The sequence below is a fragment of the Tropicibacter alexandrii genome (assembly GCF_003667315.2).
Classification (GTDB): domain Bacteria; phylum Pseudomonadota; class Alphaproteobacteria; order Rhodobacterales; family Rhodobacteraceae; genus Tropicibacter; species Tropicibacter alexandrii.
In genome coordinates, this window is sequence record NZ_RCTZ02000003.1 from 326,284 (window position 1) to 372,563 (window position 46,280).

Below are 46,280 nucleotides of genomic sequence, written 5' to 3' on the forward strand. Positions count from 1 at the left end.
TGTCACCACCGACCAGATCAGCCGGGCCTTTCTGGCGCTGGCCGGGGCTGTCGATGACCTGACACCGCTGATGCAGGATGTGGGCGAATACCTGCTGACCAGCACCAAGGACAATTTCGCAAGCGGGACCGCGCCGGATGGCACAGTCTGGGCCCCGCGCAGCCAGACCACGCTCGATGCTTACGCCGCGCGTGGTGATAGACCAAAGGGCGGGCCGCTGGTGGGCGTGACCCGGGCGCTTTCCACCACCATCGCCTATGAAGCGAGCCGTGATCACGTCGACTGGGGCTCGAACATGATCTACGCTGCTGTCATGCAGTTCGGCGCCGCCAAGGGCGCATTCGGCACTGCGGCAAACGGATCCTCGATCCCATGGGGCCCGATCCCGGCGCGCCCCTTCCTCGGCATCGGGCCAGAGGATGAGATGAACATCCTCGACATCATCGCCGAGTATCTCGAAGGGGCAATGCGGCTCTGATCGGCAAAGCAACGTTCCCAACGTAACGGGGGTGTTGAACGGGGCATGAATGCCCCATGAGCACCCCGTTCCAAACCGCGCCCATCGAGGCAATCGAGCTTACCAGTGCCGCTTCGGGTGCGCCCGAATGGCTGCACCTGTTGCCGCCTCCCGGCAAGCCGTTCCGGGCTATCGATGGCCGGGGGCCATGGCAGTATGATGACGCTCAAGCGTTGATCGATGCCAGTCTCGCCGCACCTGGTCCGAAGCTGTTCATCGACATCAACCATGCCACCACAAAGCTCGGACCTCAGGGCGGTGAAGCCCCTGCATATGGCCACATTTCCGAGCTGCAGGCGCGTCCGGATGGAATTTGGGCGCGTGTCGAATGGAATGCCAAAGGGGCCGAGATCATGAGCGGGCGTGCCTATACTGGCGTGTCGCCCGTCATGATGACTGCAAAGGGCACAGGGCGCGTTCTGCGCATCTGGCATGCCTCCCTGACCAATACCCCCGCACTGGGCGGGGCGATCACCACCCTTTCACAGGAGGACCCGGACATGAACCTGTCCGCGATTGCCAAGGCCCTTGGTCTTGGCGAAGGCGCGAGCGAGGAGGATATCCTCGCCGCGATCTCGAAGATGAAGGAGGGCGCCAAGGCTGACAAAGCTGTCGACCTGTCAGCCCTGGCAGCGGCTCTCGGTGCCGAAGACGGTGCCGAAGTTGCCGAATTGACCGTTCTGGCGCGGGGCTTCGTCAAGAAAGCCGAAGAGGCGTCTGACGTCCAGGCGCTGACCGAGCAGATTTCCGAAATGAAGTTCGAGACCTTCATCAAGGAGCAGATCGCGGCTGGCGTCGGCATCGCCGACCAGGATCGTGAAGATCTGTCGGTCATTTATCGCGATGACCCGGATCGCGCGGCCCGCATGTGCAAGCGTCTGCCCAATCTGGGCCGCGCGCGGATCCCTTCGAGCCCGCCGTCGCGCGAAGAGATCACCGAACTGACTTCCGCGCAGCGCGAAGCTGCCGACCTGATCGGGGTCTCGCATGACGACATGCTTGCCCAGTTGCAGGCTGAGCAGAAGGAGGCCGTCTGATGGCTGCTTTGACCGCAGGGCGCATGACGCCGCGCCGCGAGGGTGACTTCGTCGCCGGCGGTGTCGCCGCCGCAACCACGATCTTCACCGGGGCCATGGTGATGCGCAACGCCGCCGGGCACCTGATCGAGGGCCAGACCGCCACCGGCCTGGTCGGCGTTGGGGTGGCCTACGCGACCTACGACAACGCCGCCGGATCGGCGGGCGATGTCACCGCCGAGGCGCGCCCGGGCGTATTCCTCATGGCGAACTCGGCCAGCGCCGACGCCATCACCATCGCCGAGATCGGTGCCGTGTGCTTCGCCGTCGATGACCAGACCGTCGCGAAGACCGATGGCAGCTCGGCGCGCTCACCCGCCGGTATCGTCGCGGATGTGGACACTGCCGGTGTCTGGGTCCGCTTCGACGAGGCGCTGACCGCCGCCGCGGCAGCCTGACAGGAGACCTGAACCATGATCGTCAATGCCGCAAACCTCCAGGCGCTTCGCGTCGGCTTCAACACCACCTTCCGCAACGCGATGGGGCAGGCCCCCACCATGCGCGACCGCGTGGCCTCGACCATCCGCTCCTCGACCGCCTCGAACAGCTACGGCTGGCTCAAGCAGATGTCGGGTATGCGCGAGTGGATCGGCCCCCGTCAGCTCGATGGCATCGCAGAAGCGTCCTACACCGTCGTCAACCGCCACTTCGAGAAGACCGTCGAAGTCAACCGCAACGACATCGAGGACGACAATCTCGGCCAGTATTCGATGATGTTCTCGGCTATGGGCGATGCCGCCGCATCCCAACCGGAACTGATGGTCTGGGACCAACTCAAGGCGGGTTTCGATACCGAGTGCTGGGATGGCCAGAACTTCTTCGATACAGATCACCCGATCACCGACAAGGATGGCAACGAGACCGTGTTCTCGAACACCGGTGGCGGCTCGGGCACGCCCTGGTTCCTGCTTTGCACCAACAAGGCGGTCAAGCCAATCCTGCTGCAGGAGCGCAAGCCGGTCACCTTCACCTACAAGGACCGCCCCGAAGACGACAACGTCTTCAACAACAACACCTTCATCTACGGCGCGGAATGGCGGGGCAATGTCGGCTTTGGCATCCCGCAGATGGCCTATGGCTCCAAGCAGACGCTGGACGCCACCAGCTACGCTGCCGCGCGTGCTGCCATCCAGGGGATGACCGGCGATGGCGGGCGTCCGCTGGGCCTGATGCCCAACCTGCTGGTGGTGCCGCCGTCGCTGGAAAGCGCCGGGCGCAAGCTGCTCAATTCCGAATACGGCTCGGGCGGTGAGACCAACCAGTGGAAGGGCACCGCCGAGCTGCTGGTCGTGCCGTGGCTGGCCTGATGGCTGGCGCGGCTGACCGAGCGGCGCTGGAGGCGCGCGCCACCGAGCTTGGCATCTCGTTCCGTTCCAACTGGAAGGACGAGACGCTGGCCGAAAAGATCGCCGAGGCCGAAGCGGACCACCAGACCAGGTCCGCTCCCATTCCTGACACGGATGGTGAGCCTCAGGGTGCGGAGGACGCGCAAACTGCCGCCTCCGCACCCGCCGCAGGATCCGGGGACGTGGCATCAGTCCCGGATACCGGGGGGACGGGTGGGGGCGACACAGCCCCCGCCCAACCCGATCCCGGTGCCGAAGGCGCGATCATCGTGACCGGCCCAAAGAAGGGCCGCTGGCGCGCCGGCCGCCGCTTCACGCCCGAGCCGCGGATCATCCTCGTCTCAGACCTCGACCCGGGCCAGCGCGAGATGATCGAAGCCGACCCCAAGCTGACGGTCGAGTTCGTCCCGCCCGAAGACTGATCACCGACAGCCGCGCTTCTGCTCTTGTCGCGGCGGTCGACCTCCCCCGGCGGCTGTCCTCACTGCCGCCGGGGCCTTTGAACCCCGGAGCCACCCATGCCCGCCTACACCACGCAGTCTGACCTCGAAGAGCGCTACGGAACCCAGTTCCTGATCCAGCTCACCGACCGTGCGGACACGCCGACCCGCGCGATCGACGCCGACGTGGTGACACGGGCGATCTCGGAGACAGAAGGGCTGATCAACGGCTACCTCGCCGGGCGCTATGCCCTGCCGCTGACCGCCGTGCCTGATCCGATCCCGGCGATCGCCGCGCAGATCGCGATCTACGTCCTGCATGTCTACGAGCCCAACCCCAAGATCACCCGCGACTACGAGATGGCGATCAAGGACCTCGAACGCATCTCCAAAGGCACCATCCAACTCGCCGCTGAAGGTGTGGCAGCCGAGACCACCGGCGGCGGCGGTGCCCAGCTGACCGACCGCGAACGCCCCTTCACCGAGACCACGATGAAGGGCTTCATCTGATGCTCAACTCCGTCGAAACACGCCTTGAAGCCCGCGTCACGGACCTTGCTGGGCGGGTTCGCCCCGCGGCGGATTTCGCGCGGCTGATGGCCAGCGGCGCGCAGCCCTCGGGCGGGGTCAACGCCTACGTCCTGCCAAGCTCGATGCGTGGCGGGCGCGCCAGCGCGATGACCGGCACGTTTTCTCAAGAGGTGACCAAGGGCGTCAGCGTCGTGCTGTTCCTCGCCTCGGTCGACGGGCAGGGTGCCGCTGCGCTGGCCCGCATCGACAGCCTGCTGACCGAGATCATCGACGCGCTGTGTGGCTGGGCCCCTGCCGACGAGGTGGGCGTCTTCATGCTCGGCCAGTCCCGCTTTGCCCCCAGCAGCTCGGGCCTGATGAGCTGGGTGATCGAGTTCCAAATCATGGACCATCTGAGGATCGACACATGACCGACCTACCGCAATCGGGTGGCAGCTACACCCGCGACCCCAAAGGCAAGCTGAAGCAGACCGAGGCGCCCGCGCAGGAGCGCGCGCTCGCCAAACCTGCCCCGAAACCCGCACCGAAGAAGGAGGGCTGATCCATGCCCGTGATGAAGTGGCGCAAGACGGCCATGCTCTTCAAGCTGGAGAGCACCTACGGCACCGATCCGACGCCCTCGGGCGCGGCCAATGCGGTCAAGGTCCAGAACGCGACCTACAGCCCGATGGAGGGGCAGGACCTGCAGATGGACTATCTGCTGCCCTACATCAGCGCGGATCCGAGCAAGCCCGCAGACCTGCACTCGACGCTCCAGTTCGAAGTCGCGCTGGTCGGCTCCGGCACCGCCGGCACGGCGCCCGCCTTTGGTCCGATCCTGCGGGCTCTGGGGATGGCCGAGACCATCGTCGCCAGCACCTCGGTCACCTACAATCCGGTCAGCGACAACCACGACAGCGCCACCGTCTACTTCAACAAGGACGGCATTCGCTACAAGGGCGTGGGTGGGCGCGGCACCGGTACGCTGACGCTGAACGCGTCCGGCCTGCCGATCCTTCAGGTCAACATGACCTTCCTCTACGTCCAACCCGCCGACGCGACGTTGCCGACACCGGACTATTCGGCATGGAACGAGCCGGTGGTGGTCAGTGATGCCAATAGCGCCTTCACGATCGACGGCGATGCGGCTGTGATGCGGTCCTTCACTTTCAACCTGGGCAATACGGTCGAGCCGATCTTCGAGGTCGGTGATGAGCAGATCGCCATCGTCGATCGGGCAGAGACCTTCGACCTGCAGATCCGTGCTGGCGCGCTGTCGGACTTCAACCCCTACGCCCTGGCCGAGGCCGGGACGACCGTGCCGATGGTGTTCACCCACGAAAAGGCCACGGCGGGCCGGATCATCACCCTGACCCAGCCGCGCGTCCAGCTCATGCGCCCCGGCGCACCGACCGAGGCACAGGGGCTTGTCGAGTGGCCGCTGACCGCCAAGCCGCTGCCCGGCTCCGGCAACGACCAGTTCACGCTGGCCTTCACCTGATCCCCCCGAAAGGACAAGAGCATGACCTTCTGTATCGCAAAGCCCCGCACCTTCAGCCGAAAGATCACGCTGGCCACCGGTGAGGACTTCACCGCCACCTTCGAGGTTATTTCGGACGAGGAGTTCGAGCAGCTGGGCGGCGAGGGCCGCGACGGCGAGATCGCCTTGCTGTCCAAGCTGGTGACCCACCTCGACGGCATCGAGGGCGAGGGCGGCGACCCGATCCGGTTTTCTGAGGACCTCAAGAGCCAGATGCTGGGCTTTGCCGACATCCGTATTGGCCTGCTGCGCGGCTATCTCGAAGGCCGTCGCGAGATCCGCACGGGAAACTGAGATGGGCCGGGCGGGCCAGCGTGACCGGCGCGCTCTGGTCCGCTTCGGCCCGCGATCCGGAATTCGAGGCCGACTGCGCAGTGCTTGGCATTCCGGTCGATGCCCTGACCGCCGAGGCTGATCACCACGAGGGCGTGTGGCCCGAGCATGTCGAGGCGGTCGCGGCGTTTCTGGTGGTGCGCGAGCAGTGGCGGGTGATCCCGCGCTGGGGCGCGCCGCCGATCTACCAGGCGCTGGACTACAGCGCCTGCGAGGCAACCTGGCGGATGGCCGGGATCGAGATGACGCCGGAGCTGTTCGCGGATCTCCGGCTGGTCGAGGCAGGCGCCCGCGGCGCGCTGAACGAGGGATGACATGTCGCTGGACTTCCACGCCAGACTGACCGCAGACGGCAAGCAGGCCGCTGTCGAAATCCGGGGCACTGCCGCCGAACTCGACAAGCTGCGGGCCGAGCTGCTGGGCGTAACAAAAGGCGGCAGCACCGCGACCAAGTCGCTGACCTCGCTCGAACAACAGTCGGGCAGCGCCGCCCAGATGCTGCGCAACGCCAATACGCAGGCCCGCGACGTGGCGCAGACCCACACGCTGGCGGCGGGCAGTGTTGGCAACTTGACCGCCCAGTTCAACGATATCGGCGTGATGCTGATGGCTGGCCAGAACCCGCTGCAGCTTGCTGTGCAACAGGGTACGCAGATCACCCAGGTGATCGGCCCGATGGGGGCGGCGGGTGCAGCCAAGGCGCTAGGCTCGGCCTTCGTTTCGATGATCAGCCCGATCAACCTGATCACCATTGGCACCATCGCGGCGGGCGCCGCGCTGACGAACTGGCTGACATCAGGCTCTCGTGAAGCCCAGACGTTGGCCGATGATCTCGATGATCTCCGTGCTGCGGTCGAGGCTTACACGGATGCGTCTGAACTGGCCTCCGCCTCGACGGATGAGCTGCGCGACCGCTTCGGCAAGGCTGCGGGTCAGGTGCGCAGCACCCTGTTGCTGCTAGAGGAAATTGCCCGCTCTGACGCTCAGCGGGCAATCGATGGCGTCAACCAATCCTTGGCCGATCTGTTCGGCATCGCAGGGGACGGCGACCGCAGGAGCGGGATCGCCGACTTCTTCGATGTCAACATCGGGTTGGCCTTTACGGATGCGCAGCGTGAGGCGCGTGCCGAAGCGCGCGCGATGACCGCAGAGTTCGTGCGCCAGCAAGATGCGCTGGCGGCCGCCAAAGGCGATCTGGAGGCGCAGATCGTGGCTATGCAGGGCCTGCTCGATGTCACCCGCCAATTGGCGGCAGCGGACGGGGAGATCACTGCCGAGGAAGACGAGCAGATCCGCCTGATGGCAGAAGCCCTGCTGGCCATGCAGGAGCAATCCGGCGAGGCCGGGCGTTTGGCGACCTCTCTTGATGGTGCGCGTGCCATTGCCGAAAGGCTGGTCGGCTCCATAGACAGCATCGATTTTTCGTCAGGTATAGGCGGCGCGAATGTGCTGGTCGCGCGGCTTGAGCGCGGCTGGCAACTGGCTGTGGGCATCGCGCAAGAGATGTCGAAGAAGGAGAAGGCGCTCGCCTCTTTGGAATATGCCGATCTGGCTGCCGGAGCCGCGGCCTATGGCGGTGCGCAAACCTCGATGCGCAACCAGACCAGCCTGCAGACCTATGCTCCCGATGGCCGGCTGCCCTCGCTGCCGAAAGCGGCAGAGGGCCGAGCGAGTGGTCGCAAGGCGGCAGCGGCAGCGGCGCGGGAAGAAGCAGATGCGGTCGCCGATCTCATCGCACAGCTTCAACTCGACCTTGACCTCGCGCGCGAACACGACCCTGCCCAGAAGGAGATGATCCGCAATCGCGAGGTGCTGGCCAGCGCGACAGCCGCCGAGCGGGCCGAGATCGAGCAGCTCATCACCTTGCGCGAAGAAGAGGCTGCAGCACAGCAGCGGCTCGAAGAGACCCGTGACATGACTGGCGACACCGTCCGCGACTTCTTTGACGCCTGGCGCGAGGGCGGGGATGCCGGGGTCGCGGCGCTTCAGCGTCTGGAGGACAAGCTCTGGGATGTCGCCATGCAGGCGTTGATCTTTGGCGAGGGACCGCTCGGCATGCTGTTCGGCGGCGGGCTGATGGGTCTGTTCGGGTTCAAGGGCGGCGGCGAGATCCCGGGCTATGACAGTGGAGGCATGATTTACGGCCACGGTGGCCCGAAGGATGACCGCATCCTGATGATGACCAGCAAAGGCCCGATCAAGGGCAGCGCGGGCGAGTTCATGGTCAATGCCGAGGCCACCGCCAAATACCGCCCGCTGCTGGAGGCGATCAACTCCGGAGCACCGCTGCCCGGCTTTGCCCAGGGCGGTGCCATATCCAGTGGCGGCGGTTGGTCCATGGCCGCGCCGGTCTTCCAGTTCATCGACCAATCCAAAGGTGTCCAGATCGAGACCCGCGAAGAACGCACGCCCGAAGGCGGACGCCTGTTCAAGTTCGTCATCGCTGATCAGGTGGCCGATGCCATGACGCGCCCGGGCAGTTCGGCAAACCGAGCACTCCGACAGCGTGGGGTGCGCCCCCCGATGGTGCTGCGATGACGGTCGCAGTCTGGCCCTCCGATCTGCCGCGCCCGTTGCGCTCCGGCTGGCAGCGGCAGGCTATGGACCCGCGCCGCGCGCGGATCAACGAGACGGGGCCTGTCAGCCTGTCGCGCCGCTACAGCTCGGTCTCGGAGCTGGTCACCCTGACGATGCGGCTGGACAGGATCCAGCGCGACATCTTTGACCGGTTCGTGGCGCTGACACTGGCCCATGGCTCGTTGCCGTTCTGGATGCCGGATCCGTCCACTGACGGCTGGCCTTTGTTGACACCGGACGGCGTGCCTCTGCTGACACCGGAAGGTGTTCCGCTGCTGGCGACACGCCAATGGCTGTGCCAGATGGGCGACGAAATGCCTGTTGAAGGCCCTGTTCAAGGCGTGCATTTCAACGTCGCCTTTGCCGTGCGGGTGCTGCCATGAATTGGGTCAGCCTGAATGCCCGGCAGGCCAATGACGCGGCTCAGAGCGACGAGGTCGCACTGGTGCTCGTGCAGATCGAGCATCCGTCGCTGGTCGCGCCGATCCGCCTGTCCAGCGACAACACCGAGCGCCTCTCGGTCGAGCCGATCACCTACGGCACACGCTCTGCCTGGAACGGCGCAAATCCTCTGACCGAACCCTATCTCTTCGTGGGGATGGAGATCGAGCTGCCCGGCGACGCCGAGGATGCCCCGCCGGCGGCGCGGATGCGCTTTGCCAATATCGATCCGGGATTGGTCCCGATGATCCGGTCCGTCAATCTGCAGGCATCGGTACATATCGCCGTCATGTTGGCGTCGGACCCCGATACGCCCGATGGGGTCGAGTATCGCGACTTGCGCCTGATCGACGCGTCCTACGACGCGGCCGCGATCGAGATCGTCATGACACGTCGCCCGATCGAGGACGGCATGTTCCCATTTGCGCGCATGACCAAGCAGCGATTTCCGGGGCTGTTCGCATGAGCTGGGCGGTCAACTATCTGGGTATTCCCCACGCGCCGCTGGGCCGGGTCGGGAACCTGCTGGATTGCTGGGGGCTGCTGGCGCGAGTATACCGCGACGAGCTCGGCATCGCGCTGCCGCCGTATCATGGCGTGCATCCTTGCCAGACCGAGCGGGCCGAGGTCGCGGCGCTGCTTCAGGCGGGCGCGACGCATGCGCCTTGGCGCGCTGTCGACGAAATCCGGGCCTTCGATGCGCTGCTGTTTCGCCAAGGGCGACATGCGACCCATGTGGCCGTGGCCTTGGATGCCCGGCGCATGCTGCACAGCGCAGCGGGCGGGGCCGTGATCGTGGACCGCTGCGCCGCGCCCTGGGGGCCGCGTTTTGTGGGCGCCTATCGGCACGAGGCCGTCGCATGACCGTGCCTGTCACCTACATCCCGCATCTGCGGCCCGAGCACTGCACGCGGAGCTTCGAGCTGGCACCGACCATGTCGATCGAGGAGATCGTCGCCCAGGTCCTGCCCGGTCTGCCGCGGGCCGACCGCGCTCGCGTCCGCGTGCTGCTTTGCTACCGCGACCAGGTCTCTGCAATACCGCCGCACATGTGGTCGCGGGTTTGGCCGCATCCGGGGGTTCACGTGCTGATCCGGGTGGTGCCGGGTGACCCTGTCAGCACGATTTTTCAGCTCGCGCTCGCTGTCACGAATTCGATCGGTTGGGCGATTGCTGGTCCGGGTGGCCTGTCGTCGTTTTGGACGACGGCGGTCTTTGCTGGCTCTGTCGCTGCCATTGGCGGGATCGGCATGGCGGCTCTGTCCGCCTTGACGCCGTCCTTCGATCTGCCGGGAGCGGGCAAGAAGCGGAAGGAACAGCACGAGATCAGCGGTTGGCGCAATGAGATGCGCCCCGACGAGGTCATCCCGGATTTGCGTGGCTCGATCCGCTATGCCCCGATCTTCGCGGCGCGGCCCTATGCCGAGGTGCAAGCGGGCGATCAATATGTGCGCGCGTTGTTCACGGCAGGCTACGGCCCGGTCAAGTTTGAGGACATCCGGATCGGCGACACGCCGATCGAGGAATTCGAAGACGTCGAGATCGAGATCCGCGAAGGACGCGACACGGACGCAGACATCACCCTCTACCCCTATCAGGTCTACGAGGAGGCCATCGGTGCAGAGCTGACACGCCCGTATCCCGTCGATGCGGCGGGTGACAGGATCAAAGGCGAGCCTTCGATCGAGACACCGGTCATCAAGCGCAGCGCCAAAAATGCCGATGCGCTGGCGATCATCCTGTCGTTCCCGGAAGGCTTGGCGCAGGTCAACGATGACGGCGACGTGATCCGCCTGAAGCTGGACCTGCGGCTGCGGGCGCGGCCAGCGGGCAGCAGCGATCCGTGGACCGACATCACCGAGTTCAACTTCAACCAGAAGCTCGATCCGGGATCGCTGTTCCAGTTTCGCTGGACGCCGGCGGCTGCCGGGCAATGGGACATCGAACTGACCCGTCTGAGCAATGAGCACCTGAAAGATGACCAGCGGTCGAAATGCGTTCTGGCCGCGCTGCAAACCTTCCGGTACCGAAAGCCCCTGAATTTCGACCAGCCGCTGTCTCTCATTGCTGTCCGGATGCGGGCGAGCAAGCAGCTCGCGGGCACGCTCGACAGCCTGAACGCTCAGATCACCCGCTACGCGCCCGACTGGGACGGCGCGACATGGGCCGAGGACCTGCCGGACAACCCTGCCTCACATTTCGTGGGTGTGCTGCAGGCGGCGGGAAATGCTTGGCCGGTTGGCGCGGGGGGCATCGATTGGGACGCGGTGCAGGATTGGCATGCCTACTGCGTCACCAACGGCCTGACCTACAACCGCATCCACGAGCAGGGCGATAGCCTGGGCGAGGTGCTGGCCGCGATCTGTGCCGCCGGTCGCGCCAGCCCGCGCATGAACGGGGCGCTTTGGTCTGTGGTGATCGACCGCGCACAAGACCCCGTGGCGCATATCGGCCCGCGAAACAGCCGCGCCTTCCAAGGTGCGCGCAGCTATATCGAGCCCCCCGATGCCATCCGGGTGCGGTTTTCGGATGCGACCAACGACTACCAGCAGGGCGAAATGCTCGTGCCGTGGATCGACCTGCCGGATGGTGCGCCGATCGACCTGACCGAAGAGCGCAGTCTGCCCGGCAAGACCGACCCGGCAGAGATCGAACTCGAGATCATCCGGATGATGCACGAGGCCAACCTGCGCCGGGATCGCTGGACCGTCATTCAGGACGGGCTTCTGCGCACCGTCACGCGTGGCGACACGGTTCTTCTGTCCCACTTCGTTCTCGATGAGCGGCAGATTGCTGCGCGGGTCAGCAGGGTCGACGGGGATCTGATCGTGTTGGACGAGCAGGTTACGATCGAGGGCAGCAGCCGCTACGGCCTCAGCTTCCAACTCGACACCGAGGACACGACCGAGGCCGTGGTGGTCGAGGTTACCGGACAGACCGGCGACACCCGGCTGCTGCGCGTCATCGTCGGCCAGGACCGCCCGGAGCCGGGCCAGTTGGTCTGGTTCGGCGGGCTGGGCGAGGAGACCGAGCGCGCCCGCGTGGTCCAGATCGATCCCGCCGAGGACATGGCTTTCCAGATCACGCTGGTCAACGACGCGCCCGAACTCGACGCGCTGGCCGCAGCGCATGCCGTCACCGACTGGTCGCCTGCCATCGGTGTGCCTTCTGCCTCGATCTCGCTGCCAGGCGTGCCGGAGTTTGCCGGGATCGGGATATCCGAGCAGTTCGATCTGCTCGTCTCGGCGCGGGTCACGGGCAGCGCCGCCGCCTATGTCGGTGAGATCATCGTCGAACATCGCCAGTCCGGTGCTTCGACGTGGGAGGAAGCGGCAATTCCCGGGGCCGAGGGCACTGTCGCGCTGGCCTATGATGATGGGGACGTGATCGAGCTGCGCCTGACCGCGTACAACCTCGACGGCCTGCCGGGCGCCACCAGTGCCGCGCTGGAATATACCGTCGATTATGCAGCACCCGTGGCACCGGCTGCGCTGGACGAGGCGTCGATCTCGGTCATCGGAGGCTTGGGGCACACGGCCATCACCCTGACCGCGACCGATGTGAACACCACGCATGTCACGATCTGCCGGGTGCCGGATGGCGAGACCTTCGACGCCACGACCCATGCGATCGCCACCATCGCCGTCACACCCGGCATCGCAGTCAGCCTCGCTGATGGTGATCCGACGCGGGTCAACCTGCTCGGCGACCCGGGCTTCGATACCGGCGCCGGATGGACGGCAGGCGGTGGCTGGGCGATCACCGGCGGGCAGGCCATCCACACGATCGGCAGCTCCAGCGATCTGACGCAGGCCGTCAGCCTCATCGAGGGCGACGACTATCGCATCTTCGCCGAACTCGGCAGCGCCACGGCGGGCACCGTGACGCCAAGCCTGACCGGCGGCACGCCCGTCACAGGCACAGCCATCTCTGCCAACGGCACGACCTCGGTCGAGGTCACCGCAGCCACCGGAAACGACACGCTCGTTCTGACCGCATCGTCGGATTTCGACGGGGCGCTGGACGCTGTGGGGGCCTTCCTCCTGACCGCCGCCTGCGCGCCGGCCGGGGCTTTCGACTACCATTTCATTCCCCTCAATGGCGCGACGGTCGGACCGTCTTCAAGCGCCTTTGCAACGACCATAAAATGAGGTTGAAACCATGAGCGGACAACGCACCGATCTACTGCAGAGCACCACGTTGGCCGACGGCTATCTCGTTCAGCGGGACGGCAGTCTGCTGTTTCAGACGGCTTACCACGCCGCACTTCAGGTGGCCGCGTCCGAGGCGCTGAGCGGGCTGTTTGCGGGTCTCAGCTACCAGGGCACATGGGACCCGGGCAGCGGAGCCTTTCCGACCTCGACCACGGCGGGCGAGTTCTGGGAGGCCAGCGGCCCGGGTACGATCGACGGCGTGACCTTTGCCGCGCGCGACCAGATCGTCGCCATGGTCGACGGGGCCAGCACCACGACCTATGCGGGCAACTGGGTGTATCGTCAGGCCACGGCAACACTGGCCGAGGTTGCCGTCGCCCAGACGGCGGCAGAGGCCGCACAGGCCGCAGCCGAGACCGCACAGGGCATGTCTGAGGACGCGCGGGATGCGGCGGCAGGATCGGCCACGGCGGCTTCCGAGGACGCGGATGAGGCCAGTGCGGCGGCGCTCTCCGCGTCATCCAGCGCCACGTCCGCCGCGTCGAGCGCCTCGTCTGCTGCAACGAATGCAGCTACCACCGCAGCAGACCGAAGCGCCGTGGAAACGCTCGCCGCTGGCGCAAATGCTGACTACGTCGTCGCCTCCTACGCGGCGCTTCCCGGGTCACCTGCCGCTGGCGAGGTTGCGCTGATCATCCGCGACGAGACCGCCGGAGATGTGCCGACATTCCGGGTCTACAACGGGTCAGCCTGGGGCGCTGCCGTGAAGCTGACGCGCAGCTACGCCAGTGTGACCGCCATGGCGGCGACAGCTGGCCAGTCCGGCGAGGTTCGCGTGGTGACGGACGCGCTCAAAGGCGGGCATTTCGAATGGCTCGCGGGCAATCAGTCGAGCAAAGTCGCCGCTGATCCGCAGGGCGGCGTCAGGATCCCGCCCGCCAGCGATCTGACAGGTGCGAGCGGCTGTTGGGAGCGGATCCACTTCGGGGTCATTCACGCCGAGTGGTTCGGGGCGACAGCGGGCGCCGACGACACGACGGCGTGTCAGGCGTGCTGGGAATACCTCGTGTCTCAACAGGACGCCTGGGCATGGGAACTGCGCGGCTGGTACAAGACGCGCGGGTTCGGCGACAAGAACTACAAGGAGACCTACGCAACCAAGGCCGATGCGGATGCCGGGCTGGCCGTGCTGTCGGACTATGACGTGATCCGGGTTGCGGCGGATGAGACGCAACTGGACAACGAAGGCGACCCGACGGTCGGCACACTCTATCGCGTGATCGCAGGGGCCTATGTCAGCATCAGCAAGAACGGTTTGAACGGCAAGGCGATCCACGGCCTACGCGGCGCGAGCAAAAAGCATACCGGCTTCCAGCTGCTGGGCGGGATGCCGAGCTGGATGCACTTGATCGCGGCCAGCACCAGCCAGGGCGGCGTTGTCGGAGTCTATTTCGACGGCAACAACCCGTCGACCCAATGGGGCGGGGCGCAGAACAACCCGCTGACGGCTACGCTCGTCTATTTCGAGGGGTACGGTCTGACTTGGGGTGACAACACGGTCCGTTTCTCCGGCGGCGACGGTGCGAACTTCAAGGGCATCGTCGGCAATTTCGAGATCAGCGGCGGTGACTGCTGCTTCAACTATAATGTCGGACGGGGCCTGACGGTCGGGCGGATGTCGGGGCTGAACACGACGCGGCTTTGGGTCGAGGGCAATGACGGTGGCGACATCCTGTTGTCGGCGCCGATCCTTTCGACCGACGCTGACCTGACCACCAGCCAGAGTTATCAGAACAACTCCTGCGTGGTCATCGAGAACATCTATTCCGAGAACAACCTCGACGTGCCGCTGCTCGAAGTGCAGGGCGGGCATTTTGCCCCGCGCATCGGCCACATCGCACAGTGGGGCTCCGGACCAGGTGTGGGGCGCACGACCGTCTATCTCAAGAACAACAGCGCGACGGCTGACAGTGTCTACCAAGGCTGCATGGGTGGGGTGTTCGATCTCGGCGGTGTGGATGGTGCCAAGATCATCTGCGAGAGCGAGAGCCGGAACAACACCTTCATCCGGTCCTCCCAGAAGTGGGCTCAGAATGACGTGAGCCCATGGTCCTTCCGCGACAGCGGGCGCGACAACCAGGTGCGCTGGCGCACGCTGGACGCCGCCGCCTTCACGCCCGGGAAAGTCGTCGGTGAAAACGCCTCTATCATCGGCAAATCGACCAATTTCGTGGACGAGAGAGCCGGAGCGACTGGCACCGCAACAAACATGGTCGGGGGGATATTCCATCCGGTGCTCGACTATCATCCGGACTTCACGACGGGTCCGGGCTTTGTGCGCCTGTCGAACTTCGACACGTCGGATGGCGGGACCGAGGCGCGGATTTACTGCCGCCTGGATGCCGCGCTGGGGGCCTCGGCCGAGACCTTCTGGCTTTGGCTCGCGATCCGTGCAGAAGCACATCAATTCGTCCGTCTCACCCTGTGGGACACGATCAACAACGAGTATTACAACTGGGACAGCGAGACCTGGACGGCCTTGGGCTCGGTGGACGATTGGGGCCGGTTCCGGCTGATCACGGCGGATCCGCGCAGCCTCTATTATCAGTTCAAGGTCGTGCAAGATGGCAGCGTCGCGCGAAACCTGCGCGCTCAGCTCTGGCTGGACGGCGCCGGTACCTGCGACCCGTTCCATGCCGGCATCAGCACCACGAAGGACAGCGCGGTGTTCGCCGTTGTGAACGGTGCGTTCAAGGGCACGCCGGACGCTCCGAAATCCACCGTTGCCAATCTGCCGCCCGCCGCGGCCATGCCCGCTGACACCTCGTGCCTCGTGACCGATGCAACCAGCCCTGCGCTGGGGGCCGCGCCCACTGGTGGGGGATCGACCAAGGTGCGCGTCGTTGCCGACGGGGCCGCAGCCTGGACCATTGGATAAGGAGACGGACATGTCACAGACCCTTACGGACCTGATTGCACAGATGGAAGCGGCCATCGCGCAGGATGACACGCTGCCACATGTAGGCGCGCTGATCGACGCCATTGCGGCGCAGCCTCAGACCGCTCACATGCATCGCGCTTTGAAGTCGCTGACTGAGCTTCAGCGGATCGTGGCACGGCGCAAGGAGATGGTCGAGGCAGGCGATGGCCCGCCGCCAAACCGTCACGGTGTCCCGCTTCCTGAGTGGATCGTGGATCAGGCCGTCGAGACGGCGCTGGAGTACGTGCGCCTCGAAGCCGCCACCTGATCCCGGCACGTTCTAGAGTGAAAGCTCGTCCCCACCCGCTGCGTCAGCCTCTTGGCTGACGCGGATCGCCTCAAGCTCCCGCGCGGAGAGGGCATCCTTCGGCCACAAGATGCGGACGGGCCGGCCAAAGACCGGGACCGTCAGGGTGACCAACTCATCGGGTTTGTAAAAACGAACTGCCATGAGAACGACAGTAGAACGAACTGTTAAAGAAAGCTTGAACGAGAGTTCCTAAGGCCGATCTACTGTTCGGGCCACGCGTCAGGTCCGATCTGCAGATAGATCGGGGCATCGTCGGAAACGCCAACGGCTCGCTTAAAATCAGCCAGACCGATCGACTTCCCATCCTCACTGGCATCGCTGCTGATCCGGATGTCGATGCCAGCGTCTTGGACCGCCCCGGTTACGGCGCTCACCTTGGCGTCGAGCTGTGCCAGCGTGGCGGACTGCACCTCGCTCCTGCGCAGCAGTTCTTGCATCTGGTCCGACAGTGACCGCGTGGCTGCAGCGTTTTCGAGGATGGTCTCGTTGAGGAGCTGTAGGCTGGCATTGAGAGTGTCGAAGGTCCGGTTGGTGCTGGCGGTGTTGGCCCCAACCACATAGTCTGCGACAAGGAATGCTATGCCGCCTGCTGTGGCGGTCGATATAGCCCAACGGATGGCCCAGACGCCCCACGGCGCAGCTTCGACGAGCTTCGACAATTGATCTTTCTCCGCCATGGAGGGCACCTCTCTTCCAACGCGTACCATCAAATCCCTACTTGGACCTTACCGACGCCGGTCGAGCCTGTAACGAGGATTTAACGGTTCCAGCGGCCATGAGCCCTTCAAGGACCGTTTAACGCTGTCGGCAGGGTGCCCGGTTTGAACGGTTTCGGCCCCCACAAGCCGCCCCCACGGAAAACTGCGTTGCTGTAAAAGACTGTGTAAATCACTGCAAAGAAACGCGTCACGCTACATACAGCGGAGCTGATCGCCTTGGACAGGTCCTTTGTGGGATAGCGTGGGACGCGCCATGGGACGGCATGGGACCGGACGTGGTTTTTCATGGTCCGAAGTGGCGATTTTCGGCCAACACGAATCAAAAACCACGATTCGGGGGTGAATCCCTGTGGATAACTACCTATTTTAGGCTGGTATCACGGGCATCCTCGCGCGTGTGCCGTGGGTGGTGCGAAAAAACTGGGAAATTGTGGGAAAAAAGTTCTGGTCTCGCTTTGGTCCATATCTAGTGGCCCTGTCTTGATGAAGCACCGTATTTGCCGGATTTCCGCCTCAATTCGACCCCATATCTTGTTTGGCGAGACACTCTGAAACAAGATGCAGCACTGTGGTCCCACAGAAAACAGTTGCGTCCCATGATTTCCCATGGCATCCATAGTTCACACGATGGAGAGCGGAACACGGGGCACCAAACGACCCCACAGCGAACTCCCAAAATAACAAAAGAGCAGGTTCATACAGGCACCGCTTTCATCGTGAACAAGAGGATCCGGCGCGCGGGCGAGCAGACATCCCCCCAGGTGGCGCGCGCAGTCGGAGACACCCGCACAGCGGGTCAGGCGGCGGGTTGATCAGTGGCAGCAGATCAACCCGCCGTATTTCGTTTCAACCGGGGGAATGAGGGGCCAGGCAGTGGGCCGCAGGCTGAGGTTCAGAGGCGAGTTCACCAACAAGGTGGACGGTAAGGGGCGGGTCAGCATTCCGGCCCCGTTTCGCCGTGTCCTCGAAGCGGGCGACCCGGACTGGACCGATGGCCTCAACCCCAACTTCGTGATCGTCTATGGCGACCACCGCCGCAAGTACCTCGAATGCTACACCATTCAGGAAATGGAAGACGTCGAGGACCGCATCAGCCGGATGAAGCGGGGCAGCCAGAAACGGCGCGTGCTGGAACGGCTGTTCTCGACCCAATCCGTGACCACTTCCGTTGACGAGACGGGCCGCATCGTCCTGCCCGCCAAGCTGCGCGAGAAGATCGGCATTTCGTCCGAGGCGCAGTTCGCGTCCAACGTCGACACCTTCCAGATCTGGGATCCGGCAACCTACGAAGAAGAACTGGCCGCGACCGAGGAATTCCTCGACGAGCAGGCCGAGGATTTCGATCCGCTCATGCTGCTGGATGACGATGATGAAGACGAGGGCCTGTGATGGCCTCTGATGCGCCTCACGTCCCCGTTCTCTTGCGACCGCTGCTGGAGGCGGTGGCGCCGGTCAGTGGCACTTGGATCGACGGGACCTTCGGGGCAGGGGGCTATGCACGTGGTCTGGTCGAAGCGGGTGCCGCGCGCGTCATCGGCATCGATCAGGACCCGCAGGCGCATGAGATGGCCGAGGCTTGGGTCAAGGATTGGCCGATCACCCTTGTGCGGGAAAATTTCTCGAATATGGACAAGGTGGCCGAGGCCGTGGATGGCGTCGTGCTGGACCTTGGGGTGTCGTCGATGCAGCTGGATCAGGCGGGGCGGGGCTTTTCCTTCATGAAGGACGGGCCGTTGGACATGCGGATGTCGCAGACAGGCCGGTCCGCCGCAGATATCGTCAACGAGGCCGAGGAAGCCGAGATCGCCGATATCCTCTACCTGTACGGCGAGGAACGGCAAAGCCGCCGCATCGCCCGTCGCATCGTCGAGGCGCGCAAGGTCGAGCCCTTCACCACGACGCTGCAACTGGCCGAGTTGATCGAGCGCAGCATTGGCCGCACGAAGCCGGGGCAGGCGCATGCGGCGACGCGGTCGTTCCAAGGGCTGCGCATCGCGGTGAATGACGAATACGGCGCGCTGTGGCGTGGGCTGATGGCGGCGGAACGCGTGCTGAAACCCGGCGGTCTGCTGGCGGTCGTCACCTTCCATTCCATCGAGGACCGGATGGTCAAACGCTTTTTCCAGGCCCATGGCGACCGCAAGACCCACAAGAACCGCTACGCCCGCGAAGAAGAGGCCACCCCCGAGACGCCCTTTGAAATCCTGACACGCAAGGCCGTTGGGCCCGACGCGCAGGAGCTGAAGGACAACCCGCGCTCGCGCTCGGCCAAGCTGCGGGTGGCCCGCCGCACGACGATGCTCGCGCAGGACATCGCGGCGGCAGAGCTTTCCATGCCCGATATGACAGGAGGACAGTGACATGCGCAGCCTTCTCTTCATGCTTGCCGCCTTGGCGGTGATCGCCTCGGGGTACTGGGCCTATCACGAAAACTACGCCACGCAGGCCGAGTTGGACCGGGTCGATGACCTGCGCCGCGAAATCGGCGATGCGCGCGAACGGCTGGCGATCCTGAACGCCGAATGGGCCTATCTGAACCGCCCCGACCGGCTCAAGGACCTTGCCGACCTGAACTTTGACAAGCTGGGCCTGTTGCCGCTGCGCCCCGACCAGTTCGGGCGCATCGATCAGGTCGCCTATCCGCAGCCCGAGACCCAGATCGACATCAGCGAACCCATCGACATCATCAGCACGGGGGCCAGCGAATGATCCGCACACCGCTGCGCCCGCTGGCGCGTATTCTCGACGCCCGCCAAAAGGGCGAGAACCCCGACGCGATCGAGCGTGAAAACCTGCGCATCCGCCACGAACAGATGCGCGACAAGGCCCGGATGCGGGCCGAGGGCCGCCTGCTGGTCATGGCGGTCATGTTCTTTGGCGCGTTCTGCGTCGTGGGCGCGCGCATGGGCATGCTGGCCGCGTCGGAACCGGCAGAGCCGCGCGCCGTCCATACCGGCGCATCGATCATTGCCAGCCGCGCCGACATCACCGACCGGCACGGCCGCATCCTTGCCACCAACATGTCGATCCATTCGCTTTACGCGCATCCGCAGCAGATGATCGACCCGGACCGCGCGGCGACCGAACTGGCGGCGATCTTTCCCGATCTCGACGCCGCAAAGCTGGCCGCCCGGTTCAACGACCCGAAACGCAAGTTCCTGTGGGTCAAAAAGAAAATCAGCCCCGAGCAGATGCAGGCCGTGCATGATATCGGCGAGCCGGGCCTGCTGTTCGGCCCGCGCGAGATGCGGCTTTACCCCAATGGCGCGCTGGCGGCGCATGTGCTGGGCGGGTCCTCCTTCGGCAAGGAGGGCGTGCATTCCGCCGAGGTCATCGGCACCGCCGGGGTCGAGCGCTATTTCGAGGATCTGCTGCGCGATCCGGCCCGCGAAGGCGCGCCCTTGCAGCTGTCCTTGGACCTGACCGTGCAGGCCGCCGCCGAAGAGGTGCTGGATGCGGGGATGAAGCTGCTCAACGCCAAGGCCGCCGCCAGCGTGCTGATGGACGTCAAGACCGGCGAAGTCATTAGCCTCGTCTCGCTGCCCGATTTCGACCCGAACGACCGCCCGCGTCCCCTGACCGAAGGCGAGGCCGCCGACAGCCCGCTGTTCAACCACGCGCTTCAGGGGCTGTACGAGCTTGGCTCGACCTTCAAGATCTTCACCGCCGCGCAGGCGATGGAACTGGGGCTGGTCAATGCGGACACGATCATCGACACCTCCGGCACGTTCAGGGTCGGCGGCGAAATCATCGGCGAGTTCGAAAACCACAATTACGGCAAGATCTCGGTCGAGCAGGTGATCGTCAAATCCTCGAACCGGGGCACCGGGCGGTTGGCGCTGGCCATCGGCTCGACCCGGCAGCAGGAATTCCTGAAATCGCTGGGCTTTTTCGACCCCGTCCCGCTGGAGATGATCGAGGCCAAGGGCGGGCAGCCGCTGCTTCCCAAGCGCTGGACGGACCTGTCGACCGCGACCGTGTCCTTTGGCCACGGTCTGTCGTCCTCGCCGCTGCATCTGGCCGCCGCCTATGCGACGCTGGCCAATGACGGGCGTCGCGTCGTGCCGACCCTGCTGAAGCAGACCAGCCCGCAGGACGGACCGCAGGTCGTGTCCAAATCGGTGGCCGAGGCCGCACAGGTGATGTTGCGTAAGGTCGTGACCGAGGGCACCGCCAGCTTTGGCGAGGTGCCGGGTTATTATGTCGGCGGCAAGACCGGGACCTCGGAAAAGCTGAAACCCCGTGGCGGCTATTATAAAGACAAGAACATCAACACCTTCGCGTCGATCTTCCCGGCCCATGACCCGAAATACGTGCTGATCGTGACGCTGGACGAGGCCGCCGACATGACCGGCGACCGGCCGCGCCGCACCGCAGGCTGGACGGCTGTGCCCGTCGCCGCCGAGATGATCGGCAGGATTGCGCCGCTGCTGGGCTTGCGCCCGGACTACCAGTTGGGGCAATTGGAGGGCGTCGTGAAGGTGTCCCGCTGAGGCGTCTTGCGACCAGCAAAATGTGGCTTGGGAGCGAAACATGGGGCAAGGCGACAAGAGCCTGACAGACCTGGGACTGACGGCACGGGGCGGGCGCGAGGCGCGCGTCACCGGTCTGGCGGTGGACAGCCGCGAGGTCCGCAAGGGCTTTTTGTTCGCGGCGCTGCCGGGCACCAAGGTGCATGGCGCCGACTTCATCCCGATGGCGCTTGAAAACGGCGCGGTGGCGATCCTGACCGATGCCGAGGGCGCGCGGCTGGCCGCTGAGGCGATTGCCGACTACGACCCGGCCCTGATCATCGCCGAAGACCCCCGTCAGGCGCTGGCCTATACCGCTGCCCTGTGGTTCGGCCAGCAGCCCGAGGTCATGGTCGCCGTCACCGGCACCAATGGCAAGACATCCGTGGCCACCTTCACCCGGCAGATCTGGCAGGAGATGGGCATTCGCGCGGTCAATATCGGCACCACCGGGGTCGAGGGCGACTGGCAGGCGGCGTCGCGCCACACCACGCCCGAGCCGATCACCCTGCACCGAATGCTGGCCGAGGCCGCCGAGAACGGCGTCGAATGCGCCGCGATGGAGGCGTCGTCGCATGGCCTCGCGCAGCGTCGGCTGGACGGGGTCACGCTGAGTGCGGCGGCGTTCACGAATTTCACGCAGGATCATCTGGATTACCACGCCAGCTTCGAGGATTACTTCGACGCCAAGGCCGGGCTCTTCGCCCGTGTCCTGCCCGAGGATGGCGTCGCGGTGATCAATCTCGACGATGCGCGTGGTGTCGACATGCTGGCCATTGCCAAGGCACGCGGGCAGGAGGTGCTGACCGTTGGCCGCGACGCCGCCGATCTGTGCCTGATGGCGCAGCGTTTCGATGCGACAGGGCAGGAAATCCGCATCAGTTTCGAAGGGATGGTCCGGCAGGAGCGCCTCCAGCTGATCGGCGGCTTTCAGGCGGAAAACGTGCTGCTCGCGGCGGGGCTGGTCATTGCCGTCGGGGGCGAGCCGGAGGATGTCTTTGACATGCTGCCGCTGCTGGGCACCGTGCGCGGGCGCATGCAACTGGCCGCAACGCGCGACAACGGCGCGACGATCTTTGTCGATTACGCGCATACGCCGGATGCCGTCGCGACGGCCATTCAAGCCCTGCGCCCGCATGTGATGGGCCGCCTGATCGCGGTGATCGGCGCGGGCGGCGACCGCGACCGGGGCAAGCGCCCGCTGATGGGCATGGCCGCCGGGAAACACGCCGACATCGTGATCGTCACCGATGACAATCCGCGCTCCGAGGACCCGGCCGACATCCGCCGCGCGGTGCTGGCGGGCGTGGCCGAAACCGCTGGCGACAAACATGTGATCGAGGTCGGCGACCGCGCCGAGGCGATCCTGCGTGGGGCTGACCTGCTGGCACCGGGCGATGCGCTGTTGATCTGTGGCAAGGGCCACGAGACCGGGCAGATCGTGGGCGACACGGTCTATCCCTTTGACGACGTTGAACAAGCCAGCGTGGCCGTGGCCGCGCTGGACGGGAAAGGCCTGTGATGCTCTGGACATCGGACGAGGCGGTTGAAGCCACCGGGGGCCGCGCGCTGGCCCCTTTCGCGGTCTCCGGCGTGTCGATCGACACCCGCACCATCGAAAAGGGCGATTTGTTCGTGGCCCTGAAAGCTGCGCGCGACGGGCATGACTTCGTCGCGCAGGCGTTGAAGGCCGGGGCGGGCGCGGCGCTGGTCAGCCGCATCCCCGAGGGCGTGCCAGACGACGCCCCCTTGCTGCTGGTCGACGATGTCTTGCAGGGGCTGGAGGCCTTGGGCCGCGCCGCTCGCGCCCGGACGCGGGCCAAGGTGGTCGCGGTGACCGGTTCGGTCGGCAAAACGTCGACCAAGGAGATGCTGCGCACCGTTCTGGGCGGGCAGGGCACGGTCCATGCCGCCGAGAAGAGCTACAACAACCATTGGGGCGTGCCGTTGACGCTGGCCCGGATGCCGCGTGACGTGGATTTCGCCGTGATCGAGATCGGCATGAACCATCCGGGCGAGATATCGCCGCTGGCGCGGATGGCGCGCCCGCATGTGGCCATGGTGACCATCGTCGCCCCGGCGCACCTTGCGGCCTTCGACAGCATCGAAGGCATCGCGCGCGAGAAGGCCGCGATCTTCGACGGGTTGGAGCCGGGCGGCGTCGCCGTCTACAATGGCGACCTCGCGGTCAGCCCGATCCTTGCCGCTGCGGCCGAGGCGAAAGCGTCGCAGGCCATCTCGTTCGGCGAGAGCGTAGGCACGCATCACCGCGTCACCGAGGTGACGATCCACGACACCTGCACCGTTGCGCAAGGCCGGGCCTGGCGGTCGCCGATCCTGTACAAGGTCATGGTGCCGGGCCGTCACTTTGCCGTGAACGCCATGGGCGTTCTGGCGGTCGTGCATGCGCTGGGACGGGACCGGGCGCTGGCGATCACGTCGCTGGCGCAATGGAATGCCGGGGCGGGGCGCGGCCTGCGGGAACGGATTCAGCTGGACACCGTCGACACGCGCCAGACGGTCGAATTGATCGACGACGCCTATAATGCCAACCCGGCCAGCGTCGCGGCCGCGCTCGAGGTGCTGGCGGCGGCGATGCCGACGGATGGCGTGGGACGTATCTCCAAGGGGCGACGGATCGCTTATCTCGGTGACATGAAGGAATTGGGCGCCGCCGAGCAGCAATTACACCGCGACATCGCTGCCCTGCCTGCGGTCGAGCAGATCGACGTGGTGCATTGCATCGGCCCGCTGATGCGCGAGATGTGGCTGGCCTTGCCAGAGCACAAGCGCGGTCACTGGACCGAGACATCCGAGAAGATGGCAGGGCGGGTCGTGCATGATCTCGATTCCGGCGATGTTGTGCTGGCCAAGGGCTCGCTCAGCATGGGGGTGGGGCGCGTGGTTGACGCGATCCGCAAAATGCGCCAAGCCCCCGCGGATGTGGACGGGTAGGAGCGGACCATGCTTTTCTGGTTGACCGAACTGAGCGACGGTGGCGATTTTTTCAACCTTTTCAGGTATATCACCTTTCGCGCTGGCGGGGCTTTCCTGACCGCGCTGGTGTTTGGTTTCCTGTTCGGGGTGCCGCTGATCAATGTCTTGCGGCGCACGCAGGGCAAGGGGCAGCCGATCCGCACCGATGGGCCCGAGGGGCATTTCGTCAAGGCGGGCACGCCCACCATGGGCGGGCTACTCATCATCGGGGCGCTTGTGACCTCGACCCTGCTTTGGGCGCGGCTGGACAACCCGTTTGTCTGGATGGTGCTGTTCGTGACCATCGCCTATGCGCTGATCGGCTTTGCCGATGACTATGCCAAGGTGTCCAAGCAGAACACCGATGGTGTCTCGGGCAAGGTGCGGCTGTTGCTGGGGTTCATCATCGCCGGGGTCGCGGGGTTCTGGGCGGCGCATTATCACCCGGCGGAGCTGAGCTATAACCTCGCGCTGCCGATCTTCAAGGACACGCTGATCTACATGTCGTGGCTGTTCATCCCGTTTGCGATGATCGTGATCGTGGGCTCGGCCAATGCGGTGAACCTGACGGATGGCCTCGACGGGCTGGCGATCATGCCGGTGATGATCGCGACCTCGACGCTGGGGATCATCGCCTATGCGGTGGGCCGCGTGGACTTTACCGAATATCTCGACGTGCATTACGTGCCGGGGACGGGGGAAATCCTTGTCTTCGCGGCGGGCGTGGTCGGCGGCGGTTTGGGATTCCTATGGTACAACGCGCCGCCGGCGGCCGTGTTCATGGGCGATACCGGGTCGCTGGCTTTGGGCGGCGCCTTGGGGGCGATTGCCGTGGCGACCAAGCACGAATTGGTGCTGGGCATCGTCGGCGGGCTCTTCGTGGTCGAGGCGCTGTCGGTGATCATTCAGGTGCTGTATTTCAAGCGCACGGGCAAGCGCGTCTTCCTGATGGCGCCGATCCACCACCACTATGAGAAGAAGGGCTGGGCCGAGCCGCAGATCGTGATCCGGTTCTGGATCATCTCGTTGATACTGGCGATGATCGGCCTTGCCACGCTGAAGGTGCGCTGAGCAGGCGGTGATCCAAAGGGGCGCGCTGACGCGCGCGCTTTATGTCTCGGCTTCGGGCTGCGCCCTGCGCCTCGGGTGGGCGCGCGGGGCGGGGGGTGCGCGTCGTGTCGGCGGCATGCTTGTGGCGGATGGCGGGACATGGGTATTTTGACCAAGAAGAAACACCGAAGGGGTGAGGCATGATACCAGTGTCGGGGTTTGACGGGGCGGTTGTTGGCGTTCTTGGGCTGGGCCGGTCGGGCCTGTCGGCGGCGCGGGCCTTGCGGGCCGGGGGCGCGGAGGTTCTGGTTTGGGATGATACGCCGGCGGCGCGGGAGCGGGCTGAGGGTGAAGGGTTCGAAGCGGTCGATCTGGTGCGGGCGATGGAGCGGTTGGCCTGTCTGGTCGTCTCGCCCGGCATTCCGCATCTGTATCCCGCGCCGAACCCTGTGATCGCCGCGGCCCTGGAGGCTGGTGTTCCGGTGGACAACGATATCGGCCTGTTCTTCCGATCGCTTGGTGCGGGCTGGGACATGTATGACCGCGCGCCCAAGGTGGTCTGCGTGACCGGGTCGAACGGCAAGTCGACCACCTCGGCCTTGATCCACCACATCCTGAGTGCCTCGGGGCGCGAAAGCCAGTTGGCGGGCAATATCGGGCGCGGGGTGCTGGATATCGACGCGCCCGGCGATGGCGGGATCGTGGTGCTGGAGTTGTCATCTTACCAGACCGATCTGGCGCGGGCTTTGACGCCGGATGTGGCCGTGTTCACCAACCTCTCGCCGGACCACCTGGACCGGCATGCGGGATTGGGCGGTTATTTCGCGGCCAAGCGGCGTTTGTTCGCCGAGGGTGGGCCGGATCGCGCTGTGATCGGCGTGGACGAGGTCGAGGGGCGTTTCCTCGCCGGGCAGTTGGCCGAGGGGCGCGCCGATGACCGGGTGATCCGGGTGTCGTCGGGGCGCAAGCTGAGCGGGCCGGGCTGGATGGTGTTCGCGCGCAAGGGGTTCCTGACGGAATGGCGCAAGGGCAAGCAGATCGCGTCGATCGACCTGCGCGAGATCAAGGGGTTGCCGGGCGCGCATAATCATCAGAACGCCTGTGCGGCTTTTGCCGCCTGCCGGGCGCTTGGGCTTGGCCCTCGCGATATCGAGGCGGGATTGCGGTCCTATGAGGGGCTGCCGCATCGCTCGCAGCTGATCGCCGAGCGCGAGGGCATCCGCTTTGTCAATGACAGCAAGGCGACCAATGTGGACAGCGCGCTGAAGGCCTTGCAGGCCTTTGACCGGGTGCGCTGGGTCTGTGGCGGCTTGATGAAGGATGGCGGGCTGGAGGGGCTTGCGGCGGGGCTGCCTAACGTCGTCAAGGCCTATGTGATCGGCCGCGAACCCGAAGGGTTTGCGCTGGGGCTGCCGGGGGTCGAGGCCGAGATTTGCGGCGACATGGCGACCGCCGTGGAGCGGGCGGTCGCGGATGTGCAGCCGGGCGAGGTGGTGCTGCTTGCGCCGGCGGCGGCGAGTTTCGACCAGTATGACAATTTCGAAAAGCGCGGCGAGGATTTTACCTTGAAAGTGCGCGCGGCCTTGGGCCTGTGACGCGTTTGCGGCGGTTGGAGGCGCGGGATATCCCGGCCTTTCTCGCCTATCGCGGCGATCCGGACGTGGCGCGCTACCAGTCGTGGGAGCCGATGGATGCGGGCGAGGCCGGGCGCATGATTGCGCATATGGCCGAGGTCGAGCTGTTCAGGCCGGGGCGGTGGACGCAGCTGGGGATCGCCGATGCGGCGGATCAGCTGATCGGGGATATGGGGCTGTTCCTGTCCGAGGACGGGCGCGAGGTCGAGTTGGGCATCACGCTGGCCCGTGGCGCGCAAGGCAAGGGGCATGCCGGTGCGGCGATGCGGCAGGCGTTGGATCTGGTCTGGGCGCAGACCGGGGCGGCGCGGGTTCTGGGGATTTGCGACGTCAGGAATGCGGCGTCCCTGCGGCTGTTGGCGCGGGTCGGTTTTGTCGAAGGCTGGCGCGAGGTGACGGATGGGGTCGAAGAGGTCTTTCACGTCATGGAGCGTTACAGAAAGTAGGATGGGTGATCACCCATCCTACCCCAGTTTTTCCCGGATCGCCTGACCTGCGGCCCAGCCCGACGACCACGCCCATTGGAAATTGTACCCGCCCAGCCAGCCGGTCACGTCCACCGCCTCGCCGATCGCGTACAGGCCGGGAACCTGCGTGCTTTCCATCGATTTCGAGGACAGGCCCGTGGTTGCGATACCGCCCAGCGTGACCTCTGCGGTGCGATAGCCTTCGGTGCCGCCCGGTTTCAGACCCCAGCGATGCAAGCTGTCCGACAGCGCGTCGATGCGCTTGTCGGAAAGATCGGCGAGGTTGCCGGTCAGGTCGACCTCGGCGGCAAGGAAGTCGACCAGCCGCGCGGGCAGATGAAAGCCCAGCTCCGTGGTCAGCGATCGTTTTCCATGCTGGCCGCGCTGCGCTTTCAGCAGGCCGGCCAGATCGGTCCCGGGCAGCAGGTCGACGACCACTGTCTCGCCCTCGCGCCAGTAGCTGGACAATTGCAGCACCGCCGGGCCCGACAGGCCGCGATGGGTGAACAAAAGCGCCTCGTCGAAACTGGCGCGGTCGTTGGACAGGCGCGCAGGAGTTGCCACACCCGAGATCGGCGCAAAGCGTTTTTCGAAGGTGAAAGGCACCAGCGCCGGACGTGTTTCGGTCAGGTCATGGCCGAATTGCCGTGCGATGTCATAGGCGAGGCCCGTCGCCCCCATCTTGGGGATGGACTTGCCGCCGGTGGCCAGCACGAGGTTGCGGGCCTGCACCGTCACCGTCCGGCCCTCGCGGTCGAGCCGGGCGGTGAACAGCCCGTCCGCATGGGTCAATTCGCGCAGCGAGGTCTGCAGCCACAGCTCCGCCCCCGCTTGCACCAGTTCCTCACGCAGCATGTCCACGATCTGCGTGGCCTTGTCGTCGCAAAACAGCTGGCCCAGCGTCTTTTCATGCCACGCGATGCCATGGCGCGAGACCAGTTCGATGAAGTCCCACTGGGTATACCGGCTCAGCGCGCTTTTATGAAAATGCGGGTTTTCGCCGAGGTAATTCTTGGGCTCGGCATACATGTTGGTGAAGTTGCAGCGTCCGCCCCCGGAGATGCGGATCTTTTCGCCCGGCATGCGGGCGTGATCGATCACGATCGTGCCGGGACCGGTCTGCGCGGCGGCCATCATGCCGGCAGCACCGGCGCCAAGGATCAGGCAATGTGTCAACATGCCCGCCCGATAGGCGGAATGACCGCGCTTTGCCAGCCTTTTCCCGACTTCGCGGCGTTAACCCAAAACCATTTGGAGCTTTGCCGATCTTGCACCTATGCTCGCGCAACTGGACGAGGCGCGGGCATGGAGCTGAACAAGGCAGTTGCATTGGGGCATCTGAGCGAGGTCATGATGACGACCTCCGACCCGGTGCGGCTGTGTCACACCGTCATCGATCACCTTTACAACCATTTGGGCTATCGTCGCTGCGCCTTCTTGCTGCGGCGCGATGGCGCGAGCCCGTTGCAGGTCTATCACCGGTGTCCGGGCACCATGACACCGGACCAACAGCTGCTCGAGGCGCGTCGGGTGAACCGCCTCTTGCAGAGCGCCAAGGGTGGTGTGCTGGACCACGTGACGGCGTCGCGCCGTGGTATCGTCGTCAATGACGTGGACGCGTATCCCGGCTATGTGCGGTCGGATTCATCCATGCGGTCGGAGGCCTGTTTCCCGCTGATGGCCGACGGGGACTGCATCGGTGTCCTCGATGTCGAAAGCGAGATGCCTTACAAGTTCGAATGGGACGACCACATCATGCTGACAGCGATTGCCGGTCAGATGGGGCAGGTGCTGGCGCGGCGCTGGTGCGAGGTCGAAACCGGGCTGCGCGAGGCGGCCATCGGGGCCAGCGCCCGCCTGCTGCCGCGACTGGCGTAAGGGCCGTCAAAACTCTGGCCTGCGGCTTGGCTTTGCGGTAGACTAGGGGCAATGACCCGGCCAAATCGGGCGTTCCGAGGCAGTTTCGAAAGCGGTATTTCCCATGACAGAGATGGTCTATGGCACGGTCTCCGTGCGCGACGGCGAGCCGGTTCTCCCGAAGTGGTGGCGGACCGTGGACAAGTGGTCCTTGTCCTGCATCCTGATGTTGTTCGGCACCGGCATCCTGCTGGGGCTTGCGGCCTCGGTGCCGCTGGCCGAACGCAACGGGCTGGCGCCCTTTCACTACGTGCAACGGCAGGCCTTCTTTGGCGGGCTGGCGATGGTGGCGCTGTTCCTGACCTCGATGATGACGCCGTTGATGGTGCGACGGCTGGCGGTGGTGGGCTTTCTTGCGGCCTTTGTCGCGCTGGCCTTCCTGCCGGTGCTGGGCACGGATTTCGGCAAGGGCGCGACGCGGTGGTATTCGCTGGGCTTCGCCTCGGTGCAGCCTTCGGAATTCCTGAAGCCGATGTTCTGCATCGCCGCTGCGTGGCTGATGGCGGCGGGGCAGGAGCTGGGCGGACCTCCGGGGCGGACCTATTCCTTCATCATGATGGTGGTGATCGTGATGATGCTGGCGCTTCAGCCCGACTTTGGCCAAGCCAGCCTGATCCTGTTCGGCTGGGGCGTGATGTGGTTCATCGGCGGCGCGCCGATGCTGCTGCTCATCGGGCTGGCGGGGCTGGTGGTGATGGGCGGCATGGTGGCCTACAACTCGTCGCAGCACTTTGCCCGCCGCATCGACGGCTTTCTGTCGCCCGAGGTCGATCCGACCACGCAGCTGGGTTATGCCACGAACGCCATCCAAGAAGGCGGGTTCTTTGGCGTCGGTGTGGGCGAGGGCACGGTGAAATGGTCGCTTCCGGATGCGCATACGGATTTCATCATCGCGGTCGCCGCCGAGGAATACGGGCTGGTGCTGGTTCTGGCGATCATCGCGCTTTACACCACCATCGTGGTGCGCAGCTTCATCCGGCTGATGCGCGAACGCGATCCCTTCATCCGGCTGGCGGGGACGGGGCTGGCGGCGATGTTCGGCGTGCAGGCGATGATCAACATGGGCGTCGCGGTGCGGTTGCTGCCCGCTAAGGGCATGACGCTGCCTTTCGTCAGCTATGGCGGCTCCTCGCTGATTGCGGGGGGGATTGCCGTGGGCATGCTGCTGGCCTTCACCCGGGTGCGTCCGCAGGGCGAGATTGGCGACATCCTGCGCGCCCGCACACGGTGACAGGCACGCGCGAGATGCCCCCGAGCGACACTGATGGCGCGATCGGTCACGTTAAGGGTGGTAAGTCACGTCCGTGTGAGCAAGGCTTTGCCCGTGGGCGCGCACCCTGATTGCCCCTGTCGAAGGTTTTAGGTAAGGGCGGTTGAACGGTAGACGGAGAGGAACGATGACACGCAGGCCATTGCTGGTGATGGCGGCAGGCGGCACCGGGGGGCACATGTTCCCCGCGCAGGCGCTGGCCGAGCTGATGCTGGCGCGCGGCTGGCGCGTGAAGCTGTCCACCGATCCGCGCGGCGCACGCTATGCCGGGGGCTTTCCCGAGGGGGTCGAGATCGAGCAGGTCTCAAGCTCGACCTTCGCGCGGGGCGGCATCGTGGCCAAGCTGCTGGCACCGTTCTCGATCCTCAAGGGCGTGGTGTCGATGGCGTGGCGCCTGCGGCGGGACCGTCCGGACGTGGTTGTGGGCTTTGGCGGCTATCCCAGCATTCCGGCGCTGGGGGCGGCGTGGCTGCTGGGCCTGCCACGGATGATCCACGAACAGAACGGCGTGCTGGGCAAGGTCAACACGGTCTTTGCCACGCGCGTGAACAAGATCGCCTGCGGGACATGGCCCACGGCCCTGCCCGACGGGGTCGAGGGCGTGCATGTGGGCAACCCGGTGCGTCAAGCTGTGCGAGACCGCGCGGGCGCGGGCTATATCGCGCCGGGGCCGTACCCGATGTCGATGCTGGTGATTGGCGGCTCGCAGGGCGCGCGCGCCCTGTCGGATATCGTGCCGCCTGCGATTGCGAACCTGCCCTTGGACACGGTGCGCAACCTACGCGTCAGCCATCAGGCCCGCGAAGAGGACCTTGAGCGCGTCGATACCTATTATGCCGAAAACGGCGTGGCCGCCGATGTGCAGCCGTTCTTCCATGACGTGCCAGAGCGCATGGCCGAGGCGCAGCTGGTGATCTCGCGCTCGGGCGCGTCGTCGGTGGCGGATATCAGCGTGATCGGCAGGCCGTCGATCCTGATCCCGTACCCCTACGCGGCGGGCGACCACCAGACGGCGAATGCGCGCGGGCTGGTCGAGGCGGGCGCGGCGATCCGGCTGCCGGAAAGCCAGTTGACGATCGAAAGCCTGACGGACGCGATCTGGGCCATTCTGGACAATGAACAAGGGGCCATCCGCATGGCCCATGCGGCGCTGTCGGTGTCAAAACCCGAAGCGGCCGAGGAACTGGGTGCGCTGGTCGAAGAACTGGCGGGATACAACAAAAGCGAGGCGGGACATGAAGGATCTGGAACTTGAGCGGGGCGCACGCATGATCGGGGCGACGAAACTTCCGGGCGATGTGGGGCCGATCCACTTTGTCGGCATTGGCGGCATCGGCATGTCGGGCATCGCCGAGGTGCTCTTGAACCACGGCTACGTGGTGCAGGGGTCGGACCTGAAGGCATCCAAGATCACCGACCGTCTGGCCGATCTGGGTGCGCATATCTTCGAAGGGCAGCGGGCCGAGAACCTTGAGGCCGCCGAGGTCGTGGTGATCTCATCCGCGATCAAGCCGGGCAATCCGGAATTGGACGAGGCGCGCCGTCGCGGCCTGCCCGTCGTCCGCCGCGCCGAGATGCTGGCCGAGCTGATGCGCCTGAAATCTAACATCGCGATTGCGGGCACCCACGGCAAGACGACCACCACGACGATGGTGGCGACGCTGCTGGACAAGGGCAATTTCGACCCGACCGTGGTCAATGGCGGGATCATCCACGCCTATGGCTCGAACGCGCGGATGGGCGAGGGTGAATGGATGGTAGTCGAGGCGGACGAATCCGACGGCACCTTCAACCGGCTGCCCGCGACCATCGCCATCGTCACCAATATCGACCCCGAGCATATGGAGCACTGGGGCACGATCGAGAACTTGCGCAAGGGCTTCTACGACTTCGTGTCGAACATCCCGTTTTACGGTCTGGCGGTGTGCTGCACCGATCACCCCGAGGTGCAGGCGCTGGTGGGCAAGGTCACGGATCGCCGCGTCGTGACCTATGGCTTCAACGCGCAGGCCGATGTGCGCGCCGTGAACCTGCGGTATGAGAAGGGCGTGGCGCATTTCGACGTGGCTTTCCAGCAGTCGGACGAGATGATCGCGGGCTGTACGCTGCCGATGCCGGGCGATCACAACGTGTCGAACGCGCTGAGCGCCATCGCGGTGGCGCGGCATTTGGGCATGTCGGGCGATGAAATCCGCGCGGCCTTGGCCGGGTTCGGGGGCGTGAACCGCCGCTTTACCAAGGTGGGCGAGGTGAACGGTGTCACGATCATCGACGATTACGGCCACCACCCGGTCGAGATCGCGGCGGTGTTGAAGGCCGCCCGTCAGGCCTGTGACGGTCGGGTGATCGCCGTGCACCAGCCGCACCGCTACACCCGCCTGCACCACCATTTCGAGGATTTCTGCACCTGCTTCAACGAGGCCGATGTGGTGGCGATTGCCGAGGTCTATGCCGCAGGTGAGACTCCCATCGAGGGCGCCTCGCGCGACGATCTGGTCGCCGGTCTGGTGCGCCACGGCCACCGTCACGCCCGCGCGGTGGACAGCGAGGACGATCTGGAACGTCTGGTCCGCGAACAGGCCCAGCCGGGGGATATGGTCGTGTGTCTGGGGGCGGGGACGATTTCCGCCTGGGCCAACGGGCTGCCCGCGCGGCTGTCGAAGTAAGCGTTTGGAGATGAGGTGAAAAGGGCCCCCGCGTGGGGCCTTTTTGTTTGCGTCGAATGGGTATTTGGAAAGAGAAGAAACAGGGTGTTGCGCTTTGGCGTCAGGCGATTGTTCCAATGGGGGAGGCGCCGTGGCGATGCGATCATCCTGACCGGATGGCTGTCGTGACCGGCGGGGGCGCGTTCCGCGTCACGGCGATCTTGCCCAGACGGCGCGGCGGAGGGTCAAGGTGATCCGCGCGGAGGCCGTGCCCGAGGATGCGCAGGGGCCGACTGGTCCGTTGGTCGCGGACTGGGTAGGGCGCGGGGCGATTGACCATGTTGCGGGTGACACCGCTATCGCCCATGAGCGGTGGTGTTGGGCCCTTGGAAAGTTGGGGCATGCCCCCAACCTGCGAGGGCAGGGTGCCGATGATCCAGATCATGGGAGAGCGGACACGCTGCGGTAATCTGTGGGCGGAGGTGCCTCGATGGATCAACTGAAGCGACGGATCGGGCTTTGGGTGCTGGTGGCCTATGGCGTTGGCGTCATGGTGGGCGCGGGGATTTACGTGCTGACGGGGGCCGTGGCGGGCTTGGCCGGGCCTTGGGCGCCTCTGGCTTTCCTACTCGCGGGGCTCGTGGCGGCACCGACGGCGTTGTCCTATGCGGAATTCGCGGCACGGGTGCCGGAGGCGGCGGGCGAGGCCGCCTTTGTCGCCAAGGGCTTTGGGTGGCCGGGACTGGGCACGGTGGTCGGCCTGCTGATCGTGGTCACGGGCACGGTCTCGGCGGCGGCGGTGCTGCGCGGCGGCACGGGCTATCTGTTGGGGCTGGTGGACTGGCCCTTTGCGCTGGTGGCCATCGCCTTGGGCGTGGCGCTGACGGCGGTGGCGGTGCTGGGCGTGCTGGAAAGCCTTGCGCTGGCGGGGCTGTTCACCTTGATCGAGGTCTGCGGGCTGGCGCTGGTGATCTGGGCGGGCGGCTCGGCGGAGCCCATCCCGGTCACTTCCGCTGCGGTGCCGGTGGTGGGCATCGGGGCGGCGGCTGTGCTGGCCTTCTTTGCCTTCATCGGGTTCGAGGACATCGTCAACATGGCCGAAGAGGTGCGCGACCCCGAGCGCACGCTGCCGCGCGCAATCCTGATCTCGCTGGGGATCACCAGCGCGCTTTATGCGCTGGTGGTCTGGGCGGCGGTGCGGGCGGTGCCGCTGGAGGCCTTGGGCGCCTCAGAGCAGCCGCTGGCGCTGGTCTGGCAGGCGGCCATGGGCGGCGAGGCGCGGTTCCTGTCGGGGATCGCCGTCTTTGCCGCATTGAACGGTGTGCTGGCGCAGATCGTCATGGCCAGCCGCGTCCTGTTCGGGCTCGGGCGCTCGGGCGGAGCGCTTGACCTGTTCCACCGGGCGCATCCCCGGTTCGGCACGCCGGTGTTGGCGACCGTTTCGGTGGGCGCGGCGGTGATCGCGGCGGCGCTGGCGCTGCCTGTGTCGGTTCTGGCCGAAGGGGCGTCCAGTGTCTTGCTGGCGGTGTTCGTCGCGGTCAACGCGGCCCTGATCGCGGTCAAGCGGCAGGGGGGCGCGCGCCCAAGGTTCCGGGTCCCGATGGCCGTGCCGGTGGTTGGCCTGATACTGAGCCTCGGCGCACTTCTGGTCAGCCTGGCCGGGTGAGGCTTGCCTTTCGGCGGATTTTCGCGCATCATGGGGTTGCCTGCGGGGGCACTGAGAAAGACGGGTTCCATGAGCACCTCGCTGATTCTGGCATGCGTGTGGGCGCTGGTGGCCAATGTGCTGGCCATGCTGCCCTCGAAGGACAACCACTGGGCGCGGGCCTATGGGCTGATCGCGGTGGGCATCCCGCTGGTCGGATTTGTCACCTATGAGAACGGACCGTGGATCGGGCTGGTCGTGCTGATCGCCGGCATGAGCGTGTTGCGCTGGCCGCTGCGCTACCTGCTGCGCTGGGCGCGGCGCGGCTTTCGCCGCGACAGGTCGGGGATTCCGGACTGACGGAACGGTTCACGCCGCGGCAAGGTTGTCTTCAGGATCAGGAGACACTGCCATGCTCGCGCTTATCCCTTTTGCCGCCTTTACCTTGACTCTGGTCACCGCCTTCGTGCTGGCGCGTGCCGATCGGCAGGATGCGCTGGCGGTGGTGGCCTCGGCGTTGACACTCGCGGCGGGGCTGGCCTTCTGGAAGGAGGGCACGACCGCCGGGGTGGATGTGCTGGTCTACACCGCCTTTCTATGGGGCGTGGCACTGGTGCTTGGCGCGCTGCTGGGCCGGTGGCAGGCCGCATGATCGGCGGCGGGGTCTCTGTCGGTGGCCTGTTGGCTCTTGTGAAAAAGGGGCGCGCGGACTAGCACGGGGGCATGACAGAGCTTCCCTCGACCCGTGGGCGACTGACGCCCGATCGTCCCCTGAACGACCTGACCTGGCTGCGCGTCGGCGGCCCGGCGGACTGGTTCTATCAGCCAGCCGACCGCGCTGACCTTGCGGAATTCCTGCGTGATCTCGACCCGTCCGTGGCGGTCTTTCCCATGGGGGTCGGGTCGAACCTGATCGTGCGCGATGGCGGCTTGCGGGCGGTGGTGATCCGGCTCGGGCGGGGCTTCAACCAGATCGAGGTCGAAGGCACGCGGGTGCGCGCCGGGACTGCGGCGCTGGATGCGCATGTGGCCAAGCGCGCGGCCGAGTCTGGCATCGACCTCACATTCCTGCGCACCATTCCCGGCAGCATCGGCGGCGCGGTGCGGATGAATGCCGGGTGCTATGGCTCCTACGTGGCGGATGTCTTTGTCGAGGCGACGGTGGTGACGCGGGCGGGCGAGATCACGACTCTGACCGCCGATGACCTGCGCTTTGCCTATCGTCAAAGCACGCTGCCCGAGGGCTGGGTGCTGGTCGAGGCGGTCTTCGAGGGGCCGCAGGACGACCCCGTGGCGCTGGCCGAGCGGATGGACGCGCAGTTGAAGAAGCGCGACGAGACCCAGCCGACCAAGGACCGCACCGCAGGCAGCACCTTTCGCAACCCGGCGGGTTTTTCCAGCACCGGGCAGGCGGACGATACCCACGAATTGAAGGCGTGGAAGGTGATCGACGAGGCGGGCATGCGCGGGGCGACGATGGGCGGTGCGCAGATGAGCCCGAAACATTCCAACTTCCTCGTCAATACCGGCGCGGCCTCGGCGCATGACCTTGAGTCGCTGGGTGAGGAAGTGCGAAAAAGGGTTTTCCAACACAGTGGAATAGAGTTAGAGTGGGAAATCATGCGGGTGGGTGATCCGGCGTAAGTTCGGGAAAATCCGTGGGATATCAGGCCGGGTAGCAGCGGCCGACACCAAATAGGGGCGACAGGCAAGGCCCCTTGACCGGGATAAACCCGGCAAAAAAGGCGGAATTAGGGATGTCGAGCAGGACACTCCCAAAGGTGGTGGTACTCAAAGGCGGACCCTCGGCAGAGCGCGAGGTGTCGCTGGTTTCCGGTCGGGAATGTGCCGCCGCACTGAGGGGCGAAGGTTACGAAGTCGTTGAACTGGACGCGGGTCCGGACCTTGCCGCGCAGCTTGCGGGGCAGGGGGACTGCGTCGTGTTCAACGCGTTGCATGGCCGCTGGGGCGAAGATGGCTGCGTGCAGGGCCTGCTGGAATGGCTGCGCATCCCGTACACCCATTCCGGCGTGCTGGCCTCGGCGCTGGCCATGGACAAGGAAAAGACCAAGGACGTTTACCGGGCTGAGGGGCTTCCGGTTGCGGAAAGTATTCTCGAAAACAAGAGTGCCGTGATGGCGGGCCATGTCATGGCACCCCCCTATGTGGTCAAACCCTATAACGAGGGGTCCTCGGTCGGGGTCTACCTCGTGCACGAGGCGGCGAACGCGCCGCCGCTGCTGGCCGACGACATGCCCGAGGTGGTCATGGTCGAGGCTTTCATCCCCGGGCGCGAACTGACCTGCACGGTCAAGGGCGACGCGGCGATGGGCGTGACGGAAATCCTGACCGATGGCTGGTACGATTACGACGCGAAATACAAGCCCGGCGGGTCGCGCCATGTCTGCCCGGCAGATGTGCCGCAGGACATCTACGATGCCTGTCTGGACTATGCCCTGCGCGCTCATCGCGCGCTTGGCTGCCGCGGCGTGACCCGGACGGATTTTCGCTGGGACGACACCAAGGGGCTCGATGGGCTGATCCTGCTGGAAACCAACACCCAGCCGGGCATGACCCCGACCTCGCTCAGCCCGGAACATGCCGGGCTGGTGGGCCTCAGCTTTGGCCAGTTCTGCGCCTGGATGGTGGAGGACGCGTCGTGCGACAGGTAGGCCAGCCCGAAATGGCGCGGATCGACCCGAAGGGGACGCGCCTGAGCTACCGGATGGAGCGGCTGATGCTGACGCCGCTTTTCCGCTTTTCACTGCGGGTGGTGCTGCCGTTTGCGCTGTGCTTTGGCCTTGGCTCGGCGTGGCTGTCGAACGAGGCGAACCAGAAGCTGGTCTTCGGGACAATCGCCGACCTGCGCGAGCGCATCGAAAGCCGCCCCGAGTTTCAGGTGCGGGTGATCGCCATCGATGGCGGCTCGCCCGAGCTGGCCGAAACCGTGCGCACGGCGCTGGACGTGGACCTGCCCAGCAGTTCCTTCGACCTCGATCTCGACGCGTTGCAGGACAAGGCGCTGACGATCGACGCGGTCAAGAAGGCCGATCTGCGCATCCGGCAGGGCGGCATCCTTCAGGTCGATATCGTCGAGCGCATGCCCGCCGTATTGTGGCGCGATGCCGAGGGGCTGCGGCTGCTCGACAGCAAGGGCGTACTGGTGGGACCGGCTGCGCGCCGGGCCGATCACGCGGCGCTGCCGGTGATCGCCGGAGAGGGCGCCGAGGACGCGGTGCCCGAGGCGCTGCGCCTGTTCGCGGTGACCGGCCCGATCAAGTCCCGGCTGCGCGGGTTCGAGCGCATGGGCGCGCGGCGCTGGGATGTGGTGCTGGATCGCGACCAGCGGATCATGTTGCCCGAGACCGGCGCCGTGCAGGCGCTGGAGCGGGTGATCGCCATGGACGAGGCCGTCGACATGCTGTCGCGCGATCTCGTGACCGTGGATTTGCGGCTGCCGCGGCGGCCGACCATACGAATGACAAGAAACGCCACCGAAGAGATGTGGCGGATAAAGGCAATCGAGGCAGGCGGAGCTGTGCAGCAATGATCGAGCTATACGAATCCCAGCGGGCCATGCGCAACATGCGCAAGGCGGCGATGCAGCGTGGCGTGGTGGCAATTCTGGACGTGGGGTCGTCCAAGATTGCCTGTCTGGTGCTGCGCTTCGACGGATCGGACCCTTCGGACGAGGGGATCGGCTCGCTGGCGGGGCAGTCCGGGTTCCGGGTGATCGGGGCGGCGACGACGCGCTCGCGCGGCGTGCGCTTCGGCGAAATCCAGTCGATGTCCGAGACCGAGCGCGCCATCCGCACCGCCGTGCAGGCGGCGCAGAAGATGGCGGGCATCCGTGTCGATCACGTGATCGCGTGTTTTTCCGGGGCCGAGCCGCGCAGCTATGGGCTGGCGGGCAATGTCGATGTGCAGGGCGTGACGGTGGACGAACAGGACGTGGCGCGCGTGCTGTCGGCATGCGACGTGCCGGATTTCGGCCATGGCCGCGAGGTGCTGCACGCGCAGCCGGTGAACTTTGCGCTGGACCACCGCTCGGGCCTGATCGACCCGCGCGGGCAGATCGGCAACGAGCTGTCCTGCGACATGCACATGCTGACGGTGGATGCGCAGGCGATCCAGAACCTCGCCCATTGCGTGAAACGCTGTGATCTGGAACTGGCGGGGATTGCGTCTTCGTCTTATGTCAGCGGCATCGCGGCGCTGGTCGAGGACGAACAGGAACTGGGCGCGGCCTGCATCGACATGGGCGGCGGCGCCACGGGCGTGTCGATCTTCATCAAGAAGCACATGATCTATGCGGATTCCGTGCGCATGGGCGGCGATCACGTGACTTCGGACATCTCCATGGGGCTGCATGTGCCGATGGCGGTGGCCGAGCGGATCAAGACTTTCTACGGCGGCGTCGTGGCCACCGGCATGGATGACCGCGAGGTGATCGAGACCGGCGGCGAGACCGGCGATTGGGAGCATGACCGCCGCACCGCGACGCGGGCCGAGTTGATCGGCATCATGCGCCCGCGCGTCGAGGAGATCCTCGAAGAGGTGCGCGCGCGGCTGGACGCGGCGGGCTTCGACCACCTGCCCAGCCAAAAGATCGTCTTGACCGGCGCGGCATCGCAAATTCCGGGCCTGGATGGTCTGGCGACCAAGATCCTCGGCCAGCAGGTGCGCCTTGGCCGCCCGCTGCGCGTTCATGGCCTGCCGCAGGCGGCGACCGGGCCGGGCTTTGCCGCGGCGGTGGGGCTGTGCCTGTTCGCGGCGCATCCACAAGACGAATGGTGGGATTTCGAGCTTCCGGTCGATCGCTACCCGGCGCGGTCGCTCAAGCGCGCGGTGCAGTGGTTCCGCGACAATTGGTGAGCTTGGGGTAGGATGGGGTGAGGGCCGGTCCGCGCTGCGCGCGGCGATCCGTCCGGGGGACGGATCGAAGGCCGAACGGGCGTAGCCCCGGGAAACACCATCCTACTCGAAAGAACCCACGTGACGGCGGTGGATAACCCTGTTAAGATTCTGTGGAGAAAGGGCGGATAACACGCCCGAAGAGGGGCGGGCAGGCCTCCAAGACAACCAGAACATGCGACGCGCCCCATGGGCGGGCGTCGCTGCCTTGCGTTGTGCCACATTAACGGTGAGCCACAGCATATTGGCAACTCGGCGAAAACTCGCATATTGCCGTCAAAAACCTGCCATATTTGGTGCTAAACTGCCGATTTTCGCGTGACGCGGGGCACAACAGGCGGTAAGGTCAAGGGAAACGGGCCAAAAATAGGCCTGAACAGGTGATCAAGCACAGGCGGACAGAACCATGACATTGAACCTTTCCATGCCCGGACAGGACGAGCTCAAGCCGCGCATCACGGTCTTCGGCGTGGGTGGCGCTGGTGGCAACGCGGTCAACAACATGATCGAGAAGCAGTTGGAGGGCGTCGACTTCGTCGTAGCCAATACCGACGCTCAGGCGTTGCAACAGTCGCGCGCCGCAAGCCGGGTCCAGTTGGGCGTCAAGGTGACCGAGGGGCTGGGCGCAGGTGCCCGCGCCTCGGTGGGGGCTGCCGCCGCCGAGGAAAGCATCGAACAGATCGTCGATCATCTGGCTGGCGCGCATATGTGTTTCATCACCGCCGGGATGGGCGGCGGCACCGGCACCGGTGCGGCCCCGATCATCGCGCAGGCCGCGCGTGAGTTGGGTGTTCTGACCGTCGGCGTCGTGACCAAGCCCTTCCAGTTCGAAGGCGCCAAGCGCATGCGTCAGGCCGAGGATGGCGTCGACAGCCTGCAAAAGGTGGTCGACACCCTCATCATCATTCCTAACCAGAACCTGTTCCGCCTCGCCAACGAGAAGACGACCTTCACCGAGGCGTTCTCGATGGCCGATGACGTGCTGTATCAGGGTGTGAAGGGCGTGACCGACCTGATGGTCCGTCCGGGCCTCATCAACCTCGACTTTGCCGATGTGCGCGCCGTGATGGACGAGATGGGCAAGGCGATGATGGGCACTGGCGAGGCCGAGGGCGAAGATCGCGCGATCCAGGCGGCCGAGAAGGCCATAGCGAACCCGCTGCTGGACGAGATCAGCCTCAAAGGCGCCAAGGGCGTGCTGATCAACATCACCGGCGGCTCCGACCTGACCCTGTTCGAACTCGACGAGGCGGCCAACCGCATTCGCGAAGAAGTGGATCAGGATGCCAACATCATCGTCGGCAGCACGCTCGACGAGGGGATGGGCGGCCTGATGCGCGTGTCCGTTGTGGCCACCGGCATCGACGCCAACGAGAATACGGCCGAGACCCCGGTCCCGCGCCGCTCGCTCAAGCAGCCGCTGCCACATCAGAGCATGGCGCCCGCGCCGCAGCCCGAACCGGCCCCCGCGCCGCAGCCCGTCGCGGCCCAGAAGGTCGAGCAGTACGAAGAGGAAGAGCCCTCGCTGTTCGAACGGATGGAGACCGAGCGCGCCGCAGCCCGCGAGCAGATGGAAGACATCTTCGAAGAGCCGCAGCCCGCGCCGCAACCGGCCCCGCGCCGCGCCGCGCCGGTGCAGCAGGCCGATGACGACCTGCCGCCGCCCGCCTACCAGCCGCAAGTCGCCGCGTTCAACCCGCAGCCCGACACGATCGAAGCCGACCCGAACGACTTCGTCGCGCCGCGCGCGCCGGCCCCCGGCACACCCAGCCCCGACGCGCTGGCACGCCTCAAGGCCGCCGCCGCCAAGTCGCGCGACGATGCGCCCCGCGGTCGCAACGTGCCCCAGCCGCAGCCCGAGGCTGACAAGCCGCGCTTCAGCGTGAACTCGTTGATCGGTCGCATGACCGGCCACGGTCAGGCCGTGCCCGAAGCGCAGCAACCGGCGCGCCGTCAGCCGCCGGTGCAGGGCCAGCGTCCCGCACAGGCCCCGCAGCCCGAGGCCGAGCCCGAAGATGACCGGATCGAAATCCCGGCCTTCCTGCGCCGTCAGGCCAACTGATAGCGCCAACGCATTCTGCACGACGCCCTCCGGTTTCGGGGGGCGTTTTGCGTTTCAGGTGGACCCACGGTGTTACAGGATGTGACGAAAACCCGTGAACAGGCGGCGATATCCGCTGCGTCAAGCGTGTGGACAAGTCCGAAAATCCACGCCAAGCTGCCCGATTAAATCCAGCATTTTCAATATTTTGAGCCATGGTTTGCAAGGTGCGGCGGCGTTCCGCCGATGCCTGCTGCACGATGTTTCACGCGGTTACAATCTTTGATTTGAGGCGCGCCCCCTCTGTCACTTATGTCAGGTCCAAAGCCGTGTCCGTGGGGGGATACGAGTAGAAGATAGGGAAGACCCGTGCAGACGACGATCAGATCCGCCATCACCTTTACCGGCACCGGATTGCATTCCGGTGAACCGGCGCGCATGACGATCCGCCCGGCGTCCTCGGATTACGGCATCTGGTTCAAGCGCACGGATATCGCGCTCGGCGACACGCTGATCCCGGCCCGCTGGGACGTGGTCGAGGTCTCGCCGCTATGCACCAAGATCGTCAACCGCGCCGGTGTCTCGGTGTCGACCATCGAGCACGTGATGGCCGCGCTGGCGGGTTGCGGCGTGCACAACGCCCTGATCGAGATCGACGGCCCCGAAGTGCCGATCATGGACGGGTCGAGCGCCGCGTTCGTGCGCGGCATTCTGGCGCGTGGCGTACGCGCGCTGGCCGTGCCGGTCCGCGCCATCGAGATCCTCACCCCGATCGAGGTCCACACCGCCGCCGGTTGGGCGCGCCTGTCGCCGGGGCAGGGGACCACGATGAAATTCCACATCGACTTCGCCGATCAGGCCATCGGCCAGCAAACGCGCGAGATGAACCTCGCCAATGGCAGCTTTGTGCGCGAACTGTGCGACAGCCGCACCTTCTGCCGCCGGGCCGAGGTCGAATACATGCAGGCCAACGGGCTGGCGCTTGGCGGCGTGCCCGGCGAAAACGCCGTGGTCTTTGACGGCGACCATGTCGAGGGCACCGAACTGCGCCACGCCGACGAACCGGTGCGCCACAAGATGCTGGACGCGTTGGGCGACCTATCGCTGGCGGGCGCGCCGATCATCGGCCATTACGAAGGCCACAAGGCCGGCCACGCGATCACCAATGCGCTGCTGCGTGAAATCTTCGCCACGCCAGAGGCTTACCGCGTCGTGCTGTGCGATGCAGGGATGGCCGCGCGGCTGCCGGGCGCCGGTGTCGAGCGCCACGAAATCCCCGCCGTGGCGTAACCGCGCCAGTTCATGGCGGCGCACGCGATAAAGTGCGGTTAAGACATTTTGCACCGCGATTTATTGTGCTAGACCCATGCCAATGGCGGTGCTGAGGACCGCATCGAACGGAGCAGAGGGACGTCACGCATGGCAGGGGGCAGGTCGCGAAATCTTGTGCTCGGGGTGGTTGTGTCTACCCTTGTCCTGAGCGGGTGCAGCCAGCTGCAACGCAATGATGTCGGCCCGGGCGGCGTGCCGCTGGAAAACTATACGGCCGAACAGATCTTTGAACGCGGCGAATACGAGTTGGACCGCAAATCCAGCAAGCAGGCGGCATTCTATTTCGGCGAGGTCGAGCGGCTTTATCCCTATTCCGACTGGGCCAAGCGGGCTCTGATCATGCAGGCTTACGCCTTGCACCAGAACAAGCAATACGACGAGGCACGCGCGGCAGCGCAGCGATTCATCGATTTCTACCCGGCCGATGACGACGCCGCCTATGCGCAGTACCTGCTGGCGCTGTCCTACTACGACCAGATCGAACTGGTGGGCCGCGACCAAGGCCTGACCTTCCAGGCCTTGCAGGCGCTGCGCGCGGTGATCGAACGCTATCCGGACAGCGAATATGCCCGCTCGTCGATTCTGAAATTCGATCTGGCCTTTGACCATCTGGCTGGCAAGGAGATGGAAATCGGGCGCTACTACCTGAAGCGGGACCATTTCGGCGCGGCGATCAGCCGATTCCGCGTGGTGGTCGAGGATTTCCAGACCACGACTCACACGCCCGAGGCCCTGCATCGCCTGATCGAGGCCTACCTGTCCCTTGGCCTGACGCAAGAGGCGCAGACCGCGGGCGCGATCCTTGGGTACAACTACCAGTCGACGAAGTGGTACGAGGACAGCTATGCGTTGCTGACCGGGCAAGGGCTGGAGCCGCGCGTCTTCGACGACAATTGGCTGGGCGCCGTCTATCGTCAAATGGTCAAGGGCGAGTGGCTCTGAGTAGGATGGGTCTTACCCCATCCTGCATGAGGTGACGGATGCTGCGCGCGCTTGAAATCCGAGACATGTTGATCATCGATCGGCTGGATCTTGCCTTCCAGCCGGGGTTGAACGTGCTGACCGGGGAAACCGGTGCGGGCAAGTCTATCCTTCTGGATTCGCTGGGTTTCGTTCTGGGTTGGCGCGGTCGGGCCGAACTGGTGCGCAAGGGCGCGCAGCAGGGCGAGGTGACGGCGGTCTTCGATCTGCCGCCCGGCCATCCGGGTTTTGCCGTGTTGGAGGATGCCGGGCTGCCCGTGCAGGACGAACTGATCCTGCGCCGGGTCAACACGTCGGATGGGCGCAAGACCGGCTGGATCAACGACCGCCGGGTCTCGGGCGAGGTGCTGCGGCGCCTGTCGGAGACGCTGGTCGAGTTGCACGGCCAACATGACGATCGCGGCTTGCTGGACCCCAAAGGGCACCGGGCGATCCTCGACGAATTCGGCGGTTATGCCGAGACGGCCGAGGCGGTGCGCGGCGCGTGGCGCGCGCTTGGCACGGCGCGCAAGGCGCATGGCGCGGCGCAGGCGGCGCTGGCCGAGGTGCAGGCGGAAGAAGACTTCCTGCGTCATGCGGTGGCCGAGCTGGAAAAGCTGGCTCCGGTCGCGGGCGAGGAGGCGGAACTGGATGCGCGGCGCCGGATGATGCAATCCGCCGAGCGGATTCGCGACGACATCGCGCAGGCGTCCAATGCGCTTGGGTATGATGGTGCCGAGGGGGCAATGGCGCAGGCCATGCGCTGGCTCGAAGGGGCAGCGGAACGGGCCGACGGTCGGCTTGACGCGCCGCTCGAGGCGCTGACCCGCGCCATGGCGGAACTGGACGAGGCGGCGCGCGGCGTGGCCGATTGCCTTGACGCGCTGGAGTTCAACCCGGCGGAACTGGAAGATACCGAGGAGCGGCTGTTTGCCCTGCGCGGTCTGGCGCGCAAGCATCAGGTCCTGCCCGACGAATTGGCGGGATTGGCGGAGACGCTGGCCACACGGCTTGCCGCGCTGGATGCGGGCGAGGCGCGGATCGAAGAGTTGGCCAAGGCGGTGCGTGCGGCCGAGGCGAGCTTCGATGCCGCGGCAGAGACCTTGACCGCGGCGCGCGCTGCGGCGGCCTTGCGTCTGGATGCGGCTGTGGCGGCGGAGTTGGCGCCGTTGAAGATGGAGCGGGCGGTATTCCGCACCGAAGTGACCCGCGCCCCTGAGGGCCCGGAAGGGCGCGACGCGGTGCATTTCACCGTGGCGACCAACCCCGGCGCGCCCTCGGGGCCGCTGAACAAGATCGCCTCGGGGGGGGAACTTTCGCGGTTCCTTTTGGCCCTGAAGGTGTGCCTGACCGAGCAGCGCGACAGCAGCGTGACGATGATCTTCGACGAGATCGATCGCGGTGTCGGTGGTGCGACGGCCGATGCGGTGGGGCGGCGACTGGCCTCGCTGGCGCAGGGCGGGCAGGTGCTGGTGGTGACCCATTCGCCACAAGTGGCGGCGCTGGGGGCGCATCACTGGCGCGTGGCGAAGCGGGTCGTCGAGGACGTGACCTTGTCCGAGGTGGTGCCGCTTGGCGCGGACCAGCGCGAGGACGAGATCGCGCGGATGCTGTCCGGCGACGTTGTGACGGCAGAGGCGCGCGCAGCGGCGCGGGCGTTGTTGGCCGGGTGACGGCGGGACGGCGCTGTTTGCCCGTACCGGGCAAAGGCGCCCCGCCCACCGTCCCATCAGGCGTATGGAACGGGTCCAGGCGTAGGCGGGCTGGGGAGGCGGGGCTGACTTATTTAGTGTTGACCGCAACCAGCGTCAGCGCGTGCAGATGAGCATTTCTTGGGACACCCAATGGTCGTAACCATATGCTTGTCCGCTGGCGTAACTCTGTGTACGCTTTTGGCCTATTTTGTTGAAAAACTCGCCCTTGATCGAAGGCCGCTCGGCTGATTCAATTCCCGCAATGGGTGGGAGGGTCGGCG

At 65.6% G+C, this 46,280-nt stretch carries 45 protein-coding genes (1 of these 45 running past the window's edge); 42 read left to right on the top strand and 3 right to left on the bottom strand.

Annotated elements, in window-relative coordinates; genetic code table 11:
- The 18 genes from D8Z78_RS06070 to D8Z78_RS06150 all read left to right on the top strand — a co-directional run.
- Positions 1-478: the 3' portion of a phage virion morphogenesis protein gene (locus D8Z78_RS06070; RefSeq protein WP_128910691.1), read on the top strand. Its footprint begins 14 nt before the window's first position; only the last 478 of its 492 coding nucleotides appear in the window; its start codon lies beyond the left edge, outside the window; its stop codon occupies positions 476-478.
- Between the two features lie 56 nt (positions 479-534).
- Complete coding sequence (locus D8Z78_RS06075) at positions 535-1,554, top strand: phage protease (RefSeq protein ID WP_128910692.1); 1,020 nt, start codon at positions 535-537, stop codon at positions 1,552-1,554.
- Positions 1,554-1,991 (top strand): hypothetical protein, encoded by a 438-nt coding sequence (locus D8Z78_RS06080; protein ID WP_128910693.1) that lies wholly within the window; start codon positions 1,554-1,556, stop codon positions 1,989-1,991. Before D8Z78_RS06075 ends, D8Z78_RS06080 begins: the two co-directional genes overlap by 1 nt.
- A gap of 15 nt (positions 1,992-2,006) precedes the next feature.
- Positions 2,007-2,900 (top strand): Mu-like prophage major head subunit gpT family protein, encoded by an 894-nt coding sequence (locus tag D8Z78_RS06085; protein ID WP_128910694.1) that lies wholly within the window; start codon positions 2,007-2,009, stop codon positions 2,898-2,900.
- Complete coding sequence (locus D8Z78_RS06090; protein WP_128910695.1) at positions 2,888-3,361, top strand: hypothetical protein; 474 nt, start codon at positions 2,888-2,890, stop codon at positions 3,359-3,361. The genes D8Z78_RS06085 and D8Z78_RS06090 overlap by 13 nt, the downstream gene beginning before the upstream one ends.
- A 96-nt stretch (positions 3,362-3,457) precedes the next feature.
- Positions 3,458-3,889 (top strand): gp436 family protein, encoded by a 432-nt coding sequence (locus D8Z78_RS06095; protein WP_128910696.1) that lies wholly within the window; start codon positions 3,458-3,460, stop codon positions 3,887-3,889.
- On the top strand, positions 3,889-4,320 hold the full coding sequence (locus tag D8Z78_RS06100) for a phage tail terminator protein (protein WP_128910697.1): 432 nt from the start codon (positions 3,889-3,891) through the stop codon (positions 4,318-4,320). Before D8Z78_RS06095 ends, D8Z78_RS06100 begins: the two co-directional genes overlap by 1 nt.
- Positions 4,317-4,451, top strand: a complete 135-nt coding sequence (locus tag D8Z78_RS25210; RefSeq protein WP_255446336.1) for a hypothetical protein — start codon at positions 4,317-4,319, stop codon at positions 4,449-4,451. Before D8Z78_RS06100 ends, D8Z78_RS25210 begins: the two co-directional genes overlap by 4 nt.
- 3 nt (positions 4,452-4,454) lie before the next feature.
- Positions 4,455-5,390 carry a phage tail tube protein gene (locus tag D8Z78_RS06105; protein WP_128910698.1) on the top strand — a complete coding sequence of 312 codons (936 nt, stop codon included), beginning with the start codon at positions 4,455-4,457 and terminating at the stop codon, positions 5,388-5,390.
- A gap of 21 nt (positions 5,391-5,411) precedes the next feature.
- Positions 5,412-5,723 (top strand): hypothetical protein, encoded by a 312-nt coding sequence (locus D8Z78_RS06110; protein WP_128910699.1) that lies wholly within the window; start codon positions 5,412-5,414, stop codon positions 5,721-5,723.
- Positions 5,724-5,743: 20 nt separating this feature from the next.
- The gene (locus D8Z78_RS06115) at positions 5,744-6,076 is read left to right on the top strand and encodes a DUF1799 domain-containing protein (protein WP_164932898.1); all 333 of its coding nucleotides are present in this window, start codon (positions 5,744-5,746) and stop codon (positions 6,074-6,076) included.
- Position 6,077: 1 nt separating this feature from the next.
- Positions 6,078-8,300, top strand: a complete 2,223-nt coding sequence (locus D8Z78_RS06120; RefSeq protein ID WP_128910701.1) for a phage tail length tape measure family protein — start codon at positions 6,078-6,080, stop codon at positions 8,298-8,300.
- A complete protein-coding gene (locus tag D8Z78_RS06125; protein ID WP_128910702.1) occupies positions 8,297-8,722 on the top strand; it encodes a hypothetical protein in 426 nt (141 codons plus the stop codon). The genes D8Z78_RS06120 and D8Z78_RS06125 overlap by 4 nt, the downstream gene beginning before the upstream one ends.
- The gene (locus D8Z78_RS06130) at positions 8,719-9,246 is read left to right on the top strand and encodes a DUF1833 family protein (protein ID WP_240672009.1); all 528 of its coding nucleotides are present in this window, start codon (positions 8,719-8,721) and stop codon (positions 9,244-9,246) included. Before D8Z78_RS06125 ends, D8Z78_RS06130 begins: the two co-directional genes overlap by 4 nt.
- Positions 9,243-9,644, top strand: a complete 402-nt coding sequence (locus D8Z78_RS06135; protein ID WP_128910703.1) for an NlpC/P60 family protein — start codon at positions 9,243-9,245, stop codon at positions 9,642-9,644. The genes D8Z78_RS06130 and D8Z78_RS06135 overlap by 4 nt, the downstream gene beginning before the upstream one ends.
- Entirely contained in the window at positions 9,641-12,931 is a 3,291-nt protein-coding gene (gpJ, locus tag D8Z78_RS06140; protein ID WP_128910704.1) for a TipJ family phage tail tip protein, read from the top strand. Before D8Z78_RS06135 ends, gpJ begins: the two co-directional genes overlap by 4 nt.
- Before the next feature lie 10 nt (positions 12,932-12,941).
- Positions 12,942-15,872 (top strand): hypothetical protein, encoded by a 2,931-nt coding sequence (locus D8Z78_RS06145; RefSeq protein WP_128910705.1) that lies wholly within the window; start codon positions 12,942-12,944, stop codon positions 15,870-15,872.
- A gap of 10 nt (positions 15,873-15,882) precedes the next feature.
- Entirely contained in the window at positions 15,883-16,182 is a 300-nt protein-coding gene (locus D8Z78_RS06150) for a hypothetical protein (RefSeq protein WP_128910706.1), read from the top strand.
- 12 nt (positions 16,183-16,194) lie between these two features.
- Here the strand turns inward: D8Z78_RS06150 and D8Z78_RS24535 are convergent, their stop codons facing one another.
- Positions 16,195-16,365: a hypothetical protein gene (locus D8Z78_RS24535; protein WP_164932899.1), complete on the bottom strand. Its 171-nt coding sequence runs from the start codon at positions 16,363-16,365 to the stop codon at positions 16,195-16,197.
- Between the two features lie 59 nt (positions 16,366-16,424).
- Positions 16,425-16,901: a hypothetical protein gene (locus tag D8Z78_RS06155; protein ID WP_128910707.1), complete on the bottom strand. Its 477-nt coding sequence runs from the start codon at positions 16,899-16,901 to the stop codon at positions 16,425-16,427.
- A 915-nt stretch (positions 16,902-17,816) separates the two neighbouring features.
- Between D8Z78_RS06155 and mraZ the strand changes: the two genes are divergently transcribed.
- The 9 genes from mraZ (at position 17,817) to D8Z78_RS06200 (ending at position 27,560) form a co-directional block, all read left to right on the top strand.
- Positions 17,817-18,332, top strand: a complete 516-nt coding sequence (gene mraZ, locus D8Z78_RS06160; protein ID WP_240672010.1) for a division/cell wall cluster transcriptional repressor MraZ — start codon at positions 17,817-17,819, stop codon at positions 18,330-18,332.
- A complete protein-coding gene (rsmH, locus tag D8Z78_RS06165) occupies positions 18,332-19,303 on the top strand; it encodes a 16S rRNA (cytosine(1402)-N(4))-methyltransferase RsmH (RefSeq protein ID WP_128910709.1) in 972 nt (323 codons plus the stop codon). The genes mraZ and rsmH overlap by 1 nt, the downstream gene beginning before the upstream one ends.
- Before the next feature lies 1 nt (position 19,304).
- Complete coding sequence (gene ftsL, locus D8Z78_RS06170; protein ID WP_128910710.1) at positions 19,305-19,652, top strand: cell division protein FtsL; 348 nt, start codon at positions 19,305-19,307, stop codon at positions 19,650-19,652.
- Positions 19,649-21,436 (top strand): peptidoglycan D,D-transpeptidase FtsI family protein, encoded by a 1,788-nt coding sequence (locus D8Z78_RS06175; RefSeq protein WP_128910711.1) that lies wholly within the window; start codon positions 19,649-19,651, stop codon positions 21,434-21,436. The genes ftsL and D8Z78_RS06175 overlap by 4 nt, the downstream gene beginning before the upstream one ends.
- A 40-nt stretch (positions 21,437-21,476) precedes the next feature.
- Positions 21,477-22,976, top strand: coding sequence for a UDP-N-acetylmuramoyl-L-alanyl-D-glutamate--2,6-diaminopimelate ligase (locus D8Z78_RS06180; protein WP_128910712.1), 1,500 nt, complete (start codon positions 21,477-21,479; stop codon positions 22,974-22,976).
- Positions 22,973-24,409, top strand: coding sequence for a UDP-N-acetylmuramoyl-tripeptide--D-alanyl-D-alanine ligase (locus D8Z78_RS06185; protein ID WP_128910713.1), 1,437 nt, complete (start codon positions 22,973-22,975; stop codon positions 24,407-24,409). Before D8Z78_RS06180 ends, D8Z78_RS06185 begins: the two co-directional genes overlap by 4 nt.
- Positions 24,410-24,418: 9 nt before the next feature.
- Positions 24,419-25,501 (top strand): phospho-N-acetylmuramoyl-pentapeptide-transferase, encoded by a 1,083-nt coding sequence (gene mraY / locus D8Z78_RS06190; protein WP_128910714.1) that lies wholly within the window; start codon positions 24,419-24,421, stop codon positions 25,499-25,501.
- Positions 25,502-25,680: 179 nt separating this feature from the next.
- Positions 25,681-27,075, top strand: coding sequence for a UDP-N-acetylmuramoyl-L-alanine--D-glutamate ligase (gene murD, locus D8Z78_RS06195; RefSeq protein WP_128910715.1), 1,395 nt, complete (start codon positions 25,681-25,683; stop codon positions 27,073-27,075).
- Positions 27,072-27,560, top strand: a complete 489-nt coding sequence (locus D8Z78_RS06200) for a GNAT family N-acetyltransferase (protein WP_128910716.1) — start codon at positions 27,072-27,074, stop codon at positions 27,558-27,560. The genes murD and D8Z78_RS06200 overlap by 4 nt, the downstream gene beginning before the upstream one ends.
- Before the next feature lie 18 nt (positions 27,561-27,578).
- On the opposite strand, the gene D8Z78_RS06205 is transcribed toward D8Z78_RS06200, so the two are convergent.
- Positions 27,579-28,760, bottom strand: coding sequence for a BaiN/RdsA family NAD(P)/FAD-dependent oxidoreductase (locus tag D8Z78_RS06205; RefSeq protein WP_128910717.1), 1,182 nt, complete (start codon positions 28,758-28,760; stop codon positions 27,579-27,581).
- A 126-nt stretch (positions 28,761-28,886) separates the two neighbouring features.
- Between D8Z78_RS06205 and D8Z78_RS06210 the strand changes: the two genes are divergently transcribed.
- From D8Z78_RS06210 to recN, 15 genes are all read left to right on the top strand, one after another.
- Complete coding sequence (locus D8Z78_RS06210; protein WP_164932900.1) at positions 28,887-29,459, top strand: GAF domain-containing protein; 573 nt, start codon at positions 28,887-28,889, stop codon at positions 29,457-29,459.
- Positions 29,460-29,562: 103 nt separating this feature from the next.
- Positions 29,563-30,729 carry a peptidoglycan glycosyltransferase FtsW gene (locus D8Z78_RS06215; protein ID WP_128910719.1) on the top strand — a complete coding sequence of 389 codons (1,167 nt, stop codon included), beginning with the start codon at positions 29,563-29,565 and terminating at the stop codon, positions 30,727-30,729.
- Between the two features lie 166 nt (positions 30,730-30,895).
- A complete protein-coding gene (gene murG / locus D8Z78_RS06220; protein WP_128910720.1) occupies positions 30,896-32,023 on the top strand; it encodes an undecaprenyldiphospho-muramoylpentapeptide beta-N-acetylglucosaminyltransferase in 1,128 nt (375 codons plus the stop codon).
- 13 nt (positions 32,024-32,036) lie between these two features.
- On the top strand, positions 32,037-33,434 hold the full coding sequence (gene murC, locus D8Z78_RS06225) for a UDP-N-acetylmuramate--L-alanine ligase (protein ID WP_128910739.1): 1,398 nt from the start codon (positions 32,037-32,039) through the stop codon (positions 33,432-33,434).
- Between the two features lie 469 nt (positions 33,435-33,903).
- Positions 33,904-35,079, top strand: coding sequence for an APC family permease (locus tag D8Z78_RS06230; RefSeq protein ID WP_128910721.1), 1,176 nt, complete (start codon positions 33,904-33,906; stop codon positions 35,077-35,079).
- 69 nt (positions 35,080-35,148) lie between these two features.
- Positions 35,149-35,418, top strand: a complete 270-nt coding sequence (locus D8Z78_RS06235; protein WP_128910722.1) for a DUF2484 family protein — start codon at positions 35,149-35,151, stop codon at positions 35,416-35,418.
- Positions 35,419-35,470: 52 nt separating this feature from the next.
- Positions 35,471-35,710, top strand: a complete 240-nt coding sequence (locus D8Z78_RS06240) for a hypothetical protein (RefSeq protein WP_128910723.1) — start codon at positions 35,471-35,473, stop codon at positions 35,708-35,710.
- 71 nt (positions 35,711-35,781) lie between these two features.
- Positions 35,782-36,702 (top strand): UDP-N-acetylmuramate dehydrogenase, encoded by a 921-nt coding sequence (gene murB, locus D8Z78_RS06245; RefSeq protein WP_128910724.1) that lies wholly within the window; start codon positions 35,782-35,784, stop codon positions 36,700-36,702.
- 113 nt (positions 36,703-36,815) lie between these two features.
- Positions 36,816-37,730 carry a D-alanine--D-alanine ligase gene (locus tag D8Z78_RS06250; RefSeq protein ID WP_128910725.1) on the top strand — a complete coding sequence of 305 codons (915 nt, stop codon included), beginning with the start codon at positions 36,816-36,818 and terminating at the stop codon, positions 37,728-37,730.
- Complete coding sequence (locus D8Z78_RS06255; protein WP_240672011.1) at positions 37,718-38,608, top strand: cell division protein FtsQ/DivIB; 891 nt, start codon at positions 37,718-37,720, stop codon at positions 38,606-38,608. The genes D8Z78_RS06250 and D8Z78_RS06255 overlap by 13 nt, the downstream gene beginning before the upstream one ends.
- The gene (gene ftsA, locus D8Z78_RS06260) at positions 38,605-39,933 is read left to right on the top strand and encodes a cell division protein FtsA (protein ID WP_128910726.1); all 1,329 of its coding nucleotides are present in this window, start codon (positions 38,605-38,607) and stop codon (positions 39,931-39,933) included. The genes D8Z78_RS06255 and ftsA overlap by 4 nt, the downstream gene beginning before the upstream one ends.
- A 445-nt stretch (positions 39,934-40,378) precedes the next feature.
- The gene (gene ftsZ / locus D8Z78_RS06265) at positions 40,379-42,034 is read left to right on the top strand and encodes a cell division protein FtsZ (RefSeq protein WP_128910727.1); all 1,656 of its coding nucleotides are present in this window, start codon (positions 40,379-40,381) and stop codon (positions 42,032-42,034) included.
- Between the two features lie 348 nt (positions 42,035-42,382).
- The gene (gene lpxC / locus D8Z78_RS06270) at positions 42,383-43,303 is read left to right on the top strand and encodes a UDP-3-O-acyl-N-acetylglucosamine deacetylase (RefSeq protein WP_128910728.1); all 921 of its coding nucleotides are present in this window, start codon (positions 42,383-42,385) and stop codon (positions 43,301-43,303) included.
- Positions 43,304-43,432: 129 nt separating this feature from the next.
- A complete protein-coding gene (locus tag D8Z78_RS06275) occupies positions 43,433-44,287 on the top strand; it encodes an outer membrane protein assembly factor BamD (protein WP_128910729.1) in 855 nt (284 codons plus the stop codon).
- Between the two features lie 38 nt (positions 44,288-44,325).
- Positions 44,326-45,978, top strand: coding sequence for a DNA repair protein RecN (gene recN / locus D8Z78_RS06280; protein WP_128910730.1), 1,653 nt, complete (start codon positions 44,326-44,328; stop codon positions 45,976-45,978).
- Positions 45,979-46,280: the final 302 nt, after the last annotated feature.

Bases quoted from the DNA above. Each gene is read 5' to 3' on its own strand.
- D8Z78_RS06075 (WP_128910692.1), top strand. From the start codon at position 535: ATGAGCACCCCGTTCCAAACCGCGCCCATCGAGGCAATCGAGCTTACC.
- D8Z78_RS06080 (WP_128910693.1), top strand. From the start codon at position 1,554: ATGGCTGCTTTGACCGCAGGGCGCATGACGCCGCGCCGCGAGGGTGAC.
- D8Z78_RS06085 (WP_128910694.1), top strand. From the start codon at position 2,007: ATGATCGTCAATGCCGCAAACCTCCAGGCGCTTCGCGTCGGCTTCAAC.
- D8Z78_RS06095 (WP_128910696.1), top strand. From the start codon at position 3,458: ATGCCCGCCTACACCACGCAGTCTGACCTCGAAGAGCGCTACGGAACC.
- D8Z78_RS06100 (WP_128910697.1), top strand. From the start codon at position 3,889: ATGCTCAACTCCGTCGAAACACGCCTTGAAGCCCGCGTCACGGACCTT.
- D8Z78_RS25210 (WP_255446336.1), top strand. From the start codon at position 4,317: ATGACCGACCTACCGCAATCGGGTGGCAGCTACACCCGCGACCCCAAA.
- D8Z78_RS06105 (WP_128910698.1), top strand. From the start codon at position 4,455: ATGCCCGTGATGAAGTGGCGCAAGACGGCCATGCTCTTCAAGCTGGAG.
- D8Z78_RS06110 (WP_128910699.1), top strand. From the start codon at position 5,412: ATGACCTTCTGTATCGCAAAGCCCCGCACCTTCAGCCGAAAGATCACG.
- D8Z78_RS06120 (WP_128910701.1), top strand. From the start codon at position 6,078: ATGTCGCTGGACTTCCACGCCAGACTGACCGCAGACGGCAAGCAGGCC.
- D8Z78_RS06125 (WP_128910702.1), top strand. From the start codon at position 8,297: ATGACGGTCGCAGTCTGGCCCTCCGATCTGCCGCGCCCGTTGCGCTCC.
- D8Z78_RS06130 (WP_240672009.1), top strand. From the start codon at position 8,719: ATGAATTGGGTCAGCCTGAATGCCCGGCAGGCCAATGACGCGGCTCAG.
- D8Z78_RS06135 (WP_128910703.1), top strand. From the start codon at position 9,243: ATGAGCTGGGCGGTCAACTATCTGGGTATTCCCCACGCGCCGCTGGGC.
- gpJ (WP_128910704.1), top strand. From the start codon at position 9,641: ATGACCGTGCCTGTCACCTACATCCCGCATCTGCGGCCCGAGCACTGC.
- D8Z78_RS06145 (WP_128910705.1), top strand. From the start codon at position 12,942: ATGAGCGGACAACGCACCGATCTACTGCAGAGCACCACGTTGGCCGAC.
- D8Z78_RS06150 (WP_128910706.1), top strand. From the start codon at position 15,883: ATGTCACAGACCCTTACGGACCTGATTGCACAGATGGAAGCGGCCATC.
- D8Z78_RS24535 (WP_164932899.1), bottom strand. From the start codon at position 16,365: ATGGCAGTTCGTTTTTACAAACCCGATGAGTTGGTCACCCTGACGGTC.
- D8Z78_RS06155 (WP_128910707.1), bottom strand. From the start codon at position 16,901: ATGGCGGAGAAAGATCAATTGTCGAAGCTCGTCGAAGCTGCGCCGTGG.
- rsmH (WP_128910709.1), top strand. From the start codon at position 18,332: ATGGCCTCTGATGCGCCTCACGTCCCCGTTCTCTTGCGACCGCTGCTG.
- ftsL (WP_128910710.1), top strand. From the start codon at position 19,305: ATGCGCAGCCTTCTCTTCATGCTTGCCGCCTTGGCGGTGATCGCCTCG.
- D8Z78_RS06175 (WP_128910711.1), top strand. From the start codon at position 19,649: ATGATCCGCACACCGCTGCGCCCGCTGGCGCGTATTCTCGACGCCCGC.
- D8Z78_RS06180 (WP_128910712.1), top strand. From the start codon at position 21,477: ATGGGGCAAGGCGACAAGAGCCTGACAGACCTGGGACTGACGGCACGG.
- mraY (WP_128910714.1), top strand. From the start codon at position 24,419: ATGCTTTTCTGGTTGACCGAACTGAGCGACGGTGGCGATTTTTTCAAC.
- murD (WP_128910715.1), top strand. From the start codon at position 25,681: ATGATACCAGTGTCGGGGTTTGACGGGGCGGTTGTTGGCGTTCTTGGG.
- D8Z78_RS06205 (WP_128910717.1), bottom strand. From the start codon at position 28,760: ATGTTGACACATTGCCTGATCCTTGGCGCCGGTGCTGCCGGCATGATG.
- D8Z78_RS06210 (WP_164932900.1), top strand. From the start codon at position 28,887: ATGGAGCTGAACAAGGCAGTTGCATTGGGGCATCTGAGCGAGGTCATG.
- D8Z78_RS06215 (WP_128910719.1), top strand. From the start codon at position 29,563: ATGACAGAGATGGTCTATGGCACGGTCTCCGTGCGCGACGGCGAGCCG.
- murG (WP_128910720.1), top strand. From the start codon at position 30,896: ATGACACGCAGGCCATTGCTGGTGATGGCGGCAGGCGGCACCGGGGGG.
- murC (WP_128910739.1), top strand. From the start codon at position 32,037: ATGATCGGGGCGACGAAACTTCCGGGCGATGTGGGGCCGATCCACTTT.
- D8Z78_RS06230 (WP_128910721.1), top strand. From the start codon at position 33,904: ATGGATCAACTGAAGCGACGGATCGGGCTTTGGGTGCTGGTGGCCTAT.
- D8Z78_RS06235 (WP_128910722.1), top strand. From the start codon at position 35,149: ATGAGCACCTCGCTGATTCTGGCATGCGTGTGGGCGCTGGTGGCCAAT.
- D8Z78_RS06240 (WP_128910723.1), top strand. From the start codon at position 35,471: ATGCTCGCGCTTATCCCTTTTGCCGCCTTTACCTTGACTCTGGTCACC.
- murB (WP_128910724.1), top strand. From the start codon at position 35,782: ATGACAGAGCTTCCCTCGACCCGTGGGCGACTGACGCCCGATCGTCCC.
- D8Z78_RS06250 (WP_128910725.1), top strand. From the start codon at position 36,816: ATGTCGAGCAGGACACTCCCAAAGGTGGTGGTACTCAAAGGCGGACCC.
- ftsA (WP_128910726.1), top strand. From the start codon at position 38,605: ATGATCGAGCTATACGAATCCCAGCGGGCCATGCGCAACATGCGCAAG.
- ftsZ (WP_128910727.1), top strand. From the start codon at position 40,379: ATGACATTGAACCTTTCCATGCCCGGACAGGACGAGCTCAAGCCGCGC.
- D8Z78_RS06275 (WP_128910729.1), top strand. From the start codon at position 43,433: ATGGCAGGGGGCAGGTCGCGAAATCTTGTGCTCGGGGTGGTTGTGTCT.
- recN (WP_128910730.1), top strand. From the start codon at position 44,326: ATGCTGCGCGCGCTTGAAATCCGAGACATGTTGATCATCGATCGGCTG.